This window comes from Mycobacterium paraffinicum (genome assembly GCF_001907675.1).
GTDB classification, from domain to species: domain Bacteria; phylum Actinomycetota; class Actinomycetes; order Mycobacteriales; family Mycobacteriaceae; genus Mycobacterium; species Mycobacterium paraffinicum_A.
The window spans coordinates 1-54,765 of sequence record NZ_MPNT01000018.1; the positions used below are offsets into that span (position 1 = coordinate 1).

At 69.2% G+C, this 54,765-nt stretch carries 59 protein-coding genes and 1 riboswitch (1 of these 60 only partly in view); of the genes, 24 read left to right on the forward strand and 35 right to left on the reverse strand.

The genetic code is table 11. The features are described 5' to 3' along the window. Window positions 1-21: 21 nt before the first annotated feature. The 4 genes from BRW65_RS18955 to hemE are packed head-to-tail and all read right to left on the reverse strand — an operon-like array spanning window position 22 to window position 3,873. A complete protein-coding gene (locus tag BRW65_RS18955) occupies window positions 22-774 on the reverse strand; it encodes a class I SAM-dependent methyltransferase (protein ID WP_073877282.1) in 753 nt (250 codons plus the stop codon). Further along, entirely contained in the window at window positions 771-1,466 is a 696-nt protein-coding gene (hemQ, locus tag BRW65_RS18960; protein ID WP_073877284.1) for a hydrogen peroxide-dependent heme synthase, read from the reverse strand. The genes BRW65_RS18955 and hemQ overlap by 4 nt, the downstream gene beginning before the upstream one ends. A gap of 5 nt (window positions 1,467-1,471) precedes the next feature. Next, the gene (locus BRW65_RS18965) at window positions 1,472-2,827 is read right to left on the reverse strand and encodes a protoporphyrinogen oxidase (RefSeq protein WP_073877286.1); all 1,356 of its coding nucleotides are present in this window, start codon (window positions 2,825-2,827) and stop codon (window positions 1,472-1,474) included. After that, entirely contained in the window at window positions 2,824-3,873 is a 1,050-nt protein-coding gene (gene hemE / locus BRW65_RS18970; RefSeq protein ID WP_073877288.1) for a uroporphyrinogen decarboxylase, read from the reverse strand. The genes BRW65_RS18965 and hemE overlap by 4 nt, the downstream gene beginning before the upstream one ends. Before the next feature lie 57 nt (window positions 3,874-3,930). On the opposite strand from hemE, the gene BRW65_RS18975 reads away from it, so the two are divergent. From BRW65_RS18975 to BRW65_RS18985, 3 genes are all read left to right on the forward strand, one after another. After that, a complete protein-coding gene (locus BRW65_RS18975; RefSeq protein WP_073877290.1) occupies window positions 3,931-4,752 on the forward strand; it encodes an enoyl-CoA hydratase/isomerase family protein in 822 nt (273 codons plus the stop codon). Window positions 4,753-4,828: 76 nt separating this feature from the next. Further along, window positions 4,829-5,485 carry a DUF3000 domain-containing protein gene (locus BRW65_RS18980; RefSeq protein ID WP_073877292.1) on the forward strand — a complete coding sequence of 219 codons (657 nt, stop codon included), beginning with the start codon at window positions 4,829-4,831 and terminating at the stop codon, window positions 5,483-5,485. A 1-nt stretch (window position 5,486) separates the two neighbouring features. Beyond that, window positions 5,487-6,815 (forward strand): HRDC domain-containing protein, encoded by a 1,329-nt coding sequence (locus BRW65_RS18985; RefSeq protein WP_073877294.1) that lies wholly within the window; start codon window positions 5,487-5,489, stop codon window positions 6,813-6,815. Here BRW65_RS18985 and dxs read toward each other — a convergent pair. The 4 genes from dxs to BRW65_RS19005 form a co-directional block, all read right to left on the reverse strand. Further along, on the reverse strand, window positions 6,812-8,725 hold the full coding sequence (gene dxs / locus BRW65_RS18990; protein WP_073877296.1) for a 1-deoxy-D-xylulose-5-phosphate synthase: 1,914 nt from the start codon (window positions 8,723-8,725) through the stop codon (window positions 6,812-6,814). The two genes, BRW65_RS18985 and dxs, sit on opposite strands and share 4 nt — an antisense overlap. A 60-nt stretch (window positions 8,726-8,785) precedes the next feature. Then, window positions 8,786-10,249, reverse strand: a complete 1,464-nt coding sequence (locus BRW65_RS18995; protein WP_073877298.1) for a potassium/proton antiporter — start codon at window positions 10,247-10,249, stop codon at window positions 8,786-8,788. A 130-nt stretch (window positions 10,250-10,379) separates the two neighbouring features. Continuing rightward, window positions 10,380-11,573, reverse strand: coding sequence for a class I SAM-dependent RNA methyltransferase (locus BRW65_RS19000; protein WP_073877300.1), 1,194 nt, complete (start codon window positions 11,571-11,573; stop codon window positions 10,380-10,382). Then, window positions 11,570-13,564 (reverse strand): APC family permease, encoded by a 1,995-nt coding sequence (locus BRW65_RS19005; protein WP_073877302.1) that lies wholly within the window; start codon window positions 13,562-13,564, stop codon window positions 11,570-11,572. The genes BRW65_RS19000 and BRW65_RS19005 overlap by 4 nt, the downstream gene beginning before the upstream one ends. A 128-nt stretch (window positions 13,565-13,692) precedes the next feature. On the opposite strand from BRW65_RS19005, the gene BRW65_RS19010 reads away from it, so the two are divergent. Beyond that, entirely contained in the window at window positions 13,693-14,361 is a 669-nt protein-coding gene (locus tag BRW65_RS19010) for a potassium channel family protein (RefSeq protein WP_167374071.1), read from the forward strand. 10 nt (window positions 14,362-14,371) lie between these two features. Then, window positions 14,372-15,049: a potassium channel family protein gene (locus BRW65_RS19015; protein WP_073877306.1), complete on the forward strand. Its 678-nt coding sequence runs from the start codon at window positions 14,372-14,374 to the stop codon at window positions 15,047-15,049. 106 nt (window positions 15,050-15,155) lie between these two features. Here the strand turns inward: BRW65_RS19015 and BRW65_RS19020 are convergent, their stop codons facing one another. Beyond that, window positions 15,156-15,797: a DUF3159 domain-containing protein gene (locus BRW65_RS19020; RefSeq protein WP_244168143.1), complete on the reverse strand. Its 642-nt coding sequence runs from the start codon at window positions 15,795-15,797 to the stop codon at window positions 15,156-15,158. Between the two features lie 74 nt (window positions 15,798-15,871). After that, window positions 15,872-16,240: an OB-fold nucleic acid binding domain-containing protein gene (locus tag BRW65_RS19025; RefSeq protein WP_073877309.1), complete on the reverse strand. Its 369-nt coding sequence runs from the start codon at window positions 16,238-16,240 to the stop codon at window positions 15,872-15,874. A 136-nt stretch (window positions 16,241-16,376) separates the two neighbouring features. Between BRW65_RS19025 and BRW65_RS19030 the strand changes: the two genes are divergently transcribed. After that, window positions 16,377-17,078 carry a hypothetical protein gene (locus BRW65_RS19030; protein WP_073877312.1) on the forward strand — a complete coding sequence of 234 codons (702 nt, stop codon included), beginning with the start codon at window positions 16,377-16,379 and terminating at the stop codon, window positions 17,076-17,078. An 8-nt stretch (window positions 17,079-17,086) separates the two neighbouring features. Here the strand turns inward: BRW65_RS19030 and BRW65_RS19035 are convergent, their stop codons facing one another. Together BRW65_RS19035 and dut are read right to left on the reverse strand one after the other, a co-directional pair. Beyond that, the gene (locus tag BRW65_RS19035) at window positions 17,087-17,839 is read right to left on the reverse strand and encodes a DUF3710 domain-containing protein (RefSeq protein WP_073877314.1); all 753 of its coding nucleotides are present in this window, start codon (window positions 17,837-17,839) and stop codon (window positions 17,087-17,089) included. Then, window positions 17,839-18,303 carry a dUTP diphosphatase gene (dut, locus tag BRW65_RS19040; protein WP_067780641.1) on the reverse strand — a complete coding sequence of 155 codons (465 nt, stop codon included), beginning with the start codon at window positions 18,301-18,303 and terminating at the stop codon, window positions 17,839-17,841. Before dut ends, BRW65_RS19035 begins: the two co-directional genes overlap by 1 nt. Before the next feature lie 25 nt (window positions 18,304-18,328). Here dut and BRW65_RS19045 point away from each other — a divergent pair, with 25 nt between their 5' ends. Next, window positions 18,329-18,814 carry a DUF3093 domain-containing protein gene (locus tag BRW65_RS19045; protein ID WP_073877316.1) on the forward strand — a complete coding sequence of 162 codons (486 nt, stop codon included), beginning with the start codon at window positions 18,329-18,331 and terminating at the stop codon, window positions 18,812-18,814. Window positions 18,815-18,818: 4 nt separating this feature from the next. Here the strand turns inward: BRW65_RS19045 and BRW65_RS19050 are convergent, their stop codons facing one another. Then, window positions 18,819-19,121, reverse strand: a complete 303-nt coding sequence (locus BRW65_RS19050) for a DUF4193 domain-containing protein (protein WP_007171590.1) — start codon at window positions 19,119-19,121, stop codon at window positions 18,819-18,821. 183 nt (window positions 19,122-19,304) lie between these two features. Here BRW65_RS19050 and cei point away from each other — a divergent pair, with 183 nt between their 5' ends. After that, a complete protein-coding gene (gene cei / locus BRW65_RS19055; protein WP_073877318.1) occupies window positions 19,305-19,955 on the forward strand; it encodes an envelope integrity protein Cei in 651 nt (216 codons plus the stop codon). 7 nt (window positions 19,956-19,962) lie between these two features. Here cei and BRW65_RS19060 read toward each other — a convergent pair whose 3' ends face one another. Continuing rightward, window positions 19,963-20,841, reverse strand: a complete 879-nt coding sequence (locus tag BRW65_RS19060) for an inositol monophosphatase family protein (RefSeq protein ID WP_073877320.1) — start codon at window positions 20,839-20,841, stop codon at window positions 19,963-19,965. A gap of 104 nt (window positions 20,842-20,945) precedes the next feature. Between BRW65_RS19060 and ppgK the strand changes: the two genes are divergently transcribed. Together ppgK and BRW65_RS19070 are read left to right on the forward strand one after the other, a co-directional pair. Then, a complete protein-coding gene (gene ppgK / locus BRW65_RS19065; RefSeq protein WP_073877322.1) occupies window positions 20,946-21,755 on the forward strand; it encodes a polyphosphate--glucose phosphotransferase in 810 nt (269 codons plus the stop codon). Window positions 21,756-21,932: 177 nt separating this feature from the next. Continuing rightward, on the forward strand, window positions 21,933-23,414 hold the full coding sequence (locus tag BRW65_RS19070; protein ID WP_073877324.1) for an RNA polymerase sigma factor: 1,482 nt from the start codon (window positions 21,933-21,935) through the stop codon (window positions 23,412-23,414). Between the two features lie 138 nt (window positions 23,415-23,552). On the opposite strand, the gene BRW65_RS19075 is transcribed toward BRW65_RS19070, so the two are convergent. Then, on the reverse strand, window positions 23,553-24,323 hold the full coding sequence (locus BRW65_RS19075) for an alpha/beta fold hydrolase (protein ID WP_073877326.1): 771 nt from the start codon (window positions 24,321-24,323) through the stop codon (window positions 23,553-23,555). Between the two features lie 298 nt (window positions 24,324-24,621). On the opposite strand from BRW65_RS19075, the gene BRW65_RS19080 reads away from it, so the two are divergent. Further along, a complete protein-coding gene (locus tag BRW65_RS19080; protein WP_073877328.1) occupies window positions 24,622-25,029 on the forward strand; it encodes a RidA family protein in 408 nt (135 codons plus the stop codon). On the opposite strand, the gene BRW65_RS19085 is transcribed toward BRW65_RS19080, so the two are convergent. Next, window positions 24,978-25,343: a DUF952 domain-containing protein gene (locus tag BRW65_RS19085; RefSeq protein ID WP_073877330.1), complete on the reverse strand. Its 366-nt coding sequence runs from the start codon at window positions 25,341-25,343 to the stop codon at window positions 24,978-24,980. The two genes, BRW65_RS19080 and BRW65_RS19085, sit on opposite strands and share 52 nt — an antisense overlap. A gap of 136 nt (window positions 25,344-25,479) precedes the next feature. Between BRW65_RS19085 and BRW65_RS19090 the strand changes: the two genes are divergently transcribed. Both BRW65_RS19090 and BRW65_RS19095 read left to right on the forward strand, forming a co-directional pair. Continuing rightward, entirely contained in the window at window positions 25,480-25,665 is a 186-nt protein-coding gene (locus BRW65_RS19090) for a DUF7455 domain-containing protein (RefSeq protein WP_073877332.1), read from the forward strand. A gap of 65 nt (window positions 25,666-25,730) precedes the next feature. Beyond that, the gene (locus BRW65_RS19095; RefSeq protein ID WP_073877334.1) at window positions 25,731-26,702 is read left to right on the forward strand and encodes a YihY/virulence factor BrkB family protein; all 972 of its coding nucleotides are present in this window, start codon (window positions 25,731-25,733) and stop codon (window positions 26,700-26,702) included. A gap of 19 nt (window positions 26,703-26,721) precedes the next feature. On the opposite strand, the gene BRW65_RS19100 is transcribed toward BRW65_RS19095, so the two are convergent. After that, window positions 26,722-26,961 (reverse strand): DUF3039 domain-containing protein, encoded by a 240-nt coding sequence (locus BRW65_RS19100; protein WP_007171573.1) that lies wholly within the window; start codon window positions 26,959-26,961, stop codon window positions 26,722-26,724. A 45-nt stretch (window positions 26,962-27,006) separates the two neighbouring features. Here BRW65_RS19100 and BRW65_RS19105 point away from each other — a divergent pair, with 45 nt between their 5' ends. The 3 genes from BRW65_RS19105 to ideR all read left to right on the forward strand — a co-directional run bounded on the left by BRW65_RS19105 (window position 27,007) and on the right by ideR (window position 29,360). Next, window positions 27,007-27,432, forward strand: a complete 426-nt coding sequence (locus BRW65_RS19105) for a DUF3099 domain-containing protein (RefSeq protein WP_432206441.1) — start codon at window positions 27,007-27,009, stop codon at window positions 27,430-27,432. Window positions 27,433-27,583: 151 nt separating this feature from the next. Beyond that, window positions 27,584-28,543 (forward strand): sigma-70 family RNA polymerase sigma factor SigB, encoded by a 960-nt coding sequence (gene sigB / locus BRW65_RS19110; RefSeq protein WP_040623889.1) that lies wholly within the window; start codon window positions 27,584-27,586, stop codon window positions 28,541-28,543. Window positions 28,544-28,670: 127 nt separating this feature from the next. Next, entirely contained in the window at window positions 28,671-29,360 is a 690-nt protein-coding gene (gene ideR, locus BRW65_RS19115) for an iron-dependent transcriptional regulator IdeR (protein WP_073877338.1), read from the forward strand. A gap of 17 nt (window positions 29,361-29,377) precedes the next feature. Here ideR and BRW65_RS19120 read toward each other — a convergent pair whose 3' ends face one another. Next, window positions 29,378-30,436 carry a DUF4192 domain-containing protein gene (locus BRW65_RS19120; protein ID WP_073877472.1) on the reverse strand — a complete coding sequence of 353 codons (1,059 nt, stop codon included), beginning with the start codon at window positions 30,434-30,436 and terminating at the stop codon, window positions 29,378-29,380. 111 nt (window positions 30,437-30,547) lie between these two features. Between BRW65_RS19120 and sthA the strand changes: the two genes are divergently transcribed. Beyond that, complete coding sequence (gene sthA, locus BRW65_RS19125) at window positions 30,548-31,963, forward strand: Si-specific NAD(P)(+) transhydrogenase (RefSeq protein ID WP_073877340.1); 1,416 nt, start codon at window positions 30,548-30,550, stop codon at window positions 31,961-31,963. Here sthA and BRW65_RS19130 read toward each other — a convergent pair. Next, window positions 31,960-32,799, reverse strand: coding sequence for a trypsin-like serine peptidase (locus tag BRW65_RS19130; RefSeq protein WP_073877474.1), 840 nt, complete (start codon window positions 32,797-32,799; stop codon window positions 31,960-31,962). The genes sthA and BRW65_RS19130 overlap by 4 nt on opposite strands. 187 nt (window positions 32,800-32,986) lie before the next feature. On the opposite strand from BRW65_RS19130, the gene BRW65_RS19135 reads away from it, so the two are divergent. The 3 genes from BRW65_RS19135 to BRW65_RS19145 are packed head-to-tail and all read left to right on the forward strand — an operon-like array spanning window position 32,987 to window position 35,760. Continuing rightward, on the forward strand, window positions 32,987-33,949 hold the full coding sequence (locus BRW65_RS19135; protein ID WP_073877476.1) for a proteasome assembly chaperone family protein: 963 nt from the start codon (window positions 32,987-32,989) through the stop codon (window positions 33,947-33,949). A 46-nt stretch (window positions 33,950-33,995) separates the two neighbouring features. Beyond that, a complete protein-coding gene (locus tag BRW65_RS19140; RefSeq protein WP_073877343.1) occupies window positions 33,996-35,027 on the forward strand; it encodes an alpha/beta fold hydrolase in 1,032 nt (343 codons plus the stop codon). A 46-nt stretch (window positions 35,028-35,073) separates the two neighbouring features. Beyond that, window positions 35,074-35,760 (forward strand): PhzF family phenazine biosynthesis protein, encoded by a 687-nt coding sequence (locus BRW65_RS19145; RefSeq protein ID WP_073877344.1) that lies wholly within the window; start codon window positions 35,074-35,076, stop codon window positions 35,758-35,760. Between the two features lie 14 nt (window positions 35,761-35,774). Here BRW65_RS19145 and BRW65_RS19150 read toward each other — a convergent pair whose 3' ends face one another. From BRW65_RS19150 to BRW65_RS19160, 3 genes are all read right to left on the reverse strand, one after another. Beyond that, window positions 35,775-36,260, reverse strand: coding sequence for a peroxynitrite isomerase (locus tag BRW65_RS19150; protein ID WP_073877346.1), 486 nt, complete (start codon window positions 36,258-36,260; stop codon window positions 35,775-35,777). Between the two features lie 27 nt (window positions 36,261-36,287). Next, window positions 36,288-36,752 carry a transcriptional regulator NrdR gene (nrdR, locus tag BRW65_RS19155; RefSeq protein WP_046184812.1) on the reverse strand — a complete coding sequence of 155 codons (465 nt, stop codon included), beginning with the start codon at window positions 36,750-36,752 and terminating at the stop codon, window positions 36,288-36,290. A 127-nt stretch (window positions 36,753-36,879) separates the two neighbouring features. Next, window positions 36,880-37,374 carry a LysM peptidoglycan-binding domain-containing protein gene (locus BRW65_RS19160; RefSeq protein WP_073877348.1) on the reverse strand — a complete coding sequence of 165 codons (495 nt, stop codon included), beginning with the start codon at window positions 37,372-37,374 and terminating at the stop codon, window positions 36,880-36,882. Between the two features lie 290 nt (window positions 37,375-37,664). Here BRW65_RS19160 and lexA point away from each other — a divergent pair, with 290 nt between their 5' ends. Next, window positions 37,665-38,363, forward strand: a complete 699-nt coding sequence (gene lexA, locus BRW65_RS19165; protein WP_073877350.1) for a transcriptional repressor LexA — start codon at window positions 37,665-37,667, stop codon at window positions 38,361-38,363. A gap of 11 nt (window positions 38,364-38,374) precedes the next feature. Here lexA and BRW65_RS19170 read toward each other — a convergent pair whose 3' ends face one another. From BRW65_RS19170 to BRW65_RS31795, 8 genes are all read right to left on the reverse strand, one after another. Next, window positions 38,375-40,636, reverse strand: coding sequence for an LGFP repeat-containing protein (locus BRW65_RS19170; RefSeq protein ID WP_432206439.1), 2,262 nt, complete (start codon window positions 40,634-40,636; stop codon window positions 38,375-38,377). Window positions 40,637-41,157: 521 nt separating this feature from the next. After that, window positions 41,158-42,318, reverse strand: coding sequence for an acyl-CoA dehydrogenase family protein (locus tag BRW65_RS19175; RefSeq protein ID WP_073877354.1), 1,161 nt, complete (start codon window positions 42,316-42,318; stop codon window positions 41,158-41,160). A 93-nt stretch (window positions 42,319-42,411) separates the two neighbouring features. Beyond that, complete coding sequence (hflX, locus tag BRW65_RS19180; protein WP_073877356.1) at window positions 42,412-43,833, reverse strand: GTPase HflX; 1,422 nt, start codon at window positions 43,831-43,833, stop codon at window positions 42,412-42,414. A 46-nt stretch (window positions 43,834-43,879) separates the two neighbouring features. Continuing rightward, a complete protein-coding gene (gene dapF, locus BRW65_RS19185) occupies window positions 43,880-44,764 on the reverse strand; it encodes a diaminopimelate epimerase (protein WP_073877358.1) in 885 nt (294 codons plus the stop codon). Between the two features lie 51 nt (window positions 44,765-44,815). Further along, the gene (gene miaA, locus BRW65_RS19190) at window positions 44,816-45,760 is read right to left on the reverse strand and encodes a tRNA (adenosine(37)-N6)-dimethylallyltransferase MiaA (protein WP_073877478.1); all 945 of its coding nucleotides are present in this window, start codon (window positions 45,758-45,760) and stop codon (window positions 44,816-44,818) included. A 7-nt stretch (window positions 45,761-45,767) separates the two neighbouring features. Next, a complete protein-coding gene (locus BRW65_RS19195; RefSeq protein WP_073877360.1) occupies window positions 45,768-46,457 on the reverse strand; it encodes a hypothetical protein in 690 nt (229 codons plus the stop codon). Between the two features lie 33 nt (window positions 46,458-46,490). Then, window positions 46,491-47,459, reverse strand: a complete 969-nt coding sequence (locus BRW65_RS19200; protein ID WP_073877362.1) for a DMT family transporter — start codon at window positions 47,457-47,459, stop codon at window positions 46,491-46,493. A 154-nt stretch (window positions 47,460-47,613) separates the two neighbouring features. Continuing rightward, window positions 47,614-47,787, reverse strand: coding sequence for a hypothetical protein (locus tag BRW65_RS31795; RefSeq protein WP_167374070.1), 174 nt, complete (start codon window positions 47,785-47,787; stop codon window positions 47,614-47,616). A 232-nt stretch (window positions 47,788-48,019) separates the two neighbouring features. Here BRW65_RS31795 and BRW65_RS19205 point away from each other — a divergent pair, with 232 nt between their 5' ends. Next, window positions 48,020-49,381, forward strand: coding sequence for a DUF349 domain-containing protein (locus tag BRW65_RS19205; protein WP_073877364.1), 1,362 nt, complete (start codon window positions 48,020-48,022; stop codon window positions 49,379-49,381). Here BRW65_RS19205 and BRW65_RS19210 read toward each other — a convergent pair. The 3 genes from BRW65_RS19210 to BRW65_RS32355 all read right to left on the reverse strand — a co-directional run bounded on the left by BRW65_RS19210 (window position 49,378) and on the right by BRW65_RS32355 (window position 52,132). Continuing rightward, the gene (locus tag BRW65_RS19210) at window positions 49,378-49,995 is read right to left on the reverse strand and encodes an Rv2732c family membrane protein (protein WP_084187879.1); all 618 of its coding nucleotides are present in this window, start codon (window positions 49,993-49,995) and stop codon (window positions 49,378-49,380) included. The two genes, BRW65_RS19205 and BRW65_RS19210, sit on opposite strands and share 4 nt — an antisense overlap. Then, the gene (miaB, locus tag BRW65_RS19215) at window positions 49,983-51,512 is read right to left on the reverse strand and encodes a tRNA (N6-isopentenyl adenosine(37)-C2)-methylthiotransferase MiaB (RefSeq protein ID WP_139273182.1); all 1,530 of its coding nucleotides are present in this window, start codon (window positions 51,510-51,512) and stop codon (window positions 49,983-49,985) included. Before miaB ends, BRW65_RS19210 begins: the two co-directional genes overlap by 13 nt. Before the next feature lie 191 nt (window positions 51,513-51,703). Beyond that, entirely contained in the window at window positions 51,704-52,132 is a 429-nt protein-coding gene (locus BRW65_RS32355) for a helix-turn-helix domain-containing protein (protein WP_244168141.1), read from the reverse strand. Between the two features lie 378 nt (window positions 52,133-52,510). Between BRW65_RS32355 and BRW65_RS19225 the strand changes: the two genes are divergently transcribed. Further along, window positions 52,511-52,879, forward strand: coding sequence for a DUF4345 domain-containing protein (locus BRW65_RS19225; protein ID WP_073877368.1), 369 nt, complete (start codon window positions 52,511-52,513; stop codon window positions 52,877-52,879). 19 nt (window positions 52,880-52,898) lie between these two features. Here the strand turns inward: BRW65_RS19225 and recX are convergent, their stop codons facing one another. Together recX and recA are read right to left on the reverse strand one after the other, a co-directional pair. Then, entirely contained in the window at window positions 52,899-53,420 is a 522-nt protein-coding gene (recX, locus tag BRW65_RS19230; protein ID WP_073877370.1) for a recombination regulator RecX, read from the reverse strand. Next, window positions 53,386-54,426, reverse strand: coding sequence for a recombinase RecA (recA, locus tag BRW65_RS19235; protein ID WP_073877372.1), 1,041 nt, complete (start codon window positions 54,424-54,426; stop codon window positions 53,386-53,388). Before recA ends, recX begins: the two co-directional genes overlap by 35 nt. Window positions 54,427-54,593: 167 nt before the next feature. Continuing rightward, window positions 54,594-54,721, forward strand: a riboswitch (cobalamin riboswitch). Window positions 54,722-54,764: 43 nt separating this feature from the next. Between recA and BRW65_RS19240 the strand changes: the two genes are divergently transcribed. Further along, a protein-coding gene (locus BRW65_RS19240; RefSeq protein ID WP_073877374.1) for a (2Fe-2S)-binding protein crosses the window boundary here: on the forward strand, window position 54,765 shows a 1-nt sliver of it. 716 nt of this gene lie beyond the right edge of the window; just 1 of its 717 coding nucleotides falls inside the window; the start codon is cut by the window's right edge — 1 of its three bases falls inside, at window position 54,765; its stop codon lies beyond the right edge, outside the window.

Below are 54,765 nucleotides of genomic sequence, written 5' to 3' on the forward strand. Positions count from 1 at the left end.
AACTCGGGGCCGCGGGCTGGCTCAGTCCACCCGGGTGGCGTGCACTTCCCAGAACGGGGCGTGCGCCCGCGCACCTTCGAGCCAGGGCTCGATCACGCGGAAGCGCTCCAGCAACACCTGCGCCTGATCGGCCATGTCGGGATTACGCGCGGCCATCAGCTCGATGGAGTCGACGCTGACGTTGACCTGGTAGGTGGTCGTGCCGAGATACGTGATCTCCCAGCCGCCGGCGGGAAGCACGTCGCGAAAGTCGTTCTCGGACAACGACCGCAGCATCTTGAAGCCGTTGATGTTGTGTTGGCCGAACTCGAACATGTACAGCCGCGCGCCCGGCTTGGTCGCGCGGTGCAGCGCCCGCACGTAGGACTGCCGAAGCTCGGGCTCGGTGCTGAAGGTGTGGTAGAAGGCGCAGTCGACGACGGTGTCGAACCGGCCGTCGAACCCGTCCAGCTTGGTGGCATCGGCCAATTCGAAATTGACCGACACGCCGGCCTTTTCGGCGTTCGCACGCGCCCGCTCGATGGCCCCCGCCGAGCCGTCGATGCCGGTCGCCGCGTAGCCCTTCGAGGCGTAGTAGATCGCGTGATGGCCCGGCCCGGTGCCCGGGTCGAGCACCTCGCCCTTGATGGCACCTACCGCGACCAGCTGCTGGACCACCGGCTGAGGGCCGCCGATGTCCCATGGCGTGGCGATGGGCAGGCCGTGCGACGTCCGCTCATCGCGGTACATCTGCTCGAAACGGGTGGGGTCGTTAGGGTCGAAAGCGGTCGTCATGGCAGCGCGTTCACCAACTGCTCGACAGACACCCGCGGACCGGTGAAAAACGGTGTCTCCTCGCGAGTGTGCCTGCGGGCGTCGGTGGCGCGCAGCTCGCGCATCAGGTCGACGATGCGGTGCAATTCGGGGGCCTCGAAGGCCAGCAGCCATTCGTAGTCGCCCAGCGCGAACGCCGGCACCGTGTTGGCGCGCACGTCCTTGTACTCGCGGGCGGCCATGCCGTGTTCGGCGAGCATGCGGCGCCGTTCCTCGTCGGGCAGCAGGTACCACTCATAGGACCGGACGAACGGATACACGCAGATGTAGTTCCCGGGCTCCTCGCCCGCCAGAAACGCCGGGATGTGGCTCTTGTTGAACTCGGCGGGCCGATGCAGCGCCACGCTGCTCCACACCGGCGAGCAAGCCCGCCCCAGCGTGGTGGTGCGGCGGAAGTCGGCGTAGGTGGCCTGCAGCGCTTCGATGTTGTCGGCGTGGGTCCAGATCATGAAATCGGCGTCGGCCCGCAGACCCGCCACGTCGTAGAGGCCGCGCACCACGACGCCGCGCTCCTCCTGCTGCTTGAAAAACCGCGACGCGTCGTCGATCACGGCGTCGCGCTGTTCCCCGAGCTCGCCCGGCCGCACCGAGAAGACCGAGAACATCAGGTAGCGGATCGTGGCGTTGAGGGCGTCGTAGTCGAGCTTGGCCATGGAACCTATCGTGCCACTTTCAGATCGAGGGCCTCGACCGCGCGCCCGGCCGCCCCGACGCACGCCGGCACACCGATGCCGTCGAGGTAGCTGCCAGCCACGGCGAGCGTCGGTGGCAGGCCCGCCCGTATCTCGGCGACCAGCTCCGCGTGGCCCGGCCCGTACTGCGGCATGGCCTCGAGCCACCGCTGCACGCGGGCGTCGAGCGGGTCGACGGCCAGGCCGAACACGTCGACCAGGTCGCTCAACGCCCAGCCCAGCAACTCGTCGTCGGAAACGCTGCTGGCCACGTCGTCGCCGCACCGGCCGAACGACAGCCGCAGCAGCTGGGCATCCCCGCGGGCGCCCCACTTGCGCGACGAGAGCGTGATCGCCTTGCCCCGCAACCGCTCCCCGGTCGCGACCAGCACCCCCGAGCAGTCCGGGAAGGGGGTGTCGCCCGGCACGGCGAGCGCAACCACCACCGACGACGCGTTGGTGATCCGGCCGGCGGCGCCGGCGCTGCCCGGGGCGACCTCGGCGAGCAGGCGCGCCGCGCGGTGGGCCGGGACGGCCAGGATCACCGCGTCGGCGCGCCAGCGCGCGCCGGTATCGTCCAGCAGCGACCAGCCGGCCTCGGCACGGTCCAGCCGCTGCACCGCGGCCCGCACCCAGTGCGGCCGGCCGCGCCCGACGAGCGCGTCGAGCAACACCTGGTAGCCGCCGTCGAGCGCCCCGAACACTGGCTCGCCGTTCGCCGGCGGCAGCGCCTGTCGCACCTCGTCCGTCAGGCTGGGAGCGCCGCGGTCCAGGGCCGCCGCGACGCCGGGGGCCGCCGCGCGCAGCCCGATGGTGGCCGCCGAGCCCGCATACACCCCGCTCAGCAGGGGATCCACCGACCGGGTCACGACCTGCTCGCCGAACCGCTCGCCGACCAGTTCGGCCGTCGCGGGATCGCTGCCTGGTCGCCACCCGAGAGCCCGGCCGGGTTCGTCCTCGATGCGCGCGACGGTCGCCTCGTCGACCAGTCCCGCGACCGAGGCGGCCGACGACGGGATCCCGATGACCGTGCCGGTGGGCAAGGGGTGCAGGTTGCGCTGGCTGTAGATCAACGGGCGCGCGCCGGTGGACACCAGTTGGCGGTCCGACAGGCCGAGCTCGGCCATCAACGCCGGCATCTCCGGCCGGCGCAGCACGAACGCCTCGGCGCCCAGGTCCATGGTCTGCCCGCCGACGCGCTCGGTGCGCAGGATGCCGCCGAGCCGGTCGGCGGGATCGAACAGCGTGATGTCCGCGTCGTCACCCACCGCGGCGCGCAGCCGGTAGGCCGCCGTCAGCCCCGAAATCCCACCCCCGACAACGCAATACGACGGACCAGTCATAGGGAGTGGACCAGCGACACCAGATCGGTCAGCACACCGGGGTCGGTTTCCGGCAGCACGCCGTGGCCAAGGTTGAAGACGTGACCGGTCGCACCCGCGTCGACGGCCCGGCGCCCGTCGTCGACGACGGCGCGGGCGGCGCGTTCCACGGCCGGCCATCCGGCCATCAGCACTACCGGATCGAGGTTGCCCTGCAACGCGGTGCCGGGCGCGACCCGCGCGGCCGCGTCGGTCAGCGAGGTGCGCCAGTCGACGCCCACCACCGTCGAGCCGACCGTCGACATGGCGCCCAGCAGTTCGGCGGTGCCGACCCCGAAGTGCGTCATCGGCACGCCGTGTTCGGCGAGCGCGCCGAAAACCCGGGCGCTGTGCGGTTGCACGTAGCTGCGGTAGTCGGCCAGCGACAGGGCGCCCGCCCACGAGTCGAACACCTGAATGGCGTCCACCCCGGCATCGAGCTGAGTCCGCAAAAAGCCCACCGTGATGTCGGTCAGCTTCTCCATCAGCGCATGCCAGCTCTCCGGCTCGGCGAGCATCATCGCCTTGGTGCGGGCGTGGTGGCGGCTCGGGCCGCCCTCGATCAGGTAGGACGCCAGCGTGAACGGCGCCCCCGCGAACCCGATCAGCGGGACGTCGCCCAGCGCGGCCACCAGCAGCGTGACCGCGTCGGACACCGGCTGAATACGTTGCCGGTCAAGGGGTTTCATCGCATCGACGTCGGCCGCGGTGCGAACCGGAGAGGCGATCACCGGCCCGACGCCCGCGACGATGTCCAGGTCGACGCCCGCGCCGAGCAGCGGCACCACGATGTCGGAGAACAATATCGCCGCGTCGACGTCGTGCCGGCGCACCGGCTGCAGGGTGATCTCGCACACCAGCTCGGCGTCGAAACAGGCCGACAGCATGTCGGTCTGGGCCCGCAGCGCCCGGTATTCGGGCAGCGAACGACCGGCCTGCCGCATGAACCACACCGGGGGACGCGCGGGTTTGCCGCCGGTGACGGCGGCCAGATACGGCGACTCGGGGAGGTCGCGACGGGTACTCATCGCCCTCAATGCTGCCACGACGGCGACCCCGTCCCCGCGCTGCGTACTATCACGACCGTGCCAGTCAGCCACCCCCCCGTGAATTACGACGAGTTCCCCAGCCTGCGCTGCGAAGTGGGAGACAAGGGCATCCTGACGCTGGTCCTCGACGCCCCCGGCCTCAACTCGGTGGGCCCGCAGATGCACCGCGACCTGGCCGACATCTGGCCCGCAATCGCCCGCGACCCCGATGTGCGCGTGGTGCTGGTCCGCGGCGAAGGCAAGGCCTTCTCCTCCGGCGGCAGCTTCGACCTGATCGCCGAGACCATCGGCGAGTACGAGAGCCGCATCCGCATCATGCGGGAGGCCCGCGACCTCGTGCTCAACATGGTCAACTTCGACAAGCCGGTGGTCTCGGCGATCCGGGGACCGGCCGTCGGGGCGGGCCTGGTGGTGGCCCTGCTCGCCGACGTCTCGGTGGCGGGCCGCACGGCGAAACTCATCGACGGGCACACGAAGCTGGGTGTGGCCGCGGGCGACCACGCCGCGATCTGCTGGCCGCTGCTGGTCGGCATGGCCAAGGCCAAGTACTACCTGCTCACCTGCGAGACGCTGCTCGGCGAGGAGGCCGAGCGCATCGGCCTGGTGTCCACCTGCGTCGACGACGACGACGTGCTGTCCACGGCCACGCGGATCGCCGAGGACCTGGCGCGCGGGGCGCAGAACGCCATCCGCTGGACCAAGCACAGCCTCAACTACTGGTACCGCATGTTCGCGCCCGCCTTCGACACCTCGCTCGGCCTGGAGTTCCTCAGCTTCAGCGGCCCCGACGTGCAGGAGGGCCTGGCCGCGCACCGCGAGAAGCGACCCGCCCGATTTACCGGCGGAAACGCCTCCTGAACTGGCTCGATACGCCCCGATGCGCTCTGGTAACGGCTTGGTCGCGGTCGGCGCGCCTGGTTTCGCCTGTCGGCCGATGGGTCTACCGTCGGACCCTGTGACCCGAGCCGCGACGACGAAGAGCGCCCGGGATGAACAGGAGCGGCGCCAAGTGACCTCAGCTGAACCGGAGCCATTCCGCGAGGCGGTAGCGGCGATGAACGGCGTCACCGTGCGGCCGGAACTCGAGCTGGGCCCGATCCGTCCGCCCCAACGCCTGGCGCCGTACAGCTACGCGCTGGGGGCCGAGGTCAAACATCCCGACCGCGAGATCGTCCCCGAGCGGTCCGACGGCGACGCCTTCGGCCGGCTGATCCTGCTCTACGACCCGGAAGGCGCCGACGCGTGGGACGGCACCATCCGCCTGGTCGCCTACATCCAGGCCGATCTGGACCCCAGCGAGGCCGTCGACCCCCTGCTGCCCGAGGTGGCGTGGAGCTGGCTGGTGGAGGCGCTGGAGTCCCGGATGGAGCAGATCACCGCCCTGGGCGGCACCGTCACCGCGACCACCTCGGTGCGCTACGGGGACATCTCCGGGCCGCCGCGCGCCCATCAGTTGGAGCTGCGGGCGTCGTGGACGGCGACCACGCCGCAGGTCGGCGTACATGTCGAAGCCTTCTGTGAGGTACTGGAACACGCGGCGGGCCTCCCACCGACGGGCGTCACCGATCTGAGCTCCCGGTCACGCGCCTGACATGTGCGAACCGGAGGCCCCCGGGCCCGGCAGCACTGAGCCCGACAGCAACGAGCCCCAGCCCACGCCGCTGCTGCACCCCGCCGAAGGGATTCCCGACCTCTCGGTGACGGTCCGCCAGATCCAGGAGGCCGCGAAGCTCCTCGAGCGTGGCCGCGGACCGTTCGCCGTCGACGCCGAGCGGGCGTCGGGTTTTCGGTACTCCAACCGGGCCTACCTCATTCAGATCCGCCGGGCCGGCGCCGGCACGGTGCTCATCGACCCGGTCAGCCACGGGGCCGACCCGCTGGAGGCGCTGCGCCCCGTCGCCGAGGTGCTGAGCGAAGACGAATGGATCCTGCATTCCGCCGACCAGGACTTGCCCTGCCTGGCGGAGGTCGGCTTGCGGCCGCCGGCCCTGTATGACACCGAGCTGGCCGGGCGGCTGGCCGGTTTCGAGCGGGTGAACCTCGCGACCATGGTGGAGCGGCTGCTGGGTTCCGGGCTGGCCAAGGGCCACGGTGCGGCCGACTGGTCCAAGCGCCCGCTGCCCGAGGAATGGCTCAACTACGCCGCGCTGGATGTGGAACTGCTCATCGAACTGCGCGCCGCGGTGGCCGACGTCCTGGCCGAGCAGGGCAAAACCGGTTGGGCCGCAGAGGAATTCGACTATCTGCGGGCGGTGGGGTCGCGGGATCCCAGCGCGGCGGCGCGGCCCGACCGGTGGCGGCGCACGTCGGGGATTCACCGGGTGCGCGACCAGCGGGCCCTGGCCGCGGTTCGCGAGCTGTGGCTGACACGCGACCGCATCGCCCAGCGCCGCGACATCGCGCCGCGACGCATCCTGCCGGACTCGGCGATCATCGAGGCCGCCATCGCCGACCCGAAGACGATCGAGGACCTCACCGCGCTGCCGGTGTTCGGCGGGCGCAATCAACGCCGCAGCGCGGCCACCTGGCTGGGGGCGCTGGAGGCGGCCCGCCGAACCAAGAACCCGCCCGCCGACGCCGAAGCGCCCAACGGCCCGCCACCGCCGGCCCGCTGGAGCCGGCGCAAACCCGAGGCCGCCGCGCGACTGGAGGCGGCGCGGGCGGCGCTGTCGCGGGTGTCGGAGCGGGTCAACGTACCCACCGAAAACCTGGTCTCGCCCGATCTGGTGCGGCGGCTGTGCTGGGACTGGGAGCCGGCGCCCGACCCCCTCGATGCCGTCGAGACGTTCCTGCGCGCCGGCCAGGCCCGGCGGTGGCAGCGGGAACTGGTGGATCCCCCGCTGGCCGAGGCCCTGCAGCCGCCGGCCGAGCCGCAGCCCGAGAACACCGAAATCGACGGCAGCGCGCAAAACGCCACTTAGTCGAGGTGTTCGCGGATCTCCGCTTCGGTGACGGAGCTGCCCAAGGCGGCCACCCAACCGGTGATCCGGCGGGCCACGTCCTGATCGGTCAGCCCGAGGTCGGCCAGCAGCTCACCCCGCGAGGCGTGCTCGTAGAACCGCTGCGGCAGGCCGACGTCGCGGCACGGAACGTCGATCTCGGCCCCGCGCAGCGCGGCGGACACCGCCGACCCCACGCCGCCGTTGACCCCGTTGTCCTCGCACGTGACGACCAGTTTGTGCTGCGCGGCCAGCTCGAGCACGCCGTCGGACACCGGTAGCACCCAGCGCGGGTCGATCACCGTCACGCCGATCCCCTGGTTGTGCAGCCGCTTGGCCACCTCCAACGCCATCGGGACGAACGCGCCGACGCCCACCAGCAGCACGTCGTGATTCAAGCCGGCGGCCGGCACCGCCAGCACGTCCACACCCGAGCGCCGCTCAAGCGCCGGAATGTCTTCCCCCACATCACCTTTGGGGAACCGCAGGGCGGTCGGGCCGTCGTCGACGTCGAGGGCCTCACCGAGCTCCTCGCGCAGCCGGGTGGCGTCCCGGGGTGCCGCCACCCGCATGCCCGGCACGATGCCCAGCATCGACAAGTCCCACATGCCGTTGTGGCTGGCGCCGTCCGAACCGGTGATGCCGGCGCGGTCCAGCACCAGGGTGACGGGCAGCTTGTGCAGCGCCACATCCATCATGATCTGGTCGAAGGCGCGGTTGAGGAAAGTCGAGTAGATGGCCACCACGGGGTGCAACCCGCCCATCGCCAGGCCCGCGGCCGACGTCAGGGCGTGCTGCTCGGCGATGCCCACGTCGAACAGCCGATCGGGGAACTGTTGGCCGAAGGCGCTCAGGCCGGTCGGGCCCGGCATGGCCGCGGTGATGGCCACGATGTCGCGGCGCTTCTTGGCGTAGCCGATGAGCGCGTCGGAGAAGGTGGCGGTCCAGCCGGGGCCGGCGACCTTGGTGGCCTGCCCGGTGATCGGGTCGATCACGCCGCAGGAGTGCATCTGCTCGGCCTCGTCGTCCTCGGCCGGGCCGAAGCCCATGCCCTTGCGGGTGACGACGTGCACGATCACCGGCCGCCCGAAACCGCGCGCGTGCCGCAGCGCCGCCTCCACCGCGCGTTCGTCGTGGCCGTCCACCGGTCCCACGTACTTCAGCCCGAGGTCGGTGAACAGCAGCTGCGGGGACAGCGAATCCTTGATGCCTGCCTTGACGCTGTGCATGAACCGGTAGGCCAGCTCGCCGAAGAACGGCATCGAGCGCACCGCGTCGCGGCCCTTCTCCAGCGCCTGCTCGTAGGCCGGCTGCAGCCGCAGGGTGGCCAGGTGGTCGGCGACACCGCCGATCGTCGGCGCGTAGCTGCGGCCGTTGTCGTTGACGACGATGATCACCGGGCGGCGCGACGCGGCGATGTTGTTCAGCGCCTCCCAGCACATACCGCCGGTGAGCGCGCCGTCGCCGACGACGGCGACCACGTGCCGGTTGCGGTGGCCGGTCAGCTCGAACGCCTTGGCCAGGCCGTCCGCGTACGACAGCGCGGCGCTGGCGTGGCTGGACTCGACCCAGTCGTGTTCGCTCTCGGCGCGCGACGGATAGCCCGACAGGCCGCCCTTCTTGCGCAGGCTCTCGAAGTCCTGGGCGCGGCCGGTCAGCATCTTGTGGACGTACGCCTGATGACCGGTGTCGAACACGATCGGGTCGTGCGGCGAGTCGAACACCCGATGCAGCGCCAGCGTCAGTTCGACCACGCCGAGGTTGGGCCCTAGGTGTCCCCCGGTCGCAGCGACCTTGTGGATCAGGAACTGGCGGATCTCGGCGGCCAGTTCGCGCAGCTGCGGTTGGGACAGGTGTTGCAGATCAGCGGGCCCGCGGATCTGTTCCAGCATCCCGATAGTCTACGCAGCCGGCGCGGGAACGACAGGGAAGCAACTCGGCGGGCGGCAGGCCTACGAACGGCCGAAGAGCTCGGCCAGGCTGTCGTGAAGTTCGGGATCTGCCAGCACAACGACCTCGTCGCCGGCCCGAAGCTCGGTGTCGCCCCGGACCGGCACCAGGCCGGTGGTGCGGACCACGATGCTCACCCAGATGTCGCCGACCCGGTCACTGAGCCCCTCGACCGTGCACCCCTCGGCGGTCGACCCACGGGCGACGCTGAAGCGATGGACCCCCTCGGGTTCGTCCGCGAGCCGGACGCCGATCTCCCACGGCTGGGTCTGCACGGTGCGCATGGGCAGGCGGAGCAGCCGGGCGACACCGGGCACCGAGCTGCCCTGCACCAGCACCGAGAAGATGACGACGACGACCACGATGCCGTAGAGGCGTTCGGCGTCGGGGACATGGGCGGCCCGCAGGAACTCCCCCAGCAGGATCGGCACCGCGCCCTTGAGCCCGGCGTAGAGGACGAAGACGCGCTCGTTGCGCTGCAGCCGGATCGGGACCAGGCAGGAGCCCACCGCCAGCGGCCGAATGACCAGTGTCAGGGCGACACCGAGGGCGAGCCCCGGGATCCATACGTCGGGATGGGCGAGCACGGCGATGTCGACGGTCAGGCCGAGAACGGCGAACGCGACGATTTCGGCGAGGCCGGCCAGGGCGGCGTGGAACCGCTTGATCTCCGGCTTGTACGGCGCGCGGGCGTCACCGATCACGATGCCCGCGACGAACACGGCCAGGAACCCCGAGCCGTGCGCGAGCGTGGCGATGCCGTACAGCATCAGGCTGCATGCGAGCGTTCGCAGGGGGTAGAGGCCTTCGCTCGGCAGGGCGACCCGGCGCATGAAGACGAGCAGGACCCGGCCGCCGATCACCCCGACGGCCAGACCGACCGCCATTTGCAGTGTGAATTGCGTTCCCATCCCGACGAATCCGGCCGCGCTGAGGCCACCGGCGGCGATCAGGCTGGACATCAACGAGATGCCGACCGGATCATTGGCACCGGACTCGCCCTCCAGGATGGTGCCGCTGCGGCCCCTGATCTCACGTTTGCCCAGCACCGAAAAGACCACGGCGGGATCGGTGGGGGCCACCGCGGTTGCGACGAGCACCGCGGGGAACCAGCTGACCCCGCATGCGTAATGCAGCATCACCGCGGCACCGGCGGCGGTGAAGGCGGTGCCCACGACCCCGAGCGACAGGATGGGGGCAACCGCCGCGCGGAACCGGGCGGGACCGATGTGCATGCCGCCGTCGAACAACACCAGCACCAGCGCGATGGTGATGACCCGCTCCACGATCCGCTCGGACGGCGGCTGCACCACGGGCACGGTGTGCACCGCCACCGCCGTTCCGACCAGCACGAGCAGGGGCACCGGAATTTTGAACCGCTCGGTCAGACGGTTCGCGAGCACCGCAACCAAACCGACGGCGCTGCAGAACAACACGATCAGCGCGTAACGAAGTGTCTCGGTCACGATGGCCGCAGTCCCACACCGCTGGGTGCGTCGACGGGCGCGGCCCGCTCTTCGGTGGTAGGCACCTAAGCCTTTCGGTCGGTCGACAGGGACATCGCCGACCAGACTTCCCGGCACACCGTGAGGGAGTCTATCGGCTGCGGCGGGTCAACAGTGCGACGCATTCGGTGTGATGCGTGAGCGGGAAGGCGTCGAAGACCTTGATCTTCTCGACGGCATAGCCCTGGCCGAGGTAGAGGCCGATGTCGCGCGCGAAAGACGCCGCCTCGCAACCGATGTGCACCACCCGCGGAACCCCGGCGGCAGCCAGCAGCTCGATGACTTCGCGCCCGGCGCCGGCGCGGGGCGGATCGAGCACCGCCACGTCGGCGCTGCAGCGTTGCGCGCCGAGCGCCCGGCGCACCGAGTCGGTGACGACCTGCACCTGCGGCAGGCCGTCCAGCGCGGCGCGGGCGGATCGCGTCGCCGCCCGAGACGTGTCCACGGTCAGCACCCGCCCGGACTCCCCGACCGCGACGCCAAGCGCCGCGGCGAAAACGCCCGCGCCGCCGTACAGATCCCACGCGGTCATGCCTGCGCCCGGTTGCGCCCAGTCGGTGACCAGCCGGCTGTAGACGGCGGCCGCGCCGCGGTGCGCCTGCCAGAAGGCAGTCACCGGAATCTGCCAGCTGCGCCCGTCCACCCGCTGGATCGCCTCGTAGCCGCCCTCGACGACCTTGGTCGCGGTCCGTTTGCCCTGCTTCAGCGTGCGCACGACGTGACGCGCGCCGTCGTCGTCGACGACCACGTGCAGCTGCGCCGTCGGGGGCCAGTCCGATTCGGCGAGCCCGTCGAGCATGCCGGGCGGCAACTGCGCGCAGCGCAGATCGGTCACCAGCTCGTCGCTGTGATAGCGGTGAAAGCCGGGGCGACGGTCGCCGCCCACATCCAGCCGGACCCGCGTGCGCCACCCCGTCGGCCCCGAATCCGACATCGGATCGGCCTCGCCGGTCCACCGATGCCCGCCCAGTCGCTCCAGCTGGTTGGCGACGACCTGCGCCTTGAGCGCCCGCGCCGCCTCCGGCGCGGCGAACGCCAAGTCGCAACACCCGGCCCCGTCCACCCCGGCGATGGGGCACAGCGGCTCGACGCGGTCGTCGGACGGCTCCAGCACGTCGAAAGCCTCGGCGTGCCAATAGGATCCGCGGTCGGCGGTCACCCGCGCCCGCACTCGCTCACCCGGCAGCGCGTAGCGGACGAACACCACGCGCCCTTCGTGGTGCGCCACGCAGCTGCCGCCGTTGGCCGGGGCGCCGGTCACCAGCGTGAGTTCCTGGTACGTCAATCGAAGATTCCCCGCCGAGTGTCGCCCGGGGCCACGTGCGGCTGCAGGGTCTGTAGCCGCTCCGACGAATTCAATTGCCACGGAACCGAAGTCACCATCACGTTGGGCATGAACAGCAGCCGGCCCTTGAGCCGCAGCGCGCTCTGGTTGTGCAGCACCTGCTCCCACCAATGCCCCACCACGTACTCGGGGATGAACACGGTGACGACGGTGCGCGGCGACTCCTTGCTGACCCGCTTGACGTAATCGAGTATGGGGCGGGTGATTTCGCGGTAGGGCGAGGCGATGACCTTCAGCGGCACGCTGATGTCGCTTTCCTCCCACTGGTGCACCAGCTCGCGGGTCTCGGCATCGTCGACGCTGACGGTGAGCGCCTCGAGCACATCGGGACGGGTCGCGCGGGCGTAGGCCAGCGCCCGCAGCGTCGGCAGGTGCAGCTTGGACACCAGCACCAGGGCGTGGTTGCGGCTGGGCAGCACCACGTCGTGCTGGGTGGCCGCCTGCTCCTCCAGCTCCCGGGTGACGGTGCCGTAGTGCCGGTGGATCATCTTCATGATCAAGAACAGCAATCCCATCGCGAACAGCGCGATCCACGCGCCGGCGACGAACTTGGTGACCAGCACGACCAACAAAACGGCGCCGGTGGAGAGCAATCCGACCGTATTGACGACCCGGGAGCGCATCATCTTGCGCCGCGCCCGCGGATCTGTCTCGGTGCGCAGCAGCCGGGTCCAGTGCCGCACCATGCCGATCTGGCTCAGCGTGAAGGAAATGAACACCCCGACGATGTACAGCTGGATCAGGGCGGTGACCTCCGCACGGAACGCGACGATCGCCAACAGCGCCGCACCGGACAGGAACAGGATGCCGTTGGAGAACGCCAACCGGTCGCCGCGGGTGTGCAGCTGACGCGGCAGATAACTGTGCTGCGCCAGGACCGAACCGAGCACCGGGAAACCGTTGAACGCGGTGTTGGCCGCCAGCACCAGGATGAGCGCGGTGACCGTGGCGATCAGCAGGAAGCCGATGTGGAAACTGCCGAACACCGTTTCGGCCAGCTGGGTGACCAGCGTCTTCTGGTAATAGCCGGGCGGCGCACCGGTCAGCTGCCGGGCGGGATCCTCGACCAGCTGGACCCGGATCTTCTGGGCCAGCACGATGATGCCCATCAGCAGGATCACCGCGATCCCGCCGAGCATCAGCAGCGTCGTCGCCGCGTTGCGCGACTTGGGCTTCTCGAACGCCGGAACGCCGTTGCTGATCGCCTCCACACCGGTCAGCGCCGCGCAGCCCGAGGAAAAGGACCGCGCCACCAGGAACGCCAGCGCGAAGCCGACGACCTGCCCGTGCTCGGCGTGCATCTGGAAGCCGGCGGACTCCGCCCGCAGCGGGTTGCCCAGCACGAAGATCCGAATCAGGCCCCAGCCGATCATGACGAAAACGCCGACGATGAACGCATACGTCGGGATCGCGAACGCCACCCCGGACTCCCGGATGCCGCGCAGGTTCAGCGCCATCACCAGCAGGATGGACGCCACGCAGAACCAGACCTTGTGCTGGGCCACGATCGGGATGGCGGAGCCGATGTTCGCCATCGCCGACGCCGTCGAAACGGCAACGGTCAGAACGTAATCCACCATCAGCGCGCTCGCGACCACCAGGCCGGCGGTATCGCCGAGATTGGTGGTGACGACCTCGTAGTCACCCCCGCCCGACGGGTAGGCGTGCACGTTCTGCCGATAGCTGGCGACCACCACCAGCATCACCGCGGCCACGGCGAGGCCGATCCAGGGCGTCAACGCATACGCCGTCACGCCGGCCACCGAGAGCATCAGGAAGACCTCTTCAGGCGCGTACGCCACCGAGGACAACGCATCGGAGGCGAACACCGGTAAGGCGATCCGCTTGGGCAGCAGGGTGTGACTCAGCCGGTCGCTTCGGAACGGCCGGCCAATCAGCAACCGACGCGCTGCGGTTGAAAGTTTGGACACGAGAGCCAAGAGTAAGCCCACACGGGTTTGGCGGTAGCTTCGTAGGCGAGAATGTTTGCCGACCCGAAATCGGCTGTCCGACGTGGGTTGCCGATGGGAGACGCAGGACGCGGCCGAGAGGATCGGAAGTGCGAGTAGTGGTGATGGGCTGCGGCCGCGTCGGTTCCTCGGTGGCCGACGGGCTATCGCGGATCGGCCACGACGTCGCGGTCATCGACCGCGACAGCACCGCCTTCAACCGGCTCAGCCCGGAATACGCCGGCGAGCGGGTGCTGGGGCAGGGGTTTGACCGCGACGTGCTGCTGAGGGCCGGCATCGAGGAGGCGGAGGCGTTTGCCGCCGTGTCGTCCGGGGATAACTCGAACATCATCTCGGCGCGGCTGGCCCGGGAGACCTTCGGCGTCAAGCGCGTGGTCGCCCGGATCTACGACGCCAAGCGCGCCGAGGTCTACGAACGCCTCGGCATTCCCACGATCGCCACCGTGCCCTGGACCACCGATCGCCTGCTCAACGCGCTGCTGCGGGACACCGAAACCGCCAAGTGGCGGGACCCGACCGGCACGGTGGCCGTCGCCGAGGTCGTCCTGCACGAGGAGTGGATCGGGCACCGGGTCACCGACCTCGAGCAGGCCACCGGCGCCCGCGTCGCCTTCCTGATCCGGTTCGGCGCCGGCGTCTTGCCGGAACCGAAGACGGTCCTGCAAGCCGGTGATCAGGTCTACGTCGCGGCGATCTCCGGCCGCGTGGCCGAGGCCGTGGCCATCGCGGCCCTGCCCCCCAGCGAAGACCTCGGTTAAGGAGCGACACATGAAGGTAGCTGTCGCCGGGGCCGGCGCGGTCGGCCGCTCCGTCAGTCGCGAGCTCGTCGGCAACGGTCACGACGTGACGCTGATCGAGCGCAACCCCGACCATGTCGACGTCGACGCCATCCCCGCCGCGCACTGGCGGCTCGGCGACGCCTGCGAACTCAGCCTGCTGGAATCGGTACGCCTGCACGAGTTCGACGTGGTGGTGGCCGCGACCGGCGACGACAAGGCCAACGTCGTGCTCAGCCTGCTGGCCAAGACCGAATTCGCGGTGCCCCGGGTGGTCGCCCGGGTCAACGACCCCCGCAACGAATGGCTGTTCACCGACGCCTGGGGTGTCGACGTGGCGGTCTCCACACCGCGCATGCTGGCCTCGCTGATCGAAGAGGCCGTCGCCGTCGGTGATCTGGTGCGGCTCATGGAATTTCGCCGCGGGCAGGCCAACCTCGTCGAGATCACGCTGCCCGACGACACGCCCTGGGGCGGCAAGCCGGTGCGCAGGCTGCAGCTGCCCCGGGACGCCTCACTGGTGACGATCCTGCGCGGCCCGCGGGTGATCGTGCCCGAGGCGGACGAGCCGCTGGAAGGCGGCGACGAGCTGCTCTTCGTCGCGGTCGCGGAGGCCGAAGAGGATCTGCGCAAGCTCCTGCTGCCGGACGGCCCGGGGCTCGACGACTAGGGCCGATGGCGGTGACCCGCAGCGCCCGGCTACGCCGCGCTCGCGATCACCGCCGGCCGATGGCGGCGACCCGCAGCGCCCGGCTCCGCCGCGCTCGCGATCACCGCTAGTCGCTGACGGAGTCGGCGTCGATCGGGGCCCGGGGGTCGCCGCCCGGGAGCATGGCACGCTGCGCGGACTTGACCGCCAGGTACGTCACGAGCGCGGCCGCCACGGTCAGCGGCCACCCCATCGCTATGCGCGCGACGGCCAGCCAACCCGTCCGGTCGGCGTGGTAGAGCAGGCCCTGGACCACGAAACGGGCGGCGAATACCAGCACCCAGCAGATCGAGGCGATGTCGAGCGCGCGGAGGGCCCGCGGGACCTCGCGCCAGCCGTGACCCCGCCCGGTGGCCCAGGTCCACACGTAGCCGACGAGTGGCCGCCGGATGACGACCGACGCCGCGACGACCACCGCCCACAGCAGCGACATCCAGATGCCCAGCAGGAAGTAGCCCTTGGACTCGCCCACGACGTAGGCGACCAGCGCGCAGATCGCCACGCCGAAGAACCCGGAGAGGGCGGGCTGCAGGGAGTCCCGTCGGATCAGGCGCCACACCAAGACCAGCCCGGCCGCGGTCAGCGCGGAGGCGATCGCCGCGAACAAGCCCGACACGCTCGACGCAATGACGAAGATCACAACGGGCAGCGACGAATAGACGACCCCGCTGACGCCGCCCGCCTGCCGCAGCAGCCGTTCCGCCGTGATGAGGTTGACGGTCGCGCGCTCAGCCGCGCCCGACTCGTGGGGTCCTGAACTCGACCCCCGATCGTCGGGTCGGGTCACCGCTGAATTTCGTAGTGCGGGTTGTAGATGGCCTTGGTGCCGTTCTCCAGCTTGCCCAGCCGGCCCCGAACCCGCAGCTTGCGGCCCGAGTCGATGCCGGGGATCCGGCGCTGACCCAACCACACCAACGTGACGGTGTCGCTGCCGTCGAACAGCTCGGCGCGGACACCGCCCGCGCAGGCCTTACCATTACATTCCACGCTGCGCAGCGTGCCGACCATCGTGACCTCCTGGCCACGCTCGCAGTCGATAACCCGTTGCGCGCCAGTGCTCGCGACCTCGTCGGACAACTCCTCGGAGTCGCGTTGCTCCGGCGCCTCCGTCAAACGACGGCTGAGCCGGCGCAGATATCCTTGGGCCCCCATGGCCACTCCTGACAATGCTGTTAAGCCTCGGCGCTTCACCTATGCCAACGGACACCGTAGACCTGTTGGTTCCCGCGCGCCAACCGACTCAAACGTCGTGTTGGAGCGGGGCTGAACGCCGGGGCACTATCAGGGGGTGGCTGTCGACCTGCGGGGTGTCACGACGGTGTTGTTGCCCGGCACCGGGTCCGACGACGACTACGTTCAGCGGGCGTTTTCGGGCCCGTTGGGCGACGTGGGAGCGGTGCTGGTGGCCCCGCCGCCGCGGCCGGATCGGTTGATCGACGGCTACGTGTCGGCCTTGGATGCCGCCGCGCGCACCGGCCCGATCGCCGTCGGCGGCGTGTCGATCGGCGCGGCGGTGGCGGCCGCCTGGGCACTGGCTCATGCGGATAAGGCGGTCGCCGCCCTGGCCGCGCTGCCGGCGTGGGCCGGCGACCCCGAAGCGGCGCCCGCGGCGCTCGCGGCGCGGTATACGGCGTCGCAGCTGCGCGCCGACGGGCTGGCCGTGACGACCGGTCAGATGCGGGCGTCCAGCCCGCCGTGGCTGGCCGACGAGCTGGCCCGGTCGTGGCGGGCGCAGTGGCCGCAACTGCCCGACGCGATGGACGAGGCCGCCGCCTACGTGGCGCCCAGCCGTGCCGCGCTGGCCCGGCTGTCCGTGCCCCTGGGCGTGGCGGCCGCGGTCGACGATCCGATCCATCCGCTGGATGTCGGTGTGGAGTGGGTCGACGCCGCGCCGCGCGCGGCGCTGCGGACGGTGACGCTCGACCAGATCGGCGCGGACCCCGCCGCGCTGGGCGCGGCGTGCCTGGCCGCGCTCGCCGACGCCAGCTGAAGGGCGGGTCAGCCGCCGGTGGTGGTCCGCAGCTGCTGCATGGCCGAGCCCTCGACGCTGCGGCGCGCCGCCGGCTCGTTGGACCCCGCCTCGGCCTCGCCTTGTTGTTGGGCCTGTTGCGCCTCGGCTTGTTGGGCGGCCGCGGCTTCCCGCAGTTGCTGCGCCATCGGCTCGGGCAGCTGCACGGTCAACGGCGTGCGCACCGGAAGGGGCGTGTCGCCACGGCGAACGACGGTGTCGGCCAACGCCGCTCGCGCTTCCTGCTCGAGAGCCTCCATGGTCTCGTGCGGGCCGTTGATGACGCAGCGGATCATCCAGCGGTAGCCGTCGACCCCGATGAAGCGCACCGCCCCGGACGCGGAGCCGACCACCTCGCGGCCCCACGGCCCGTCCTTGATGCTGACTTTGGCCGAGTCCTTGCGCAGCGAATCGGCGAGCTCACCGGCCACCTCGCGCCACAGGCCACCCGTCTTCGGCGCCGCGTAGGCGGCGATGGTGAAGCGGCCGTTGGGCGTGACGACCCACACCGCGCTCGGGACCCCGGTCTCGGTCAGCTCCACCTGCAGCTGGCCCGCCTCCGGCATGGGGATGAGCACCGAGCCCAGGTCCAGGCGCGCCAGCTCCGCGACCGATGGGTCGTCGAAGTCGTCGATGTCGAATGGGCCCTCGAGCTCCTCGTCGTACTCGTCGTCGATCGGGTCGGCGGCAGCTTGCGCGTCCACCGGCTCGTCACTGTCGTCGTTGCGTCTCTTAAGTGCCATCACAAACTCGCATGTCCGCCGGAGGAACCGTGGCCACCGTCGCCACGGGAGGTTTCGGCCAGCCCGGCCTCGTCGAAGGACGACACCTCGACCAGCTCGACCAACTCGACCCGCTGCACCAGCAGCTGGGCGATGCGGTCGCCACGATGCACCACGATGGGCTCGGCAGGGTCGAGGTTGATCAGCGCCACCTTGATCTCGCCGCGATAGCCCGCGTCGATGGTGCCGGGACTGTTGACGATCGAAAGCCCCACGCGCGACGCCAATCCGGAACGCGGGTGGACCAACCCGACCATCCCGAACGGGATCGCGACCGCGACGCCGGTGCGCACCAGGGCGCGTCGCCCGGGTTCCAGCTTGAGGTCTTCCGCGCTGTAGAGATCCACTCCCGCATCGCCCTCATGGGCGCGCGTGGGCAGTGGAAGCTCGGGATCGAGGCGGATGATGGCCAGACTGGTCGACACGGGGCCACAGACTACCCTTGACTGCGTGTCCGGTACGCGCGTCGCGCCGCACAGTGTGCGATATCGCGAACGACTGTGGGTGCCATGGTGGTGGTGGCCGCTGGCCTTCGGCCTGGCGGGCCTGATCGCGTTCGAAGTCAACATGGGTGTCGCCCCCCGACCCTCCTGGCTGCCATACGCGACGCTGTTCGCGGTGGCGGCCGGAGCGCTGTTGTGGCTGGGCCGCGTGGAAGTCCGGGTCACCGCCGACCCGAACGTCCCCGGCGGGGTCGAACTGTGGGCCGGTGAGGCGCATCTGCCGGTCACCGTGATCGCCCGGTCCGCTTCGGTCGCCCCGCCGGCCAAGTCCGCGGCGCTGGGCCGCCAACTCGACCCGGCGGCGTTCGTCCTGCATCGGGCGTGGGTCGGGCCGATGATCTTGGTCGTCCTCGATGACCCGGACGACCCGACGCCGTACTGGCTGGTGAGTTGCCGCCACCCGGAGCGGGTGCTGTCGGCATTGCGCAGCTGACCGATCAGGCTGCGCAGTCGGTACAGATCATCAGGCCGTTCTTCTCGCTGGCCAGCCGGCTGCGGTGTTGCACCAGGAAGCAGCTCGAGCAGGTGAACTCGTCAGCCTGCTTCGGAATGACGCGCACCGACAGTTCTTCCCCGGAAAGGTCGGCGCCAGGCAGCTCAAAAGATTCAGCGGTTTCGGATTCGTCGACGTCGACGACGGCCGATGCCGCCTCGTTGCGTCGTGCTTTCAGCTCCTCCAGCGAGTCCTCCGAGACATCGTCGGTCTCGGTGCGCCGCGGAGCGTCGTAGTCGGTAGGCATATCTGTTCCCCTGCCCTATTGCCTCTGCATGCCCTCGTAATCTCAAGCATCGCTTTGTACCAGCGTCGAACGCATCCACCAAATGATTCGTGCCCAGATCGCGGCCCCGTTCTCTGTGATTTACGTCACACACCCATATTGGCCCTTGCGTTCGCCTTTGAACAGTGCGTTTAGAGTGCTCCTGTGGTCGCACAAATCACCGAGGGTACTGCCTTCGACAAGCACGGCCGGCCGTTCCGGCGACGCAATCCCCGGCCCGCCATCGTCGTGGTGGTTCTCCTGGTGGTGGCGACCGCCGTGGTCTGGACGGTCGCGCTGACCCGGCCGGCCAAGGTGCACGAGGTCGCGGTGTGCAACCCGCCGCCGAAGGGGCCGAATTCGACGCCGGCTCAGCTCGGCGAGCAGGTGTCGCGGAGCGCAATGATGGACGTCACGCCCGCCAAGCTCAACGACACCAAGGTCCGCGTCCTCAACGCCAGCGGCCGCGGCGGGCAGGCCGGCGACGTCGCCGGTGCGCTGAAAGACCTTGGCTTCGCTCAGCCGACCGCCGCCAACGATCCGCTCTATGCGGGCACCCGGCTCACCTGCCAGGGCCAGATCCGCTTCGGCACCGCGGGGCAAGCCACCGCGGCCACGGTGTGGCTGGTGGCGCCGTGCATGGAGTTGTTCAACGACAACCGCGCCGACGACTCCGTCGACCTGTCGTTGGGAACGGACTTCACCGCGCTGGCCCACAACGACGACATCGATGCCGTACTGGCCACCCTGCGCCCCGGCGCCACCGAGCCGTCGGACCCCGCGCTGCTCACCAAGATTCACTCCAGCAGCTGCTGACGAACCGTCAGTCGAGAATCGGGTCCAGGCCGTCGACCTCGTTCAGCGCGGCCAGCAACGCGTCGGCGATTCCCGGCGCGGCGGCCAGCACCAGCCCGGCGCCCTCGATGTCGCTCGGCGGCAAGGTAACTCGCGCCCCCGCCTCGGCCGCGATCAGTGCGCCGGCGGCGCAATCCCACGGCTGCAGGCCGTGCTCGTAGAACGCGTCGAGCCGGCCCGCCGCGACCATGCACAAATCGAGCGCGGCCGAACCGATGCGACGAACGTCGCGGACCACCGGCAGCAGCCGCGCCAACAACGCCGCCTGCGTCGCCCGGCGCTGCCGGGAATAGCCGAAACCGGTGCCCAGCAACGCCATCGACAAGTCGTCGACCGCGGCGCACCGCAACGGCCGGGTCCCTTCCTCGTCGATGACGTGTGCGCCCTGTCCCGTCGCCGCCGAGTACACGCGGTTGCCGACGACGTCGGCCACCGCACCCGCCACCGACACGCCGTCGACCTGAACGCCGACCGACACCGCGTATGCGGGAATGCCGTAGACGAAGTTCACCGTGCCGTCGATGGGATCGAGCACCCAGGTGACCGCGCCCGCGGGCGTGCAGGCCGGATCGGCCGGCCCGCCGCCTTCCTCGCCGAGAATCGGGTCGCCCGGCCGCAATTCGGCCAGTCGATCCCGCAGCAGGCGCTCCGTCTCGGTGTCGACGACGGTCACCGGATCGGTGGGGGTGCTCTTCGACCGCACCGCCCCGCCTACTGGAGATGTCGAGCCCGCCGCGGCCGCGCCGAACACCTCGGCGCGGCGGCGCCGCACGAACGCCGCGGCTTGGGTCGCCAACGACTCGGCCACCGTGCGCAACCGGGCGGGCTCGTCCTGAGGGCGGGTCACCGGTCTATCGCATCACAGGCGGCACGGCCCCCGCAGATGCCCCGTCGCCACATCGGCGCCGGGCTAAGGTGGGCGGACAGCCAAAGTCACGCCCAGGAGCTTCGATGACCAGCACCGACTCGACCACGGATACGCCCGGCACCGGCACCGCCGTCGGCACCCCACAGCGTCGGGGGTTCGGCATCGACGTCGGCGGCAGCGGCATCAAGGGCGGCATCGTCGACATGGACACCGGGCAGCTGATCGGCGAGCGGGTCAAGCTGTTGACCCCGCAGCCGGCGACGCCCGCGGCGGTCGCCAAGACCATCGCCGAGGTCGTCAACGCGTTCGGCTGGACCGGCCCGCTCGGGGTGACCTATCCGGGTGTGGTGACGCACGGCGTCGTCCAGACGGCGGCCAACGTCGACAAATCCTGGATCGGCGCCAACGCGCGCGACATCATCAGCACCGAGCTGGGCGGCCAGGACGTCACGGTGCTCAACGACGCCGACGCCGCCGGGCTGGCCGAGGAACACTACGGCGCGGGCAGAAACCAGTCCGGCCTGGTCGTGTTGCTGACGTTCGGCACCGGGATCGGCTCCGCGGTCATCCACAACGGCACGCTGATCCCGAATACCGAGTTCGGGCATCTCGAGGTCGGCGGCAAGGAGGCCGAGCAGCGGGCGGCGTCGTCGGTCAAAGAGAAGAACGGCTGGACCTTCGAGAAGTGGGCCAAGCAGGTCACCCGCGTGCTGGTGGCCATCGAGAACGCGGTCTGGCCGGACCTGTTCATCGCCGGCGGCGGCATCAGCCGCAAGGCCGACAGGTGGCTACCGCTGCTCGAAAACCGCACCCCGGTGGTGGCTGCGGCCCTGCTCAACACCGCCGGGATAGTGGGCGCGGCCATGGCATCGACCTCCGACGTGACCCACTGATTTTTCCCGGCGGAGCCGTTCGACCGCCGACTGTCGTTACAATGGTCATCGGCGACCGCCCGAACGATATAGCGTGCAAGAATCCACGCTGATCCAACGCCGACATCGACATAGCAGACACTTTCGGTTAACCATGCCCAATACACACCGAAGGTGAGCCCAAACGAAGGGGTGTAAGTGGCAGCGACCAAGGCAAGCCCGGCAACCGACGCGCCGGTGAAACGGACCGCCACAAAGTCCTCCCCCGCTAAGCGACCGGCGGCCAAGGCCGCCCACGGCGCCGCACCGGCTAAGCGCGCCGTCAAGCCAGAGGCCGAGGCCGGTGCCGACACCAAGAAGACCCGCGGGGCCAAGGCCCCGGCGGGCCGCGGGACGAAAGCGGCCAAGGGTGCCCCGGCCGACGCCGAGGTCGACCTCGAAGCCGTCGAGGATCTCGACGACACGGAGCTCGACGCCGAGCCCGGTGAAGACCTCGAGATCGACGCCGCCGACCTGAGCCTGGACGACCTGGAAGTCGATGTTGCGGCCGACGGCGAGGACACCGACATCGAGCCCGCCGACTCCGACGACAGCGAGGAAGCGGTCGCCGCCCCCGCCGCCGCGGCCGGCGAGGCCGCCGCCGACGAGGACGAGGAAATCTCTGAGCCCTCCGAAAAGGACAAGGCCTCCGGCGATTTCGTCTGGGACGAAGACGAATCCGAGGCGCTGCGCCAGGCCCGCAAGGACGCCGAACTCACCGCGTCCGCGGACTCGGTTCGCGCCTACCTCAAGCAGATCGGCAAGGTGGCGCTGCTCAACGCCGAGGAAGAGGTCGAGCTGGCCAAGCGGATCGAAGCCGGCCTGTACGCCACGCAGCTGATGGCCGAGATGGCCGAGCGCGGCGACAAGCTGCCCGCCGCCCAGCGTCGCGACATGATGTGGATCTGCCGCGACGGCGACCGCGCGAAAAACCATCTGCTGGAAGCCAACCTGCGCCTGGTGGTGTCGCTGGCCAAGCGCTACACCGGCCGCGGGATGGCGTTCCTGGACCTGATCCAGGAAGGCAACCTGGGCCTGATCCGCGCGGTCGAGAAGTTCGATTACACCAAGGGTTACAAGTTCTCCACCTATGCGACCTGGTGGATCCGTCAGGCCATCACCCGCGCCATGGCCGACCAGGCCCGCACCATCCGCATCCCGGTGCACATGGTCGAGGTGATCAACAAGCTGGGCCGCATCCAGCGCGAGCTGCTGCAGGACCTGGGCCGCGAGCCCACGCCCGAAGAGCTGGCCAAGGAAATGGACATCACGCCCGAAAAGGTGCTGGAGATCCAGCAGTACGCCCGCGAGCCGATCTCGCTGGACCAGACCATCGGCGACGAGGGCGACAGCCAGCTGGGTGACTTCATCGAGGACAGCGAGGCCGTGGTGGCCGTCGACGCGGTGTCCTTCACGCTGCTGCAGGACCAGCTGCAGTCGGTGCTCGAGACGTTGTCCGAGCGCGAGGCGGGCGTAGTACGGCTGCGCTTCGGCCTCACCGACGGCCAGCCCCGCACCCTCGACGAGATCGGCCAGGTCTACGGCGTCACCCGCGAACGCATCCGTCAGATCGAGTCCAAGACGATGTCAAAGCTGCGCCACCCCAGCCGCTCGCAGGTCCTGCGCGACTACCTGGATTAGAGACCCGCGCCGAATCCTTTGCGGCACAACATTTTCGACCACCTGCAGAGATTCGGTCGCGCCGACCTGGACCACCGCCTCAGGACAAATAGACCCGGCCCGCACGGCGGCGCGTGCACAGCCGTCCAGCCAGTAGCGTTAGTCCTCTGCTGCGCCTGTGACGGCGAGGATGGTCCTCGCGACAAGCTCCGGATCGTCGAGCATCGGCACGTGGCCGACGCCGGGCAGGACGGAGAACACCGCGCCTGGTAGGCGTTCTTTGACGGTCATCTCGTACAGCTCGATGGGATGGACTCTGTCCTTTTCCGGCCACGCGATTGTGATCGGGCATGGCAGCGCATTCATCGCGAGGACTTGTTCGTCACCGCTGCGCAGGACGTCGTTGATGATGCCGCATCCGAGAGCATCGTTGGCGATCTCGAGGGCTCGGGCGGCGCTGATTCGATCCGCACGCCACGCTAAGTCACGCATCGCTTGTCGACGGAGGCGCGGCGACTTCACAACCAAGGGAGTAACCCGATGGGCGAGTCGGCTCATCGCCGCGATTCGTCGCCCCCTCGTCATGACCCGCTCCCGAAGTGCATCCGTCCACAGCCCAGCTGGCGAGAAGGCGGCGACCGAGGCTGCACGTCCGCGACGAGCTAATTCCAGCGCAACGAATCCGCCCATGGAATTGCCAGCCAGATGCGGCCGCTTTAGACCCTGCTGATCCAGATAAAGCTCGGTGGCATCGATCACGTCCCATATCGTCACTGGACGTCGTTGCACGGGCGGCCCACCCCGGTGACCAATCGCGGTCGGTGTGAATACTTCATGGTGGACGGCAACCAGTGGGACCGTTTCCTGCCAGGCGCTGGCTGACATTGAGAGACCATGCAACAGCACCAGCGGCGAACGCTGCGGAGCCACGGGGTCAAGTCTGGCACAGGTCGGTCCGCTCGAATTGGCAAAATCTCAAGTCTGCCAAGCCGTGTCCTTGTAGTGGGGTTCTCTCGCTGCAATTTCTACGAGCAAAGGCATTCGGGGCACACCGCTACCCCATAGCTGCGTTTATGCAGGAGCGCGCTTGGTTGGCGCACCGTTAGCTCGCGACTGCCTCGACTAAGCGACCGGCCGTCGGATCGCCGGACTGATTGGCACGCAAGGACACTCGGCCCGACCGGAAAATCCGTCGCGCCGGCGACGCCGGCCGTCGTACGGTGGCGGCATGAACCGCACCCTGGTCTCCTCCGGCTCCGAGTTCGAGACGGCCGTCGGCTATTCGCGCGCCGTCCGGGTCGGACCGCACGTGTGGGTGGCCGGGACCACCGGCGCCGGGCCGGCCGGCGACATCGCGACCCAGACCCGAGACGCGTTGCGCCGCATCGAGATTGCACTCGGCCAGGCGGGCGCGGCGCTGACCGACGTGGTCCGCACCCGCATCTACGTCACCGCCATCACCCGCTGGCGCGAGGTGGCGGCGGTGCACGCCGAGGTGTTCGGTGACATCCGCCCGGCGGCCACCATGGTGCAGGTGTCGGCACTGATCGCGCCGGGACTGCTGGTGGAGATCGAAGCCGACGCCTACGTGGAACCGGCGACCGGCGGGAAGGTGCCGTCGGGGGCCGGCCGGTAGTCGGTGACCCGAATCACAGCGCCCGTGGGCAGCGGGCCGTACAGGTGCGGGAACAGCATCGACTCCGGATCCGTCGCTACGCCTGGCTCCCATCGAACTTCGGAGTCCAGCCGCGCCGGGTCGATGTGCAGCAACACCAAATCATCGCGCCCGCGGTAGAGCCGGTTGGCCGGCAAATGGACCTGCTCGGGCGCCGAAAGATGGATGAACTGGCCACCGCCGGACGCGTCGGGGCGAATCTCGCCGGCGGCGAGGGCACGCGACCACTCGTCACGCCCGCACAGATGTAACAGCAGGTCAGGAGCGAAAGTCACGGATGACAACTGTAGAGAGTTCTTCGAAACGAAACGTTTACAGGTCGTGAGAAACGACACACCCGATAACGATCGGGGAACAACGCAAAAACCCCATACGTCTGAGAGAGTGAATAAAAGCAAGAACGGAGAAGCCATGAATGCAACTCTGACCAGTCCCGAGCTAACGCGTGCGGACCGCTGCGACCGCTGCGGTGCCGCTGCTCGAGTCCGTGCCACGCTGCCTTCAGGAGCTGAGCTTCTCTTCTGCCAGCATCACGCCAACGAGCACGAGGCGAAGCTGACTGAGCTTGCCGCCGTCCTGGAGGTCAGCGGAAGCTAGCTCCGCCGAACTCACCCCTCGCCAATGCGGGCGAGTCGGTCGGTCTTCGGTAATGCTGGACGGGTATGAGCGATCAAGTCGCAAGACCGTCGCGCCATCACATCTGGCGACTCACTCTGAGGACCCTCTCGAAAAGTTGGGATGACTCCATCTTTTCCGAGTCGGCCCAGGCGGGTTTCTGGTCGGCGCTGTCGCTGCCGCCACTGATGCTGGGGATGCTGGGCAGCCTCGCCTATGTGGCGCCGCTGTTCGGACCGGACACGTTGACGGCGATCGAGAAGAGCGTCATCTCGGCGATCGGCAGCTTCTTCTCGCCCAGCGTCGTCAACGAGATCATCGAGCCGACCATCCGGGACGTCACCGCCAACGCCCGTGGCGAGGTGGTGTCGGTCGGTTTCCTGATCTCGATGTGGGCGGGGTCGTCGGCCATCTCGTCCTACGTCGACGCGGTGGTGGAGGCGCACGACCAGACCCCGTTGCGGCATCCCGTGCGGCAGCGGCTTTTTGCCCTGTTCCTCTACATCGTGATGCTGGTGTTCGTGGTGGGGGCCGCGCCGGTGTTGGTGGTGGGTCCGCGCAAGGTGAGCGAGCACATCCCGGACGGCCTGGAAAACGTCCTCCGCTACGGCTATTACCCCGCGCTGATCCTCGGACTGCTGGTCGGGATCGTCATCCTGTATCGGGTGGCGCTGCCCCAGCCGCTACCGACGCACCGGCTGATCTTCGGCGCCGTGCTCGCCATGGCGGTCTTCCTGATCGCCACCCTGGGCTTGCGGGTCTACCTGCGGTGGATCACCAGCACGGGCTACACCTACGGCGCGCTGTCCACCCCGATCGCGTTCCTGCTGTTCGCGTTCTTCGGCGGTTTCGCCGTCATGCTGGGCGCCGAGTTCAACGCCGCGATCCAAGAGGAGTTCCCCGCGCCGAAGACGCACGCGCACCGGCTGCGCAAGTGGCTGCAATCGCGCATCACTCCGGTGCGGGAAACGGCGGTTCCTCCGCCGGAGCCGGCGGCCGCCGACAAGGCGGCGCTGTGACGGCCGGGCCGCCGCCGAGCTAGTCCTTCTTCATCCGGTCGTAGATCTGCTTGCAATCCGGGCAAACCGGCGAGCCCGGCTTGGCCGCCTTGGTGACGGGGAACACTTCCCCGCACAACGCCACCACGTGGTTTCCCATGACCGCGCTCTCCGCGATCTTGTCCTTTTTGACGTAGTGGAAGTACTTCGGCGTATCGCTGCCGGTCCCGTCGTCGACGCGTTCGTCGGTGTCGGTGCGCTCGATCGTCTGGGTCTGCATACCTGACATTGTGCCCCGTAACTCGCTTGTGCCGGAATCCCGGTGGTGTGGGACAGTGGAAGAATGACGCGCGGCTCCGAATTGGGGTTCGACGATGATGGCAGGCCGATCCTCATCACCGCCGCAGCACCTTCCTATGAAGAACAGCACCGTGCACGGGTGCGTAAATACCTGACGCTGATGGGATTCCGAATCCCGGCACTCATCCTGGCCGCCGTCGCGTACGGCGCATGGCACAACGGTCTCATCTCGCTGGCGATCGTGGCCGTGTCGATCCCGTTGCCTTGGATGGCCGTGCTGATCGCCAACGACCGGCCGCCGCGCAGCGCCGACGAGCCGCGTCGGTTTGACGACGCCCGGCGGCGCACCCCGCTGTTCCCGACGGCCGAGCGGCTGGCGCTCGAGTCGCGGCGCCACCCACAACCGGGCTGGCCCCCCGGCCCGGGCGACGACATCGGTCACTCGCGCTGACAAGGGCATCGCTCCCGACTTCTTAGGACATTCTCAGGTCGGCGGCACATTTGTGCACGTCAAGACGTGTGATATGACAAGGCGCTGGGAACTCTCTGGGCTGATCTGTCGTTTAACTCGATGACAGCACAAAGCCGAATGGGAGGTCGCTATGGCGAACGCGAGCACGAGCAGATTTGACGGCGATCTGGATGCTCAGAGCCCCGCAGCGGACCTCGTGCGCGTTTATCTCAATGGCATCGGTAAGACGGCGCTGCTGAACGCGGCGGGTGAAGTTGAACTGGCCAAGCGCATCGAGGCCGGGCTCTACGCCGAGCACCTGCTCGAAACCCGTAAGCGCCTCGGGGAGAACCGCCGACGCGACCTCGAGGCCGTAGTCCGCGATGGCCAGGCCGCGCGCCGCCACCTGCTGGAAGCGAACCTGCGGCTGGTGGTGTCGCTGGCCAAGCGCTACACCGGTCGCGGCATGCCGCTGCTGGACCTGATCCAGGAGGGCAACCTGGGCCTGATTCGCGCGATGGAAAAGTTCGACTACACAAAGGGATTCAAGTTCTCCACCTACGCCACGTGGTGGATTCGTCAGGCCATCACCCGCGGCATGGCGGATCAGAGCCGCACCATCCGCCTGCCCGTGCATCTGGTCGAGCAGGTCAACAAGCTGGCGCGGATCAAGCGGGAGATGCACCAGAACCTGGGCCGGGAGGCCACCGACGAGGAACTGGCCGCCGAGTCCGGCATCCCGGTCGAGAAGATCAACGACCTGCTCGAGCACAGCCGCGACCCGGTCAGCCTGGACATGCCGGTCGGCTCCGAAGAGGAGGCCCCGCTGGGCGACTTCATCGAGGACGCCGAGGCGATGTCCGCGGAGAACGCGGTGATCGCCGAGCTGCTGCACACCGACATCCGCAGCGTGCTCGCCACTCTCGACGAGCGCGAGCACCAGGTGATCCGGTTGCGCTTCGGCCTGGACGACGGCCAGCCGCGCACCCTGGACCAGATCGGAAAGCTGTTCGGCCTGTCGCGCGAGCGGGTCCGCCAGATCGAGCGGGACGTAATGTCCAAACTCCGCCACGGCGAACGCGCCGACCGGCTACGGTCGTACGCAAGCTAGGACCCCTGAGCTAGGTAGCACGACAGTATGCCCGCCGCGGACGCGGCGGGCATACTGCTTGTCGGGGAAGCGTTACACCCATTCACGCAGCTGGCCAAGTAGACTCGGCGTCGATGGAAGGTGCTGAATGAACGACCTGGTTGACACCACCGAGATGTACTTGCGGACCATCTACGACCTCGAAGAAGAGGGCGTGACGCCGCTTCGGGCCCGGATCGCCGAGCGCCTCGACCAGAGCGGGCCGACTGTCAGCCAAACCGTATCCCGGATGGAGCGCGACGGGCTCCTCCACGTCGCCGGCGACCGGCACCTCGAGCTCACCGACAAGGGCCGGGCGCTGGCCGTCGCCGTCATGCGCAAGCACCGCCTCGCCGAGCGATTGCTGGTCGACGTCATCGGTGTGCCGTGGGAGGAAGTGCACGCCGAGGCATGCCGGTGGGAGCACGTGATGAGCGAGGACGTCGAACGGCGGCTGGTGAAGGTGCTCAATCACCCGACCACCTCCCCCTTCGGCAACCCGATCCCGGGGCTCCTGGACCTGGGCGTGGGTCCCGAGTCGGGCGCCGACGACGCCAACCTCGTCCGGCTGACCGAGCTGCCACCCGGATCACCGGTGGCCGTGGTGGTCCGCCAGCTGACCGAACACGTGCAGGGCGACATCGACCTGATCACCCGCCTGAAGGACGCCGGCGTCGTCCCCAACGCACGGGTGACCGTCGAGACCGGACCCGCCGGCGTGACCATCGTCATCCCGGGCCACGAGAACGTCACCCTGCCGCACGAGATGGCGCACGCCGTCAAGGTCGAGAAGGTCTGACCGGCTGGGTCGTCGGGCTAGCCCGCCGCCCGGCCGAACGGCCGCCGCCGCGGTAACCGCACCCCGAGCTGCTTGGCCAGCCGGTAGCCGGTGAGCGCCAATTCCCGGATGTCCTCCGGCCTCAGCCCCGACTGCAACGCGGTGTCCAGCATGCCCGCGATGCGATGCTCGGGCTCGCAGCGCAGCGCGGCCTCCAGCGACACCCCGGCCAGCGGCCCGTCGCCGCGGGCGTAGGCGCTGAACGCGAGCAGTACCAGCGCCTCGACCCGCCAGGGTGGCGGCAGCGTGCGCGCCAGCAGCGCCCACAACGTTTCGGCCTCGCCGGCGTTCTCACCGACCGCCAGGGCGTAGAGGATGTCGCGCACCTGCGCGTCGCTCAACGCGCAGCTCAGCTTGGCCAGCTGGGTCGAGGACAGCGCCTGGCCGGCCGCGACGCGGGATGCGGACGTCATGGCGTGTTTGACGTCGGCCCGGGCGCGGCGGGCCGGGTCCGCGGGCTGGGTCGCCAGCCGCCGCGTCGCGTACCGGTCGATCACGCCGATCAGTGCGGCGCTACGCGCGGCGCCCTGGACCGCGATGACGGCCTGCAGGTCGGCGCGTCGCGCGTAGAGCCGCCTGCCGTCGAGTACCGCCGCGGCCGCCAGCGGCGACGCGGACGGATCGTCGACCACGCCGCTCGAACCGCACCCGTCCACACAGTGCCAGCGCCCGCCGAGCGCGACACGGTCGACCACGTGGGCGGCCCACAGCTCGATACCGTTGTGGGACAACGCGTTTGCGAGCGTGTCGCATAGCTGCCGGTACTCCTCGTTGCAGGACGGGCAGTGCGCGCCGTCCTCGTTGACGATCACCGCGATCGCGGCGTCGGGACGGGCCGCGGCGGCGACCTCGGCGAGGTGCCCGATCCGGCCGGTGAGCTCTTCGGAGAGGTCGACCCGCATCACCGCCCCCAGGTCGCCGCCGTCCAATGACACCAATACCAATGAATTCTCGGGAACGAAGCCGAGAACGGCCGGCAGCGCGGCGATGAGGGCGCCGGGTCGGTTGAGTTTGAAGTCGGGTCGATGCGTCGTCATGGGCACCACGCTGGCGGTCATCCCCGTCAGCCGGTGCTCGCGGGAACAGGCGGAATCCCACGCCTGTGCATGAACCCAGCAGTGTGAGTTCCGCTGAACTACTGTTAGCCCATGAGTTCGACGCAAGAGTACGACATGGTGGTCATCGGTTCGGGGCCCGGCGGCCAGAAGGCCGCCATCGCGTCGGCCAAGCTCGGCAAGTCGGTCGCGGTCGTCGAACGCGGCCAGATGCTCGGTGGCGTGTGCGTCCAGACCGGCACCATTCCGTCAAAGACGTTGCGCGAGGCCGTCCTTTACCTCACCGGGATGAGCCAGCGTGAACTGTACGGCGCGAGCTACCGCGTCAAGGAGAAGATCACCCCGGCCGACCTGCTGGCCCGCACCCAGCACGTGATCGGCAAGGAGGTCGACGTGGTGCGCAATCAGCTGATGCGCAACCGCATCGACTTGTTGCTTGGCCACGGCCGGTTCGTCGACCCGCACACGATCGAGGTCGAAGACCCCTCGCGTCGCGAAAAACTAACCGTCAGCGGCAAATACATCGTCATCGCCACCGGCACCCGGCCGGCGCGGCCGTCCGGCGTGGAGTTCGACGAGGAGCGGGTGCTCGACTCCGACGGCATCCTCGACCTCAAGTCGTTGCCCACCTCGATGGTGGTGGTCGGCGCCGGCGTGATCGGCATCGAATACGCATCGATGTTCGCCGCGCTGGGCACCAAGGTCACGGTCGTCGAGAAGCGCAGCGACATGCTGGACTTCTGCGACCCCGAGGTCGTGGAGGCCCTAAAGTTCCACCTGCGCGACCTGGCGGTGACCTTCCGGTTCGGCGAGGAGGTGACCGCGGTCGACGTCGGCTCGGCGGGCACCGTCACCACGCTGGCCAGTGGCAAGCAGATCCCCGCCGAAACGGTGATGTATTCCGCTGGGCGGCAAGGCCAGACCGACCACCTCGACCTGCACAACGCCGAGCTGGAGGCCGACAACCGCGGCCGGATCTTCGTCGACGACTTCTTCCAGACCAAGGTGCCGCACATCTACGCCGTCGGCGACGTCATCGGCTTCCCCGCGCTGGCCGCGACCTCCATGGAACAGGGCCGGCTGGCCGCCTACCACGCGTTCGGCGAGCCGACCGACGGCATCACCGAGCTGCAGCCGATCGGCATCTACTCCATTCCGGAGGTTTCCTACGTGGGGGCCACCGAGGTCGAACTCACCAAGAACGCGATCCCCTACGAGGTCGGGGTGGCCCGGTACCGGGAACTGGCCCGCGGCCAGATCGCCGGCGACTCCTACGGGATGCTCAAGCTGCTGGTGTCCACCGAGGATCTCAAGCTGCTGGGCGTGCACATCTTCGGCACCAGCGCCACCGAGATGGTGCACATCGGGCAGGCCGTGATGGGCTGCGGCGGGACCGTCGAATACCTGGTGGACGCCGTGTTCAACTACCCGACTTTTTCCGAGGCCTACAAGGTGGCCGCGCTCGACGTGATGAACAAAGTGCGGGCGCTCAACCAGTTTCGGCACTAACAGCTGTCATCGAGTTCACCGGGAACCGGATCGCCGGGGCCGCCGGCATCGGCGCGGGCCAGCAACCGCGCGGTCTGCGCGTCGAACGGCGCCGAATACGACACGTTTGCGGCGCAGCCGCCGCGCTCGAAACCCCCGATCACCCCGGTGAGGGTGGTGCCGCTGACCCAGGGCGCGCCGCTGGTGCCGTCCACCAGCCCCTCGCACGGGAAGGAGGGGAAACCGCCCTCGGTCACCGACGTGCTGGCCTGACACCCGATGGGCGCGCCGCCCACGCCGGCCGGATAGCCCATGACGGTGACGTGGCTGCCGGGCGGCGGCGTCGTGCCCAGCGTCAGCGCCAGGCCGGCGCGGGCCTCCACCGAACCCCCGGCGTCGTTGCTCAGCCGCGCGATCGCGTAGTCCGCGTTCGGATCCTTGCTCGCGCTCCAGCGGGGGTCGAGGTAGACGGCGTCGGCCTTCCAGACGTCGGCCGGGGCCGGCGGCGCGTCCCCGGCGAAGCCCGGCACGAAGGTGATCTTGGAGGCCCCGGCCAGGCAGTGCGCCGCGGTCATCATCAGGTTGCCGCCCGTCGAATGCACCACCGAACCCGTGCACACGTGCAGCGGCCCACCGTCGATGAAGATGGCGCCGACGCGCTTGTCCGGCTCCACCGGCCCCGCCACCGCCTTTTGCTGGGGCTGGGCCAGCCGCTGCGCCGGCGCGCTGCTGCGCACGGCGGGCGCCGGTGGGGCCGACGCACGGTCGTTCGGCGGCCGCTTGCACGACGTCACCGACGTCGCCACGGCGACCACCAGGCACAGCAGCAGGGTCGGTACGCGCATCGGTTTCATCATGCCTGACACCTGCGCGGCGAGCAGATTCCGACGCGTCGCCGCGCGCGGCACACGCTGCCACGGCCGACCGGCGTGTTCGCTTCCGGATTAACCGCGAATTTCACACCGCTGATCGATATTGGTGCCCACCGATTCGGGGGACACTGGTAGGGCACCCTGGATGGACCCTCGAGAGGAGGCGATCCCGATGGCTAGTCAGGACCCGCACTATCAGCCGGGACAGGCCGGCATGTACGAGCTCGAGCTGCCGGCGCCGCAGTTGTCGACGTCCGATGGCCGCGGCCCGGTGCTGGTGCACGCGTTGGAGGGTTTCTCGGACGCCGGCCACGCGATCCGGCTGGCCTCCTCGCATCTGAAGGCCGCGCTGGACACCGAACTGGTGGCGTCCTTCGCCATCGACGAATTGCTGGACTACCGGTCGCGGCGGCCGCTGATGACGTTCAAGACCGATCACTTCACGAACTACGAGGAGCCGGAACTGAGCCTGTACGCGTTGCGTGACACCATCGGCACCCCGTTCTTGCTGCTCGCCGGGATGGAACCGGATCTGAAGTGGGAGCGCTTCATCACCGCCGTGCGCCTGCTCGCCGAGCGCCTGAACGTGCGCCAGACCATCGGCCTGGGCACCGTCCCCATGGCGGTGCCCCACACGCGGCCGATCACGATGACCGCGCACTCCAACAACCCCGAGTTGATCGCCGAGTTCACCCCGTGGATCTCTGAGATCCAGGTCCCGGGCAGCGCGTCCAACCTGCTCGAATACCGGATGGCCCAGCACGGCCACGAGGTCGTCGGCTATACCGTGCACGTCCCGCACTACCTGACACAGACCGACTACCCGGCCGCGGCCGAGGCGCTGCTCGAGCAGGTTGCCAAGATCGCGTCGCTCGAGCTACCGCTGACCGCGTTGACCGAAGCGGCAGCGGTGATCCGGACCAAGATCGACGAACAGGTCGAGGCGAGCGCGGAGGTAGCTCAAGTGGTGACCGCGCTCGAGCGACAGTACGATGCCTTCATCGACGCTCAGGAGAACAGGTCGTTACTAACGCGCGACGAGGACCTGCCTAGCGGCGACGAGCTTGGCGCAGAGTTCGAGCGATTCCTCGCCCAGGAGGCGGAGAAGAAGCGCGACGACGACGACCAGGTTTGACATTTCCACACGGCCCTAGTCGCGGCCCGACCCGAAGGTTGGCGAGATGACCGAGCGGAAGCGCAAGAGCACTCTCCGCCCGGTGCGTGACGTCGCGGAGCCCCGGCTGGAGTTCCGCACGATCCACGGCTACAAGCGGGCCTTCCGGATCGCCGGTGACGGCCCGGCGATCCTGTTGGTCCACGGCATCGGGGACAACTCCACCACGTGGAACACCGTGCAGGCCAAACTCGCTCAGCGGTTCACGGTCATCGCCCCGGACCTCCTCGGTCACGGGCGGTCCGACAAGCCGCGCGCCGACTACTCCGTCGCCGCCTACGCGAACGGGATGCGTGACCTGCTCAGCGTGCTCGACATCGAGCGGGTGACGGTCGTCGGTCATTCGCTGGGCGGCGGCGTGGCGATGCAATTCGCTTACCAGTTCCCGCATCTGGTCGACCGGCTCATTCTGGTTGCCGCCGGTGGCGTCACCAAGGACGTCAACGTCGCGCTCCGGCTCGCGTCGCTGCCGATGGGCAGCGAGGCCCTGACCCTGCTGCGGCTCCCCCTCGTGCTGCCGGCCTTGCAGCTGGCGGGGCGGATAGCGGGCCTGGCGATCGGATCGACCGGCCTGGGCCGCGACCTGCCCAACGTCCTGCGCATCCTCGACGACCTGCCGGAGCCCACGGCCTCGGCGGCCTTCAGCCGCACGTTGCGCGCGGTGGTGGACTGGCGCGGGCAGATCGTCACCATGCTCGACCGTTGTTACTTGACCGAAGCCATCCCGGTGCAGATCGTCTGGGGCACCAAGGATGTGGTGGTCCCCGTCCGTCACGCGTGGATGGCGCACGCCGCGATGCCGGGCTCCCGCCTCGAAATCTTCGAAGGCTCCGGTCACTTCCCGTTCCACGACGACCCAAGCCGCTTCATCGACGTCGTCGAACGCTTCATCGACTCCACGGCTCCCGCCGAATACGATCAGGCCGCGCTGCGCGCGCTGCTGCGCAGCGGCGGCGGCGAGAAGGCCGTCAGCGGCCCCGCCCCGACCCGCGTGGCCGTGTTGAACGCGATGGGCTCCGACGAACGCAGCGCCACCTGACCCACCTTGAGCGGTGGGGCCGCCCCGGGGGTCGTACAGTCGGTCCATGGGGATCGACGTCACGGTGTTGCGGGTGTTCACCGATGCGGACGGCAATTTCGGCAATCCGCTCGGGGTAGTGAACGCCGCCCACGTCGGACCCGCCGACCGGCAACGGCTGGCGACTCAATTGGGCTACAGCGAAACGGTTTTCGTCGATCTTCCGGGTGCGGGGTCGACGACGGCGCACGCCACCATCTACACCCCCCGGGTCCAGATCGCGTTCGCCGGGCACCCCACCGTCGGCGCGTCGTGGTGGCTGCGCGAGAGCGGCACGCCGATCAACACCCTGCAGGTGCCGGCCGGCCTCGTGCAGGTGAATTATCGGGGTGACCTGGCCGGGGTCAGCGCACGCTCGGAGTGGGCACCGGAGCTGGCCATCCACGAGTTCGATTCGGCCGACGACGTTCTCGGCGCCGACCCGGCCGACTTCCCGGACGACACCGCGCACTACCTGTGGGCCTGGGTCGACCGGGACGCCGGGACCCTGCGCACCCGCGGGTTCTTCGGGAACCTGGGTGTGCCGGAGGACGAGGCGACGGGCTCGGCGGCGATGCGGCTCACCGACTACCTCAGCAGCGACCTGCGCATCACCCAGGGCAAGGGCTCGGTCATCGAGACGACGTGGAACGCCGAGGGCTGGGTGGGGGTGGCCGGGCGCTGCGTCAATGACGGTGTGCGGCACCTCGACTGACGCCCGGGCCGACTTCAGCGCTGCCGACGCAGCACCGCGGCGAGGTGGTGCTGCAAGGGCTGCCCGACCGCGCCCATCCGTACCGAATACGACAGTTCGTCGCCGTCGACGCGGAAGGAACGGCCCAGTGCCGTCACCTCTTTGGCGGTCGGGGTGAGGCCGACGTCCGTGGTGGACAGCTCGATGTCGATCACGTCGTCGGCGACCGCGCAAGTGCCCACCTCGATTTCGGTGATGCCGCTCGGGTGGGCCAGCACCAGTTCGACGCGACCGGGTTGCGGCACGCGCAGGTAGCCAGTCTCGGCGTGTAAGGGTTTGCCGTCGGCCGCCGCCTTGGTCTTTTGCGCGTATGCCAGAAACGGCTTGCCGACGTGGGAGAACACGACTTCTTCGAGATAGTCGAACGGCTGGATGGTCGGGTACTCGCCCGCGCCCCGGCCGGCCCAGGTGCCCAGCAGCGGCGCCAGGGCCGCGAGATCGGGATGCAAGTCGGGGGGCATGAAACCGAGACTAGCCCCCGGGCCCCGTCAGCTCGGCGTCGTCACCTGCCGGTGTTCGCGCAGCGCCTGGATCTCGCGTTCGAAATCGTCCGCGGACTCGAAGGACCGATACACCGAGGCGAACCGAAGGTAGGCCACCTCGTCGAGGTCGCGCAGCGGGCCGAGGATCGCGAGGCCCACCTCGTGGCTGGCGACCTCCGGCGAGCCCGCGGCCCGCACCGTGTCCTCGACCTGCTGGGCCAGCAGGTTGAGCGCGTCGTCGTCGACTTGGCGGCCCTGGCAGGCCCGGCGGACACCGCTGATGACCTTCTCCCTGCTGAAGGGCTCGGTGACTCCGCTGCGCTTGACCACGGCCAGCACCGCGGTCTCCACGGTGGTGAAACGGCGTCCGCACTCGGGGCACGATCGGCGGCGCCGGATGGCCTGCCCCTCATCGGTTTCCCTCGAGTCGATGACCCGGGAATCGGGATGGCGACAGAACGGGCAATGCATGACCGCTCCTTCGCCGTGCCGACAACCAGGTAACCGCAGCACTTCGAGCGTACCCGCGCGCTCACCTGCGCGGGTACCAGCTCGCTGAAGGGTTGGTGGGCGCTGCCCGGCCGTTAGCGGGCGGCCGTCAGCCGACCGGGGCGATCAAGGTCTGGCCCGCCACCAGGTTCGGCGAGTTCATGTCGTTGAGCTCGCGGATGCGGTCGGCGACCTGGCGGGCTGGCGCGTCGGGCGCCACGCGGTGCGCCACGTCCTGCAGCGACTCCCCCGCCTCCACGCGCACGACGGCCAGCCGGTCCGGGACGTGCGCGGCCGAACTGCCGGAGTCGCCGTTGAGCACCTGCCCGACATTCCCGACCAGGCCCAGCCACAGCGTGATCGCGCCGGCGGCCAGCGCCAGCCAGATCGTGGTCGCCACCGTGACGGGACGCTTGCGGTGGGGCGCCGCTGACACCGCGACACCGGTGCCGTAATAGCGCGTGGGCGCGCCCGCCGGCCTCGATGGGCCGGGGCGGCGGGACCGGACCAGCCCGTCGCGGCCGTAACGGAGGCCCTGAACCGGTCCGTTGACCGGACGCCGAGGGCTGCCGGTACGCGGCGCCAGCGTGTGGATGGTTGTCATCTGCGTTCCTCCGGTCAACTTGATTCGCTCAGCTGTTCGACTGTATCGCTCGTGTGTTCGAAATCCGAACATGTGAGCGAAGCGTGTCGCACGAGTCGAACGCTAGGCCATGCCACCGACAAGTCGGTGGCCGCTAGAGCTGACATGCGGCTGAAATACCCGATCTACCGAAGAGTTACACCTTTGTGATTCAGGACCTCAGGGCGGTTTTCCCTCAGGGTGGCGGCGACACGACACGCTAGTCGAACACATGTTTGATTCTTGGGCCCGGTGGCGTTACATTCAGTGCCATGAGCGACAGCAGCGACACCTCATCGGCCGGCACGGGCGGTCGGTTGCACGCCGTGGATTCATCGCTGACCGAACGTCAGCGCACCATCTTGAACGTCATTCGTGCGTCGGTCACCAGCCGCGGTTACCCGCCGAGCATCCGGGAGATCGGCGATGCCGTCGGCCTGACGTCGACGTCGTCGGTGGCTCATCAGCTGCGCACCCTGGAGCGCAAGGGCTACCTGCGGCGCGACCCGAACCGCCCCCGGGCGGTCGATGTCCGCGGCGCCGACGACGACGTGGCGGCGCCCGCCACCGACGTCGGCGGCTCGGACGCCCTACCGGAGCCGACGTATGTGCCGGTCCTCGGGCGCATCGCCGCCGGTGGACCGATCCTCGCCGAGGAGGCCGTCGAGGACGTCTTCCCGCTGCCGCGCGAGCTGGTCGGCGAGGGCACGCTGTTTTTGCTCAAGGTCGTCGGCGATTCCATGGTCGAGGCGGCGATCTGCGACGGCGACTGGGTGGTGGTGCGTCAGCAGAACGTCGCCGACAACGGCGACATCGTCGCGGCCATGCTCGACGGGGAAGCCACCGTGAAGACGTTCAAACGGGCGGGCGGCCAGGTATGGCTGATGCCGCACAACCCGGCGTTCGACCCGATTCCCGGCAATGAGGCGACCGTGCTGGGCAAGGTCGTCACGGTGATCCGCAAGGTCTAGTCCCGGCGGGGTCAGTCCGCCTTGACGAATCCGTTGGCCTGCGCGACTTCTTCACTGGTCAGCCAGATTTCGGCGAGCGTGTCGTGGTAGAGCGGGCTGCCGGGCGTGTAGTACAGGCCGAAGCTGGCGTTGGCCTTGATCGGATACCCGTCCGGCACCTGGTACGGGTCGTCGAGCGGTAGGTGGATGGTCGGGCGCCCGGGCGCGCCCGCCGCCGCGTCGCCGTCGTCGTCGGCGGCCGCGTGCCGTCCGCCCCGCCGCTCGGGTGCGCCGACGGCCGCTTCGGGGGCGGCGGCTTCCGGAGCGGCGGCTTCCGGCGCGACGGCTTCCGGAGCGGCGGCCTCGGCTATGTCCGACGGGACGACGTGCGGCACGGCCACATCGGGATACTCGGGCTCCGGGGCCGCGGCTTCCGGGGCGCCGTCGTGCTCGGGAGGCGTATGCGGCACCGCGACGTCGAGGTACTCGGCGTCCACGTACTCCTCGCCCGCGCGGTCGGCCTCTGGGTGGGCGGCCTCGTGCGCGTCGTCGGCGTACTCGGCTTCGACGTACTCGGTCTCGGCGTAATCGGATTCGGCGTAATCGGATTCGCCGTATTCGGATTCGGCGTAATCGGATTCGGCGTAATCGGGTTCGGCGTATTCGGATTCCGTTTCGGAATAGCCGGCCTCTGACAGGGCCGCCGGGGAGACCGCGGAGAAGGAGTCGGTGTCCACCGCGTCGGGGTCCTGCTCCTCGACCCCGTAAACACCCTCGTCCGCGTCGCGCCGCCGCCAGCTGACCCGCCCGGCGGCCTCGGCATCGGACGTTTCCGGCTGACGGGCGAACTGCTCGGCGCTCGGGTCGTCGTGGCCCCAATGCCGGTCACCCGCGTCATAACCGATGTCGAGGTCGGCGGGCGGCTCGTAGGGGGCGCCCGCACGTGCGGCGCGGCGCCGACGCCAACCGAGAGCCAGCAACCCGGCCAAGGCGATCAGCACCAGCACCGGAATGCCGGCCAGCAGCCACCACCACTGCAACGCGAACTTCTTGGGATGGGCGGGCATCGCCGAACTGCTCGGCTGGTTCTGCCCCGACACCTGCAGGCCGGACAGCAACGGCGCGAGATTGGCCGGGTCGGTGCTGAACGTGTTCTTCGCCCGGTTCCACGAGATCTTGCCGCCGACGAACTGCTGGGAGACCACGTCGCCGTCCACGGACTGGTCGCCGACGGGCGCGCCCAGCTTGCCCGTCGGTCCGCGCAGCTTGTCCCAGGCCGCCTTCATCGCGCCACGCACCACGAACGCGCCGCGCTCCGAAGTCCAGAAGATCACCGGCTTGTCGGCGCCGGAGAAGGTGACGACGCGGCTGGACGGGATGCCGCCGTCGGCTTCGTTGGCGGTGGGGAAACCCAAGTCGCTGCCGGCTGGGCCGCCGAGCGATTCGTACTTGGCCAGGATGTTGGTCTCGACGGCGTTCGCGCCGGTCGCCGGGCTGAAATACACCTTGCCGTTGGCGAAGTCCTGGACGATCCCGTCGCCGCCGATCGGGTACGGCGCACCCTTCTTGACGCCCAGCGGCCCATTCGGGCCGCCGGCGGCGCGCCAGGCCATGTTGATGGCCGCGGCGGGATCGATCGTCACCTGCAGACCCTTCAGCTGGTCGGCCAGACCCGCCGGCTCGGTGGTGAACTGCTTGGTCTGCCTGTTCCAGGAGACCTGACCGCCGCTGAACTTCTGGGCGGACACCTCGCCGTTGTAGGTTTCGTCGCCGACCGGGACGCCGAGTACCCCACCCGAGCTGCCGAGCTTGTCCCACGCGGCGTTGATCGCGCCGCGCACCACGAACGCGCCGTGGTCGGGCGTCCAGAAGATCACCGGCTTGTCGCTGGCCGAGAACGTGGCCACCCGGCTGTCGGGCCCGGCGAGGCCGGGCACCTCATTGATCGCGGGGAAGCCCAGATCGCTGCCGGCGGGACCGCCCAGCATTTCGTATTTGTCCAGAATCGGCCCGTAGACGAATTTGGCCCCGGTCGCCGGCGTGAAGAACATCTTGCCGCCGTCGAAGTCCAGCTCGAAACCGTCGCCGGCGGGGTACACGTCGCCCTTCCGGGGGCCCAGCGGTGAGCCGTCGCCGCCGGCCTTCTCCCAGGCGGCCATCATGGCCGCCTCGGCGTCGCCGATCGGAGACGCCGCCGCCGAAGGCGCCAGCAAGGCGGCGGTTGCAGCGATGGCGGTCAAGGTGACCAGCGCGCTCCCGACCAGCCTGCGCATGTGACCTCTCTGCCCGTTCACCAAGCCTCCCAGCCGACGGCTACGGCTCTATCAGCGGCTATGCCCGTAAGTGCACAAGCGGCGAGAGGGCGGTACTCCGACCGCCCGGAAACAATCCCGCACCGATCCGCCTTATCGCCGGGCTCGCATAACTTTGCTCCAGCCAACAAGAAATACGAAGTCAAATCACGCATATTACAAAAACGGATACCACGCCGATGTCGAAATGATGCCAAGCCACGCTCAAATCGCGACGAACCGGGCCATCGCCCACCTCCCGACTGGCTCAACGTGCCGACGCCCGAACCCATCGTGCGCCTGCGAATAGGTCAGAAGGGTGGCCGCACTCGCCCGGCTCGTCGGCCGTGCCGCGCTTTCACGATGCGCCATTGCGCGGACGTCCCCGAAACACATGCGCCGACGGTACGTGAAGCCATTAACTCATCGGCGATCTACCCGAAAAAGGGCCGCCCGGCGGGCATTGACCGCGTTTGCCGACCACGGTCGAATTGACCGTTCCTATGACGCCGCCGTGCTCGGGGCTAGACCCCGAGGCTGCGGCCGATGATCTCCTTCATGATCTCGGTCGTGCCGCCGTAGATGGTCTGCACCCGCGCGTCCAGATAGGCGCGGGCAACGGGGTATTCGCGCATGTAGCCGTAGCCGCCGTGCAGTTGCAGGCAGCGGTCGATCAGATGCACCTGCTTCTCAGTGGAGTACCACTTGGCCATCGCGGCCTGTTCGGCCGTCAGCTTGTGGTCGAGGTGCAGGCGGACGAACTCGTCGACCATCATGCGCACCACGGTTGCCTCGGTCGCCAGCTCGGCGAGCACGAAGCGGCTGTTCTGGAAGCTGCCGATCGGCTTGCCAAATGCCTTGCGCTCCTTGGTGTATTGCAGCGTGTCTTCCAGCACCTGCTCCATCGCCGCGGCCGCCATGATGGCGATCGAGATCCGCTCCTGCGGCAGGTTCTGCATCAGGTAGATGAACCCCATGCCCTCCTGCCCCAGCAGGTTTTCGGCGGGCACCTTCACATCGGTGAAGGACAGCTCGGCAGTGTCCTGCGCGTCCAGCCCGATTTTCTCCAGGTGCCGGCCGCGCTCGAAGCCCTCCATGCCGCGTTCGACAGCGAGCAACGAAAAGCCTTGCGCCCCTTTGTCCGGATCGGTCTGTGCGACGACGATCACCAAGTCGGAGTTGATTCCGTTGGTGATGAACGTCTTTGCGCCGTTGAGCACGTAGTGATCGCCCTGCTTGACGGCGCGGGTCTTGATGCCCTGCAAGTCGCTGCCGGTGCCGGGCTCGGTCATCGCGATGGCGGTGATGAGCTCGCCGGTGCAGAACTTCGGCAGCCAGCGCTGCTTCTGCTCCTCGGTGGCCAGGGCCAGCAGGTAGGGCGCCACGATGTCGTTGTGCAGCCCGAAGCCGATGCCGCTGTAGCGACCGAAAGTGGTCTCCTCGGTGATGATCGTGTTGTACCGGAAGTCCGGGTTGCCCCCGCCGCCGTATTCCTCCGGGACGGCCATGCCGAGGAAGCCCTGCTTGCCGGCCTCGAGCCACACGCCGCGGTCGACGATCTTCGCCTTCTCCCATTCGTCGTGGTGGGGCGCGACGTGGCGATCGAGGAAGGCGCGGTAGGACTCGCGGAACAGTTCGTGCTCCGGCTCGAAAAGGGTGCGCTGGTACTTGACGGCACTGCCCATGTGGATGACCTCCGGCGGCTGGAAACTCTGTCGCCCAACATATACCAACCAGACGGTTGGTCGGCAGGGGCGGGGTGACGCAGCCGAGGCGGATCAGCCGGCCGAGAACTCCTGCAGCCGCCCGGCCAGCGCCACCGGGACGCGCGCCTTGATCCGGGTGCCGTTGGGGTTGTGCTCCTCCTGCTGCACGCGCCCGTCGGCGTGCAGCCGGGCCACCAGGTCGCCGCGGTGGTACGGAATCACCACATCCACGGCCGTGTCGGCGGGAACGGCGAGCTCGCCCATCCGGCATCGCAGGGCATCGATGCCTTCGCCGGTCCGGGCCGAGACGAACACGGCGCCGGGCAGCGCGTGCCGCAGCTCGGCCAGCGTGAGGCCGCTCGCGGCGTCGACCTTGTTCACCACCAAGAGCTCGGGCGGCGGGTCACCACGATGGTCGGCGATGACGTCGGAGATCACCTCGCGCACCGCGTTGATCTGGGCCAGCGGCTTGACGTCGGAGCCGTCGACGACGTGCAGCAGCAGGTCGGCGTCGACGACCTCCTCCAGCGTGGAGCGGAACGCCTCGACCAGTTGGGTCGGCAGGTGCCGGACGAACCCGACGGTGTCGGTGAGCACCAGCGGGCGACCGTCGGTGAACTCGGCGCGACGGGTGGTGGGCTCCAGCGTGGCGAACAGCGCGTCCTGCACCAGCACCCCGGCCCCGGTCAGCGCGTTGAGCAGGCTCGACTTGCCGGCGTTGGTGTAGCCGACGATCGCGATCGACGGCATGTCGCTCTGCCGGCGGCGGCTGCGCTGGGTGTCGCGGACCTGCTTCATGTCCTTGATCTCGCGGCGCAGCTTGGCCATTCGTTCGCGGATGCGGCGGCGGTCGGTCTCGATCTTGGTTTCACCGGGACCGCGCAGGCCCACGCCTCCCCCGCTGCCGCCGGCGCGACCACCGGCCTGTCGGGACATCGACTCACCCCAGCCGCGCAGCCGCGGCAGCATGTATTCCATCTGGGCCAGCGACACCTGCGCCTTGCCCTCCCTGCTGGTGGCGTGCTGGGCGAAGATGTCCAGGATCAGCGCGGTGCGGTCGATGACCTTGACCTTCACCGCCTTTTCCAGCGCGGTGAGCTGCGCCGGGGACAGTTCACCGTCGCAGATCACGGTGTCGGCGCCGGTCGCCAGCACCACCTCGCGCAACTCTTGGGCCTTGCCCGAGCCGATGTAGGTCGACGGGTCGGGCTTGTCGCGGCGCTGGATGAGCCCTTCTAGCACCTGGGAGCCGGCGGTTTCGGCCAGGGCGGCCAGCTCGGCCATGCTGGCCTCGCTGTCGGCGGCGGTGCCGTCGGTCCACACGCCTACCAGCACGACGCGTTCCAGCCGGAGCTGGCGGTACTCGACTTCGGATACGTCGGCGAGTTCGGTGGACAGGCCGGCGACGCGGCGCAGCGCCGACCGTTCTTCCAGGGCTAGTTCGCCGGTGCTCGGCTCCGGCACAGCGCGATTGCGGAATTCAGGATGTGTCATAGGCAATACAGAATGATGCACGGCGGATCGGCGTCGTGCACTCGAATTAACGTCGCTGCGCGTCCCACCATTCCCCGCTGATCTCTCCGCGCGCCACCAATACCGACGGTCCCCTCAGGTAGCTGGTGGCGTCGGTGATGGTGACGACGACGTCGCCGCCCGGCACCCGCACGTTGAGCGTGCCGGTGTCCGCCCCGGCGGCGGCCAACGCGGCGACCGTGGCCGCGACCGTGCCGGTGCCGCAGGAGCGGGTCTCCCCGACGCCACGCTCATGCACTCGCATCCGGACCGCGCCATCGGCGGGTGCCGTGAGGATCTCGATGTTGACGCCCTCCGGGAACTGGGCGTGGTCGAAGCTCACCGGCGCCGCCACGTCGAGCCCGGCCAGTTCTTCGGCGGTCAGATCGGGATCCACGCACGCCAGGTGCGGATTGCCGACGTCGACCGCCAAGCCGGAAAACCGGCGGCCCCCGACGGTCGCCTCGAAGGCGGGTCCCCCGCTGCCGAGGGTGTTGGCCTTGCCCATGTCGACGGTGATGTCGGCGTGCGTCGCGCCGGCGTGGTGCACGGTGATCGGCCGAGGGCCGGCCGGCGACCCGATCACGAAGTCGTCGCGGGACTCCATGCCGCTGGCCCGCAGGTAGTGCGCGAACACCCGGATGCCGTTGCCGCACATCTGGGCGACGGACCCGTCGGCGTTGCGATAGTCCATGTACCAGTCGGCCGCGGCCACGCCGTCGGGCAGCCGGTCCAGCACGCCGGCCGCCAGCGCGGCCCCGGCGGTGGTGACCCGCAGCACCCCGTCGGCGCCCAATCCCCGCCGCCGGTCGCACAGGGCGGCCACCCGAGCGACACTGAGGTCGAGCGCGGCCTCCGCGTCCGGGAGCACCACGAAGTCGTTCTCGGTGCCGTGGCCCTTCGCGAACATCATGCGCGCCGCTCCCCAGCTACGGCGGTATCGTCGTCGGCACGAATCACCTGCTCAGGATACGTGGCCCAGAACCTCCAGCGCTTCGTCGATGAGCCGGGCGCCGTCTGCCCCCCCTTTTTCAGAGTCTTTTTCAGAGTCCAGCCAGTGCACCCGGTGGTCGCGGCGGAACCAGGACCGCTGCCGGCGCACGTAGCGTCGGGTGCCCACGTACGTCTGTTCGCGCGCGTCCCGCAGCCGCTCAGCGCCGCCTCCGGCGTCGAGCGCCTCGATCACCTGGGCGTAGCCCAGGGCGCGCGACGCGGTGACCCCGTCGCGCAGGCCCTCGCCGAGCAGCGCCCTGACCTCGTCGACCAGGCCGTGGTCGAACATGGCGGCGGTGCGACGGGCCAGCCGCTCGTCCAGAATCGTTGTCTCGCAATCTAATCCGACGATGGCCGTGTCCCACCTCGGGGTGCCGATGCGTGGCGCGGATGCGGCGAACGGCCGGCCGGTCAGCTCGACCACCTCGAGCGCCCGCACCGTGCGCCGGGCGTCGGTCGGCAGGATCGCCGCCGCGGCGGCGGGGTCGCGGCGGGCCAGCTCGGCGTGCAGCCCGCCGACGCCGACCTCGGCCAGCCGCTGCTCCCAGCGCGCCCGGACCGCGGGATCGGTCGCGGGGAACGACCAGTCGTCGAGCAGGGACTGGATGTAGAGCATGGAGCCGCCGACGATGATCGGGACGGCGCCGCGGGCGGCGATCGCCTCGATGTCCGCGGCGGCGGCACCCTGATAGCGGGCGACCGTCGCGGTCTCGGTGACGTTCAGCACGTCGAGCTGGTGATGCGGGATGCCGCGGCGTTGCCCGATCGGCAGCTTGGCCGTGCCGATGTCCATGCCGCGATAGAGCTGCATCGCGTCGGCGTTGACGATCTCGGCGGCATCGAGCCGTTCGGCGACATCGAGCGCCAGCTGTGACTTGCCGGTTCCGGTCGGGCCGATGATCGCCAGTGGTCGCACGGTCACGTCAGACCTGCCAGGCACCGGCGAAGTAGCCCACGCCGTAGGGCGCCCCCCGGTAGAGCTCCTTGGCCGACCGCGGCCCGGGCTCGGCCAGGCCGGCCAGCACCTGGAAGGCGACGCGGCCCAGGATCTGGCGCGGCAGCCGCGCCAGGGCGGCGACGTCGCCGCTTGACAGGGCGTCGTCGAGGGCCAGCTGCGCGTCGGCGTTGGCCGGGTCGTAACCGCCGGGTGCGGCCGGCGTCAAGGTGTTGGCGCCGTCGGCCACGACCAGCACCCCGATCGGCTCGGGCGACCGGTCCAACTCGGCGCGCAACGCCCGGCCCTCGGCCAGGGCGGTCTCGGCGTCGTGGTCGGCGCGATAGATCCGGGCCTCCGCGGTCGCGTCGGGGCGAACCTGGCCACGGACCCAGCCGGCGAGCAGCCCCGATACGGGCAGCCCGGCGGGCGGCTCCGAGCCGGCCCGCGGGGAAAGCCCGACCCGGACGTCCACACCGAAACCCGCGAACGTACCGGCCGCGTCGGGTCCCCACACCCCGTCGCGTGCCGCGGTCCCGATGACGGTCCAGCGGGCGGGCAGAAAGGCGGCCGCCGCCAGCGCCGCGGCCACCAGGTCGGTCACCTCCGCGGCGGCCGCTCCGGCGAGCTCGGGCACCAGCAGCGGCGCCGAGGGAACAATGGCAATCCCGCTGAGCACGCCACCAAACTAATGGTTCGCCGACGCGTGCGCTCAGGCCTCGGCAGCCGCGACTACCGGGCCGGTGCTAAAAGGGGCGGCCTCGCCCTCCGCGGACGACGACGCGCCCGGCGCGATGCTTCCGTCGTCTCGGCCGACCTCGGCGACTATGGTGGCGGCCTCGCCGCGGGCCAGCGCGACCGTGGCCACGATCACCACCGCGATCGCCGCCACCAGCACGAAGGCCTTGGGCCCGTCCGCGTGCAGTGTTTCGCCGAGCACGAAGATGCCCAGCAGGCCGGCCACCACGGGCTTCGCCACGGTCATCGTCGGCATGGAGGCGGTCAGCGCACCGGCGCGGAACGCCGACTGCTGGAAGATCATCCCGGTCAGCGCCAGCAGGAGCCACGGGACGAACTCGGGCGCGGTCAGCACGGCCAGCGGGCCGTCCTCGCCCACCTCGACGATCCCCTTGGTGAGCACCGCGAACAACGCCAGCGCCGAACCCGCCACCACCGCGAGCAGGGCGGCAGCAAACGGGCTGCCCGACCAGACCCGCGCGGCCACCACACACGCCACCAGCAGCGGCACCATCACCGCGGCCACGATGGCCCACGTCTGGGCCGACGCGCGCTGATGACCCGAGGCCGGGTCGCCGACGATGATGACCACCGCCAGGGCGCCGGCGAGCACCACCGCCCACACCCACTCCCAACGGGTCACCCGGCGCTTCGTCAGCCGCGCGTAGATCGGCAGGGCGAACAGCAACGCCGTGACCTGCAGCGCGGTCACCAACACCACCGACCCCCAGGCCAGGGCACCGGCCTGCAGGCTGTAGTTGATGATCGCCGCCAGGCCCCCTAGCCACCACCGGGTGTCCTTCAGCGACATGCGGAACAACTCCAGGTGGCCGACCTGCTTGTCCGTGATCTCCTGCGCGGACCGCTGACGGATCACGTCGCCGACCGCGGATGCCAGCGCCGCGCACAACGCAATCAACGCCGCGACATCAACCTTCGACATGAGAGACCCCTCACCTCACGATTGCCCCGACCAGCTTTCCCTGGGGCTCGGGCAAATACACGCAATATTTGCGATCAGTTCAGCAACAACTGTATGACGTCGCCCACGCTGCGGCGCGTTCAGCGAATCACCCTTTGTTTCATACGGCATTAACCTAAGGAAGCCCTGTGGGCAACGCGGCGATCTGGTTAACCCGGGCACGACTACGCCGGTCGCGCGGCGACGGCCAGCACCAGCATTCCGCCACGCGCTGCTGCAGCGCGTCACCGATCGCGACGCAGAGCGCGGATGCCAACGCGAGCAAAGCGGCGACGTCCGCCTTGGCCATGGTTTCTCCGCCCGAGTCGGGATCGGAGACAAGGGTGCTACCCGATGCGCCTGCGCGGATGCATCTCGAACGGCAAGATCGAGGTGGCGGCGGATGCGCCGACAAGCTGCTTGAATACTGTTAAGCAGCTGTTGGGAGAGCCGTGCCGGCCGCCGACAGGTGCAGCAGACGGTGCCGCTACGCGCGGCAGGTGCGCGGAGTTCCGACCGCGCGAAGGGTAGGTGACGAGCGCATGACGGCTGACGAACCCCAGGGCCCGGGCCCGGCCGGGCCGGTGCCCCAACCGGTTTCACGCCCGGTGCCACGCCCGGGACCGCGTCCCGGCCCCCGGCCGTCGAGCACGGCGCCGCGGCCCGTCGTCCACCCGATTCCCGCGCCTCCGCGCAGCAATCCGCATCAGTTCGGGCGCGTCGACGATGACGGCACGGTCTGGCTGATTTCGGCGGCCGGCGAGCGCATCATCGGCTCCTGGCAGGCCGGTGACCGCGAAGCCGCTTTCGCTCACTTCGGTCGCCGCTTCGACGACTTGAGCACCGAGATCGCGCTCATGGAGGAGCGGCTCGCGGCGGGGACCGGTGATGCCCGCAAGATCAAGGCCCACGCGTCCGAGCTGGCCGAAGCGTTGCCGACGGCGGCCGTGCTTGGCGACGTCGACGCGCTGGCGAACCGGTTGGCCAGCCTCATCGACCAGGTCGAGACCGCCGTCGCGCAGGAGCGCTCGCGCCGCGACGAGCATCGCGCCGCGCAGACCGCGCGCAAGGAGGCGCTGGCCGCCGAGGCCGAGGAGTTGGCCGCGAACTCGACGCAGTGGAAGGCCACCGGTGACCGGCTGCGGGCCATCCTCGACGAGTGGAAGACCATCAGCGGCCTGGACCGCAAGGTCGACGACGCGCTGTGGAAGCGCTATTCGGCCGCGCGCGAGGCCTTCAACCGGCGGCGGGGCTCTCACTTCGCCGAGCTGGACCGCGAACGCGTGGGCGTCCGGCAGGCCAAGGAACGACTGTGCGAACGCGCCGAGGCGTTGTCCGACTCGACGGACTGGACCGCCACCAGCGCCGAGTTCCGCAAGCTGCTCACGGAGTGGAAGGCGGCGGGCCGGGCGGCCAGGGACGTCGACGACGCCCTGTGGCGGCGGTTCAAGGCGGCGCAGGACGTGTTCTTCACGGCGCGCAACGCGGCGACGGCGGAGAAGGACGCCGAGTTGCGGGCCAATGCCGCGGCCAAGGAGGCGCTGCTGGCCGAAGCGGAGAAGATCGACACCGGCAACCACGACGCGGCCCGGGCCGCGCTGCGCTCGATCGCCGAGAAGTGGGACGCCATCGGCAAGGTGCCGCGAGAGCGGTCCGCCGAGTTGGAGCGCCGGCTGCGTGCCGTCGAGAAGAGGGTGCGCGACGCGGGCGAGACCGATTGGTCGGATCCCCAGGCGCAGGCCCGCGCCGAGCAGTTCCGCGTCCGCGCCGAACAGTACGAGCAGCAGGCGGAGAAGGCCGCCGCGGCGGGCCGCACCAAAGAGGCCGAAGAGGCCACGGCCAACGCCGAACAGTGGCGGCAGTGGGCGCAGGCGGCCGCCGAGGCGCTGACGCGTAAGCCCTAGGCGTCGGGATCCCGCGGCGCCGGCTTGCCCAGGCCGTCGGGCTCGTCGTTGAGGCTGTCCAGCAGCGTCTTCGACTGCTGCTGTGCCGCGACCCGGCGCCGCTGCTCCTCGGCCGCGAGCTGCACGATGGTGCGCGACCACACCACCCGCGCCCACTGGTAGGTCAACGCCAGGACGACGATCCACGCCGTGACCAACCCCACCCCGGGGCCCGGGTGGCCGGCGGCGACGGTCTGGCGCGACCAGATGGCCAACAGGCCGGCCGCCCCGGCGAGCGCGGAACCCGCGAGCGCGATCCAAGCCAGCGCCCAGCGCCGCGTCACCAACGCCAGCATGGAGAATCCGACGCCGAACACCAGTGTCAGCCAGGCGAACACCCGCGACGGCAGCGCCACCGCCGCCGCGCCGGCGCCGTGGCTACTGAACAGCACGTCCCAGCCCCGAACCGAGCCGGTGTGCGGCAGGATGAACGATCCCAGCAGCACGAAAACCAGGATCGCGACGACGAAACCGCGTGGGCCCGGGTCGAATCCACGCGCCACCCGCCGTTCGGCGGCCTCAATTTCCGAGCGCAGGGCGTCGAAGTCGGGGTGTTCTTCCATCATCGGGCACATCCAAGGGGTTCTGTGGGTCTGGCGGGGGGTCCGACGGCGGGCATGCCGAGGCCGACGCCGCCCGGGCGCTGCCCGCCGGCGTGCGCGTCGCCGGCGCGCGTTCGGCGATGGCTGAGGATGCCGGAGTCGGCGATGAGGTGGTGCGGAGCCGCCTGGGTGACCACCGCGGTGACGACGTCCCCTGGGCGCACGCGGTCGGCCCCGGAGTTGTCCAAGCCGAAATGCACCAGGCGGCCGTCGCGGGCGCGGCCGGTCATTCGTGCCGTGCGGGTGTCCTTGCGCCCCTCGCCGGCGGCGACCAGCAACTCCACGGTCTGGCCGATCAGCGCGCGATTGCCCTCCAGCGAGATCTGCTCCTGCAGCTCGACCAGCCGCTCGTAGCGTTCCTGCACAACGGCTTTCGGGAGCTGCCCGTCGAGTTCGGCGGCCGGGGTGCCGGGCCGCTTGGAGTACTGGAAGGTGAACGCGGCAGCGAACCGGGCCTGCCGGACCACGTCCAGCGTGGCGGCGAAGTCCTCTTCGGTCTCGCCGGGAAACCCGACGATCAAGTCGGTGGTGATGGCGGCGTGCGGCATGGCGGCGCGCACGCGGTCGATGATGCCGAGGTAGCGCTCGGCCCGGTAGGAGCGCCGCATCGCCCGCAGCACCCGGTCGGAGCCCGACTGCAGCGGCATGTGCAGGGCGGGGCAGACATTCGGCGTCTGCGCCATGGCCTCGATGACGTCGTCGGTGAATTCGGCCGGGTGCGGGGAGGTGAATCGCACGCGTTCCAGCCCGTCGATGTCCCCGCAAGCCCGCAGCAGCCGCGCGAAGGCGCCGCGATCGCGGGGCAGCGCCGGGTCCGCGAAGGACACCCCGTAGGCGTTGACGTTCTGGCCCAGCAGCGTGACTTCGAGCACGCCGTCGTCCACCAGGGCCCTCACCTCGGCCAGGATGTCGGCCGGGCTGCGGTCGACCTCCTTACCGCGAAGCGCGGGCACGATGCAGAAGGTGCAGCTGTTGTTACACCCGACGGAGACCGAAACCCAAGCGGCGTAAGCCGATTCGCGCGCGCTCGGCAGCGAGGACGGGAACTCCTGCAGCGACTCGGCGATCTCCACCTGGGCGGTCTTGTTGTGCCGGGCCCGCTCGAGCAGCGTGGGCAGCGATCCGATGTTGTGGGTGCCGAAGACCACGTCCACCCACGGCGCCTTGCGCAGCAACGCGTCCCGGTCCTTCTGGGCCAGGCAGCCCCCGACCGCGATCTGCATCTCGGGGTTGCCGCGCTTGCGCGGGGCCAGGTGGCTGAGATTGCCGTAGAGCTTGTTGTCGGCGTTCTCGCGGACGGCGCAGGTGTTGAAGACCACCACGTCGGCGTCGGCGCCCTCGGGGGCGCGCCGGTAACCGGCGGTCTCCAGCAGACCCGCCAACCGCTCGGAGTCGTGGACGTTCATCTGGCAGCCGTAGGTGCGGACCTGGTAGGTGCGCGCTGAATCCGGGCCCCGCGCGGCCGCGGGTCCGGCGTCGGGCGCCACCATCGAAGTCACGGGGCCATGGTACGGCGAATACAAAATGGGCATGCTTCCCGTCATGAATGGCCGCGATTCCCGCCGCGACTATGCCGCTGTTTGTGGTGCTTCCTGGTTCGACGCCCATTGCGCCGATGGCGCGCGATGCAGGTCTCTGAGTAGACCCGTCCAAGCGACGTGTCCTGATTCGCCTCCGTCGGCTATTGGTCAAGCCCGCGGATGTCTAGGGCGGTTCCCAGCAATTGCGTCGGCGCTAAGCCAAACATGTCGTGGAAGGTATCGGTGAAATGCGAGGGACTCGCAAATCCCGCATCCATGGCCGCTGCGGTGAGGTCTCGACGCGCCCGGTACAACAACGCTGCACGTAGCATCCGCGCCCACATCCGATATCTGCGAAAACTGGTGCCACTTTCCTCCCGAAACACATGGAGGAATCGCGACACGGAAAGGCCAGCTTCCGCTGCCAGGACGCCCGCAGATAGCGGCGGGTTCGTATGGTCACGTAGGCGACGCATCGCGGCGGCGATCCGCGGATCCGCGGGCCAGATTACTTCCGCACCTGCGAGATCCAGCCAGTGACTAATCGAATAGTCCTCCGGTAGCCGCTCCGCAGCATGGGCCAGATCCATCTCGGCACCATGTCCGGAACTTACGAGATGGTCCCCAGCCGTCATGCGTTCCCGCACGGCTTGCTCACGATCAGATCCTGGATCCAGATAGCAAAACACCATCCTTCCGCCGGGCGATCGCAGTCGATGACGTACTCGAGGGGCGATCAACGCGCTGCGCACGGGCTCCGGTGCGGATGTCGCCGACTCGACCGAAAATGCGTTGTCGACTCCGATTGCGAGACATGTGACGGATCCGAAATGGGGATCGAGGTTCATGGCAGGACCTAAGAACACCGCTTGTCCCGGCCTGATCCACAGTGTCGGGCAGCCACTTTCCGGAAGTGCAGCTGTTCGGAGGGTTGCCATCATTCCATCGAACCACTACACGGAGGCCACATGACAACATCCCTGATCTGCCTGCTCGCAGCGTTCTTTTTCGGCATGGGGATATACGCGCTGGTAGCACCGGGTGCGATCCTTAGCCCGTTCGGATTTGCAGTCGCGACGCCACAGACCCGATCCGAAGTCAGGGCCGTATACGGCGGATTCGGGCTCGCTGTGGCGACCGCACTTGTCGCCGCGTTGACCCAACCCCACCTCCGTCCCGGCGTCTTGGTGGCCGTGGGAGCAGCACTGGCCGGAATGGCGTTGGGCCGTGTGGTGTCCCGGCTTGTCGATACGGGCACTCCGCTGTATCCGGTGTGGTTCTACTTCGTTGTCGAGATCGCGGGCTCAACCGCAGCGTTTACTGCGGCGGCGGTCTAGGGCCGAGTATCGGAGCGACCTAGACCCGCCTACGTTCGCGTTCAGCGGCCAATTCGGCAAGGACGACCTCGCACGCCAGGTTCTGGCTGTAGCCGCGACGCGCCAACATTCCGACGAGCCTGCGGGTCACCCGCGCGTCGTCGCCGTCCAACGTCTCGCGGCGCAGCTTGGCCCGCACCAACTCCTCGGCCCGGTCCCGTTCGGCGCCGGCGTCGATTTCGGACAGCGCCGAGGCGATCACGTCGCGGTCGACGCCCTTGGTGTGCAACTCGGCGGCCAGGGCCCTCTTGCTCTTGCCGGCCTTCGCGCGGCGCGACTGCACCCACTGCTGCGCGAAGTCGGCGTCATCGACCAGGCCGACGGCGGCGAGGCGGTCGAGCACGGCGGCGCTGACGTCCTCGGGGTAGCCCCGTTTCGCCAGTTGGCCGTGCAGCTCGGCGCGGGTGCGCGCCCTCACGGTGAGCAGGCGCAAGCACAGGGTGCGCGCCTGCTCCTCGCGAGAGGGCTCAGAAATCGACGGGGGCGGGCAGGACGTCGTCATCGGTCACAACCGCACCAATGCCAAGCTTTTCCTTGATCTTCTTCTCGATCTCGTTGGCGATGTCGGCGTTGTCCATCAAGAAAGTGCGGGCGTTCTCCTTGCCCTGGCCGAGCTGCTCGCCCTCATAGGTGAACCAGGAACCCGACTTGCGGATGAAGCCCTGCTCCACCCCCATGTCGATCAGCGAGCCCTCCCGGCTGATCCCCCTGCCGTAGAGGATGTCGAACTCGGCCTGCTTGAACGGCGGCGCCACCTTGTTCTTGACGACCTTGACCCGGGTGCGGTTGCCCACCGCGTTGGTGCCGTCCTTGAGGGTCTCGATCCGGCGCACGTCCATGCGAACCGACGCGTAGAACTTCAACGCCTTTCCACCCGTGGTGGTTTCGGGGCTGCCGAACATCACCCCGATCTTCTCGCGCAGCTGGTTGATGAAGATCGCGGTGGTGCCCGAATTGTTCAGCGCGCCAGTCATTTTCCGCAACGCCTGGCTCATCAGCCGGGCCTGCAGCCCGACATGGCTGTCGCCCATCTCGCCCTCGAGCTCGGCGCGCGGCACCAGGGCCGCCACCGAGTCGATGACCAGGATGTCCAGCGCGCCGGAGCGGATCAGCATGTCGGCGATCTCGAGGGCCTGCTCCCCCGTGTCGGGCTGGCTGACCAGCAGGGAATCGGTGTCGACGCCGAGCTTCTTGGCGTAGTCCGGATCCAGGGCGTGCTCGGCGTCGATGAACGCCGCGACGCCGCCGGCGGCCTGAGCGTTGGCCACCGCGTGCAGGGCGACGGTGGTCTTACCCGAGGATTCCGGGCCGTAGATCTCCACCACCCGGCCGCGGGGCAGCCCGCCGATGCCCAGGGCCACGTCCAGTGCGATGGATCCGGTCGGGATGACCGAGATCGGCTGACGCATCTCGTCGCCGAGACGCATCACCGAGCCTTTGCCGTAGCTCTTCTCGATCTGGGCCATCGCCAGTTCGAGAGCCTTCTCGCGGTCGGGGGCTTGCGTCATGGTGCCTCTCCTATGGTTCGGTGTGTTCGGTGACCGGTATCGGTCGGTTGGCCGTGACACTAGAGAAGGCCACCGACAAGTTGACTCGCCGAACGTTCCCCACAGTAGCCGAACACCTGTTCGATTCAAGCGGACACGCCGAACCCGCTCGCGTGTGGCAACATTTGCCACCGAAACGCGCTGACGGGGCCCACAGCGCCCGAGGAAACCGGTGTGAATCCGGTGCGGTCCCGCCACCGTGACCGGGATGGTCCCCTCCCGGGAGCCGGATACTCACCGTCGGCGCCTCCTCACGACAACTGGGGCGGATTTCCCTGGAGAGGCCTGGTTGTGCATACA

Bases quoted from the DNA above. Each gene is read 5' to 3' on its own strand.
- BRW65_RS18980 (WP_073877292.1), top strand. From the start codon at position 4,829: ATGGGTCTACCGTCGGACCCTGTGACCCGAGCCGCGACGACGAAGAGC.
- dxs (WP_073877296.1), bottom strand. From the start codon at position 8,725: ATGCTGGAACAGATCCGCGGGCCCGCTGATCTGCAACACCTGTCCCAA.
- nrdR (WP_046184812.1), bottom strand. From the start codon at position 36,752: ATGCATTGCCCGTTCTGTCGCCATCCCGATTCCCGGGTCATCGACTCG.
- sthA (WP_073877340.1), top strand. From the start codon at position 30,548: ATGAGTTCGACGCAAGAGTACGACATGGTGGTCATCGGTTCGGGGCCC.
- BRW65_RS19150 (WP_073877346.1), bottom strand. From the start codon at position 36,260: ATGCCCCCCGACTTGCATCCCGATCTCGCGGCCCTGGCGCCGCTGCTG.
- BRW65_RS19035 (WP_073877314.1), bottom strand. From the start codon at position 17,839: ATGGCACTTAAGAGACGCAACGACGACAGTGACGAGCCGGTGGACGCG.
- BRW65_RS19015 (WP_073877306.1), top strand. From the start codon at position 14,372: ATGAAGGTAGCTGTCGCCGGGGCCGGCGCGGTCGGCCGCTCCGTCAGT.
- BRW65_RS19095 (WP_073877334.1), top strand. From the start codon at position 25,731: ATGAGCGATCAAGTCGCAAGACCGTCGCGCCATCACATCTGGCGACTC.
- BRW65_RS19160 (WP_073877348.1), bottom strand. From the start codon at position 37,374: ATGACAACCATCCACACGCTGGCGCCGCGTACCGGCAGCCCTCGGCGT.
- BRW65_RS19130 (WP_073877474.1), bottom strand. From the start codon at position 32,799: ATGATGAAACCGATGCGCGTACCGACCCTGCTGCTGTGCCTGGTGGTC.
- BRW65_RS19175 (WP_073877354.1), bottom strand. From the start codon at position 42,318: ATGGGCAGTGCCGTCAAGTACCAGCGCACCCTTTTCGAGCCGGAGCAC.
- lexA (WP_073877350.1), top strand. From the start codon at position 37,665: ATGAGCGACAGCAGCGACACCTCATCGGCCGGCACGGGCGGTCGGTTG.
- recX (WP_073877370.1), bottom strand. From the start codon at position 53,420: ATGACGACGTCCTGCCCGCCCCCGTCGATTTCTGAGCCCTCTCGCGAG.
- sigB (WP_040623889.1), top strand. From the start codon at position 27,584: ATGGCGAACGCGAGCACGAGCAGATTTGACGGCGATCTGGATGCTCAG.
- BRW65_RS19120 (WP_073877472.1), bottom strand. From the start codon at position 30,436: ATGACGACGCATCGACCCGACTTCAAACTCAACCGACCCGGCGCCCTC.
- BRW65_RS19135 (WP_073877476.1), top strand. From the start codon at position 32,987: ATGGCTAGTCAGGACCCGCACTATCAGCCGGGACAGGCCGGCATGTAC.
- BRW65_RS19090 (WP_073877332.1), top strand. From the start codon at position 25,480: ATGAATGCAACTCTGACCAGTCCCGAGCTAACGCGTGCGGACCGCTGC.
- BRW65_RS19140 (WP_073877343.1), top strand. From the start codon at position 33,996: ATGACCGAGCGGAAGCGCAAGAGCACTCTCCGCCCGGTGCGTGACGTC.
- BRW65_RS18985 (WP_073877294.1), top strand. From the start codon at position 5,487: ATGTGCGAACCGGAGGCCCCCGGGCCCGGCAGCACTGAGCCCGACAGC.
- BRW65_RS19210 (WP_084187879.1), bottom strand. From the start codon at position 49,995: ATGTGCCCGATGATGGAAGAACACCCCGACTTCGACGCCCTGCGCTCG.
- miaB (WP_139273182.1), bottom strand. From the start codon at position 51,512: ATGGTGGCGCCCGACGCCGGACCCGCGGCCGCGCGGGGCCCGGATTCA.
- BRW65_RS19025 (WP_073877309.1), bottom strand. From the start codon at position 16,240: ATGGGGGCCCAAGGATATCTGCGCCGGCTCAGCCGTCGTTTGACGGAG.
- BRW65_RS19200 (WP_073877362.1), bottom strand. From the start codon at position 47,459: ATGTCGAAGGTTGATGTCGCGGCGTTGATTGCGTTGTGCGCGGCGCTG.
- ppgK (WP_073877322.1), top strand. From the start codon at position 20,946: ATGACCAGCACCGACTCGACCACGGATACGCCCGGCACCGGCACCGCC.
- BRW65_RS18965 (WP_073877286.1), bottom strand. From the start codon at position 2,827: ATGACTGGTCCGTCGTATTGCGTTGTCGGGGGTGGGATTTCGGGGCTG.
- hflX (WP_073877356.1), bottom strand. From the start codon at position 43,833: ATGACACATCCTGAATTCCGCAATCGCGCTGTGCCGGAGCCGAGCACC.
- dapF (WP_073877358.1), bottom strand. From the start codon at position 44,764: ATGATGTTCGCGAAGGGCCACGGCACCGAGAACGACTTCGTGGTGCTC.
- recA (WP_073877372.1), bottom strand. From the start codon at position 54,426: ATGACGCAAGCCCCCGACCGCGAGAAGGCTCTCGAACTGGCGATGGCC.
- BRW65_RS32355 (WP_244168141.1), bottom strand. From the start codon at position 52,132: ATGGATCTGGCCCATGCTGCGGAGCGGCTACCGGAGGACTATTCGATT.
- BRW65_RS19205 (WP_073877364.1), top strand. From the start codon at position 48,020: ATGACGGCTGACGAACCCCAGGGCCCGGGCCCGGCCGGGCCGGTGCCC.
- BRW65_RS18955 (WP_073877282.1), bottom strand. From the start codon at position 774: ATGACGACCGCTTTCGACCCTAACGACCCCACCCGTTTCGAGCAGATG.
- ideR (WP_073877338.1), top strand. From the start codon at position 28,671: ATGAACGACCTGGTTGACACCACCGAGATGTACTTGCGGACCATCTAC.
- BRW65_RS19050 (WP_007171590.1), bottom strand. From the start codon at position 19,121: ATGCCTACCGACTACGACGCTCCGCGGCGCACCGAGACCGACGATGTC.
- hemQ (WP_073877284.1), bottom strand. From the start codon at position 1,466: ATGGCCAAGCTCGACTACGACGCCCTCAACGCCACGATCCGCTACCTG.
- BRW65_RS19100 (WP_007171573.1), bottom strand. From the start codon at position 26,961: ATGCAGACCCAGACGATCGAGCGCACCGACACCGACGAACGCGTCGAC.
- BRW65_RS19225 (WP_073877368.1), top strand. From the start codon at position 52,511: ATGACAACATCCCTGATCTGCCTGCTCGCAGCGTTCTTTTTCGGCATG.
- BRW65_RS19080 (WP_073877328.1), top strand. From the start codon at position 24,622: ATGAACCGCACCCTGGTCTCCTCCGGCTCCGAGTTCGAGACGGCCGTC.
- BRW65_RS19145 (WP_073877344.1), top strand. From the start codon at position 35,074: ATGGGGATCGACGTCACGGTGTTGCGGGTGTTCACCGATGCGGACGGC.
- BRW65_RS31795 (WP_167374070.1), bottom strand. From the start codon at position 47,787: ATGGCCAAGGCGGACGTCGCCGCTTTGCTCGCGTTGGCATCCGCGCTC.
- hemE (WP_073877288.1), bottom strand. From the start codon at position 3,873: ATGAGTACCCGTCGCGACCTCCCCGAGTCGCCGTATCTGGCCGCCGTC.